Genomic DNA, 56,969 nt, shown 5'->3' with positions numbered 1-56,969 from the left:
GATATAGGGTTATTGCAGAATTAATCCCCAATCACCTTGATAAGCGCTACGATATTGAAGTACGATATGTTGATTCTTCTGAAGAAATAAACGCAGCTCAGGTTGGCACAATTCTAGATGGTAATGTTGTTCATTCGCCTGATGGAGTTACCCAATATCGGATAAACATAAAAACCATTCGAGGAGATTATAAAGAGGGCAAAGAAACCAAAAACCGCCTGCGACTATGGGAAAAATCAGATTTTATTCCCCTTCCGCATGATATTTTCCAGGAACGGCTTTACTGCGTGCAATGGATGAAACAAAAACCGAAAGGAAAGAAATACGACTATGAATTTCGCTCAGTCACATATGATGATCTGGAGCGAGAACAAAAGGTTATTAACTATGTCCGGGATCATCTCGATGAGTGGCAGGAAAAGGGTTACATCCCAGATATGGTTATTGAATCCGGAGATAAAACAGACGAGCCCATCAGAACTCGTGGCTGGACCCATTGGCACCATTTGTTTAATCCGAGACACTTACTCTATCTCGGCACCATAAAGAAAAATATTGAAAATCCTTTTATATACCCACTATTACCTTCAATTTTGGATTTTTCTAGTAAATTAAGTAGATGGACAACATCGGGCGCCAGAATTGCAAAAGATGGAAGTGGTAAGCAAATCGGTGGGGCTAGCAATAACACTTCTAATGTTTTTTATAATCAAGCACTTAATACATTCTACAATTGGGGTTGCCGTTCTTTATTGGACTTATTCGCTGTATTGGACAAGCCTATAAAAAGCATACCATTCACATCTAATACAAAGGTTGGAAATGGCACTGCCTCAGAAGTTCAAATTGAAAATGATATATATATAACCGATCCCCCATACGGTGATGCAGTCAAATATGAAGAGATTACCGAGTTTTTCATTGCCTGGCTCCGTAAGAATCCTCCCAAGGAATTTGAACACTGGACCTGGGACAGCCGTCGTTCATTAGCTATTAAAGGAGAGGATGAGGGCTTCCGCCAAGGTATGGTGGATGCCTACCGTAAGATGACCCAAAAAATGCCGGACAATGGCATTCAGGTTTTAATGTTTACCCATCAAAGTGGGGCTATCTGGGCAGACATGGCAAACATTATCTGGGCAAGCGGCTTGCAAGTCACGGCGGCTTGGTATGTTGTAACAGAAACTGATTCAGCTTTGCGTCAGGGAGCAAATGTCAAGGGAACCATTATTCTGATTCTCCGCAAGCGCCATCAAGAGCTGGAAACCTTCCGTGATGATCTGGGCTGGGAAATAGAAGAGGCAGTCAAAGAGCAGGTGGAGTCGTTGATTGGACTGGATAAAAAGGTACGAGCTCAAGGTTCTGAAGGACTCTACACCGATGTTGACTTGCAGATGGCTGGATATGCTGCCGCTCTGAAAGTCCTGACAGCCTACTCCCGCATTGACGGCAAGGACATGGTCACTGAGGCAGAGGCCCCTCGCCAAAAAGGGAAAAAGACCTTTGTTGATGAACTGATCGAATTTGCAGTCCAGACCGCCGTCCAGTTCCTTGTCCCGGTGGGATTTGAAAAAGGAGAATGGCAGAAACTGCAGGCTGTGGAACGGTTTTACCTTAAAATGGTTGAGATGGAGCATCAGGGTGCCAAGACACTTGATAACTACCAGAACTTTGCCAAAGCCTTCAAAGTCTATCACTTTGACCAGTTGATGAGCGACAGCTCCAAAGCCAATTCTGCACGTTTGAAGCTATCGACCGAGTTCAAAAGCGCGTTGATGTCTGGAGATGCTGAAATTGTGGGGACTCCGCTGCGAGCCTTACTCTACGCTCTCTTTGAACTCTTCAAAGAGGTGGAAGTGGATGATGTGCTGTTACACCTGATGGAAAACTGCCCCAACTATCTAGCCAACAAAACATTGTTGGCCAAAATGGCTGCCTATCTAGCAGAAAAACGGGAAGGTATTAACGGCGCAAAAACCTTCAAACCCGACGTGGAAGCTAGCTGCGCACGCGTACTCGCGGAATCCATAAGAAACCAGAGGTTATAAGATATGACGTTAAAGCGGTTTTCATCTCGAACGGAAAGATTGGATACTGAGTTTTTGGCTAAAACTCTGAAAAGTGCATCAAAGTATTTCCGTATTGCAGGCTATTTCAGGAGTTCTATTTTCGAGCTGGTTGGTGAGGAAATCGCTCAAATTCCAGAAGTGAAGATTATCTGTAACTCCGAACTGGATTTGGTCGATTTTCAGGTGGCCACTGGTAGGAATACAGCCCTTAAAGAACGCTGGAATGAAGTGGATGTGGAAGCTGAAGCGCTCTTGAAAAAGGAGCGTTATCAGATCCTCGACCAGTTATTGCTGTCGGGTAATGTGGAAATTAGGGTTGTGCCGAGGGAGCGTCTGTTTCTGCATGGCAAAGCCGGATGTATACACTATCCGGATGGCAGCCGTAAATCGTTCATTGGATCTGTAAACGAGTCGAAAAGTGCCTTTTCTAACAACTATGAACTGATATGGCAGGATGACGATGAGGAAAGCGCTGACTGGGTAGAGAAAGAGTTCTGGGCCTTGTGGAACGACGGTGTTTCTCTGCCGGAAGCCATTTTGGCAGAAATCAATCGTGTGGCTAATCGTCGGGAGGTCACAGTAGAAGTGTTAAAACCAGATGAGGTTCCGGCTGCTGCAATGGCGGAAGCTCCGATATATCGGGGAGGAGAACAATTGCAGCCATGGCAGCGTTCCTTTGTAACTATGTTTTTGGCGCACCGGGAAACATATGGTAAAGCCCGCTTGCTTCTGGCCGACGAGGTTGGTATTGGTAAAACACTCTCAATGGCAACCAGTGCTCTGGTGAGCGTCCTTCTTGAAGATGGTCCGGTTCTAATTCTTGCTCCGTCCACATTAACGATTCAGTGGCAAATTGAGATGATGGATAAGCTGGGGATTCCCGCAGCTGTTTGGTCTTCTCAAAAAAAGGTGTGGCTTGGTACTGAAGGCCAGATTTTATCCCCACGTGGAGACGCATCTTCTATAAAAAAATGTCCATACAAAATCGCTGTTATCTCTACTGGCTTGATCATGCACCAACGGGAGAGATCCGACTTTGTCAAAGAAGCAGGAATGCTCCTTAAAAATAGATTCGGGACAGTCATTCTGGATGAAGCACACAAAGCACGAGCAAGAGGGTGGCTTGGCGATAAAGCAGCTGAACCGAACAATCTCCTCGCTTTTATGCAGCAAATCGGAAGGCGTACCAAGCATTTGATACTAGGTACTGCAACCCCCATTCAGACGGACGTACGGGAACTTTGGGACCTTTTGGGAATCCTAAATAGCGGTGCAGAGTTTGTTCTTGGGGATTCATTATCCCCCTGGCGAGATCATGAACAAGCGATTCCACTGGTGACTGGAAAAAGCCTAGTCACCTCTGAACAAGAGGTCTGGCGTTGGTTATACAACCCACTCCCACCGGCTAATGAACACCATATTGTTCAGCAGATTCGCGATTATTTGGCGATTGACTCCAAGTCTTTCTTTTGCGCATATAGGTATGAGGACCTGGACTATATGATTCAGAACATGTGGCTTTCTGAATGTCTGGATCCCAAATTCTTCAAAGAAAATAACCCTGTATTGCGTCATACCGTTTTGAGAAAACGAAAACAGCTTGAAGACGATGGTCTATTAGAAAAAGTCGGGGTTAATACGCACCCGGTAACACGAAACCTTGCCCAGTATCAGTCTCGCTTTGTTGGCTTGGGAATACCAACCAATACGCCCTTTCAGGTTGCGTATGAAAAAGCCGAAGAGTTTAGCAAGCTCCTTCAATCCAGAACTAAAGCTGGTGGCTTCATGAAAACTTTGATACTTCAACGTATTTGTTCAAGTTTTGCATCCGGTTTGAAAACCGCACAGAAGATGCTAAAGCACTCTATTTCAAATGAGGATGAGGAGCGCAGTGAGGAAGTAGAACACATCCTTTCTGAAATGACTTCCGCAGAAATCGCCTGCCTCAAAGAAATAGAGACGCAGCTTTCACGCGCTGAAGCGGTTGATTCTAAACTCAATACAGTAAAGTGGTTCTTAACTGAATTCAGGACTGATGGGAAAACATGGCTTGAACACGGCTGTATAATCTTCAGCCAGTACTACGACACTGCGGAATGGATCGCCAAAGAGCTGGCCAAACTTTTTAAAGGTGAAGTTGTGGCCGTATATGCCGGTGTTGGAAAAAGCGGTCTTTTCCGAGACATGCAGTTTAACAATGTCGAACGTGAAGTCATCAAGGCTGCTGTTAGAACCCGTGAGATCCGGCTGGTAGTAGCAACCGATGCGGCTTGCGAAGGGTTGAACCTTCAAACGTTAGGCACCTTGATCAACATTGATCTTCCTTGGAATCCGTCTCGGCTTGAACAGCGATTGGGTAGAATCAAGCGGTTCGGTCAGTCTCGTAAGTTTGTTGATATGCTCAATCTTGTCTACAGCGAAACTCAGGATGAGAAGGTTTACAACGTATTATCAGGACGCCTGCGTGACACCTATGATATTTTCGGCAGCCTCCCTGATATAATTGATGATGAATGGATTGAAGACGAAGAAGAGCTTAATGACCGAATGAACGAATACATTCACGAAAGGAAAAAGGCTCAGGATGCTTTTACTGTGAAGTATCGTGAAACGATAGACCCCGAAGCTCACTTATGGGAACGATGTGCGTCTGTTTTATCTCGGCGTGACATTGTAAACAAACTCACTGAGCCCTGGTGATAAAAGTTTACGAAGTACTTGCTTTTCGTATAACTGCTATTGATAGTTTGTCGGCGGGCTGAACCGCGAAATTATAAGGCTGTAACTTGTAGTTATAATTTTCCTAACCATTTTATGGGAGATTGACTGTAAAATCGAAAAGTAGAAAGTAATAATAGGCTGATTATTGGATCTTTAGGTCTTTAGGAATCACCAAAAGGCAAAAGGCAGGAAATAGGAAGTTAATCTTATAAGTTGGATCAATAAAGACCTTAAGTATGATATTGGCGTCGCCGGATCATTCCAGATAAGGGGAAAGGGCCGTAATCGGCTTGCCAAAGAGGCTCCTGTACCAGTTGGAAGGTGTGCTTGGGTGGGTATATCTCCACTATAGTTTTACTTGCATTACCAATAACTTTGACGCTGAATAGCGTCTTTTTATTTTAACTAATACAACTTGGAGGAATTTAGTAATTAGTAAAGAATTATTAGAATATTGCCCAGTTTGGTTGTTAAAAAATAGTAGTCGGATTGATTTTATTAAAGGAAGTGTATTTGATGGACCAGCATGATCTTTTAATTCCGGATTTTCAAATATGGAGATGTGCATGGGAAATAAATGCGCATGATGATGATCATTTGCCCTCAATTCCTCATGGACATTGTATAGATAAAAAACGTGGTTATCTTAAATTAAATGTTTTTACTGGAGCGGTTATAGATGCCCGAACTAATGATCAAGCTGGTACAGCTAAGGCCAAAGACATATCTCGTTTACATAAAAGTAAAGCATTTCGTAAAATCGTTATGACCGCTAGACAATACCACGCAGAACACTTTCCCTATAGACCACTTCCGCCTCTTCCAGCATTCGCAGTTAAGATAACTAATAGATACAAGCGGTGCAAACAACGATTGAAGTCTTCTTTCACTCAACATGAACCAATATTGATATTTAGCCTAAAAGTTAGTCTAAGAAGGAATGGAGAGCGCCCTTCTAATCGTTCTCGTATAAATCGACATTCAAATAGAGTAGTATCAAGGTCCAAGTATTCAAAATTCTGAATGTTGTTATGGAACGATCGTTTAAAAGATAATCTAGGATTAAAATGCAACTGGATCCAAGGTGGATAAATATTAACCGACCAATGATATGGGACTAGTCATATGCGAACACAGCAAATATTTTGCATATTGTAAAGTATCGGTTTCGGGCATGGCTTATTTTGATATTGCAAAGAGAACTTTATCTGCAATTGGGCTAGATTGTCCGGTTTGGCTGCCGGATTTAATAAATAAGGTATGACATGAATAATAGGTTAGGATGCGAATTCATGTGAAAATATATGTTGGAATCACAGACTTTGACTGGTTTAAGACCCTTAAACAGGCGAATTGCGAGGAAATAAACTTTTGGAAACCTGGAGGCCGGACAAACTTTAAGGCCCTAGATGAAGGAGACCTTTTTTTGTTCAAACTCCATAGCCCTAAGGATTATATCGTTGGTGGAGGGTTATTTCTGAAGTTTTCCATTTTGCCATCTTCTTTAGCTTGGGATGCTTTTGGCATTGCCAATGGTGCTACCAGTCTGATAGAACTCAATAACCGGATCTACAAATACAAAAAGACGAATCGATTATCAAATCCTGACCCATACATAGGATGTATTATTCTCTCCATGCCATTTTATTTTAATGAACAGGACTGGATTCCAGTTCCTAAAGATTGGAATCGTAATATAGTTCAAGGTAAAACATATGATACCCGAGATATGACCGGCCAAATGCTTTATATGCAAGTGCAAGAAAAGCTTAGATTCAATAGTATTTCTCAATCAAGTATAAGGGAGATTAGCTTTCAGAACTGTTACGGAAAAGAACATATTATTAAACCTAGAATCGGCCAAGGAGCATTTAAAGTTTTGATTACGGATGCTTACCAACGACGATGTGCAATCACAGGCGAGAAGACCCTACCGGTTTTAGAGGCGGCTCATATTAAGCCCTACAGTATGGCTGGACCCCATGAGATCACCAATGGATTGCTCCTTAGAAGAGATTTTCATACCTTGTTTGATAGAGGATATATCACCGTCGATAAAATCTTAATGTAGAAGTTAGCCATCGAATAAAAGAGGACTTTGGAAATGGCAAAGAATACTATGCCCACCATGGAAAAAAATTAATGATTTTGCCTGAGCGAAAAGAACTATTGCCGGACTTATATTATTTAGAGTGGCATAATGAGAATGTTTATCTTGGATAGGTAAGAAAATTGTTAGGGTACGGTCTAGATACCCTTTTGTAAAGTGTTACATTGGAAAGGTTAAGGCTCGCAGCCTTCGATTTACAGCTATAGAACCCGTCAAAAACAATTCATACTCGTCTAAGTCGTCGAAGACTCATAGAAGGGGGCGGTCTCATGAGTAGAACTTCGAGTCAAAGCAAAAATACTGAAATGGCATTAGCTGGGATAGTGGAGCAAATAGATGTACAGCGAAACTCCCTCAAGTTTTGGTGCCGAAAAGGAGAGATTAGGGTTACTTCTAATTGTGACAATATTTAATGAAGGAGGAAATTTGGACGAAAACGACGAAGACATAAAAAATAATATAATAAATCTGCTGCCTAAATAGCTGTAAGCTTAGAATATAATACAAAAAAGCAAAGGATAACCTGTATCGTGCAGCAGGCAGCGCCACCTATGGCACAGTTAGGTGGATAATAGTTGATTATTTTACTCAAAGCAATATTTAAATTGAAATAAAATTAATGTTCAGTATTCAAAGGAGGAGTAAAATGGGATGGAAATTGCCGGAATACTCAAAAGGTCAAATCATTAATGCGGGTAAAAAGATAAAAGATACTGCTACAAGTTTTGAAGAAAGCAAAGAAGCGTTAATGATTATTGATAACTGGAGAGCTTCACATGCATTCCCGCTTCAAGTAATTTATTGTCACTTGAAAAGAAAATATGACAAACCTAATTTTATTGTTGCGCAGAGGTTGAAGCGACTTGATTCAATTGTTAAAAAATTAGAACGAGAGCCTACTATGAGCCTTTGGACTATGCAAGATTTGGGTGGATGTAGGGTTGTCGTTCCTACTATTAATGAAGTATACGATGCAGCAAAAAAATACAAATCATCTCGTGTTCGCCATATTCTGAAAAAGGAATGCGATTATATACAACAACCAAAGCGCTCTGGCTATAGGAGTTACCATCTAGTGTATCAATATCAAAGCGACACTAAAGAGACATATAACCGCAATATGCTCATTGAAATTCAAGTACGTACACACTTGCAGCATTTATGGGCAACTGCAGTGGAAACGATGGGGTTGTTTACTAAGCAAGCATAGAAAGCCAGCAATGGGGAAGAAGACGCATTACGCTTCTTTGCACTAATATCCTCGTTGTTCGCGTTAAAGGAAAATATGCGAATTGTACCTGAAACTCCTGAAAAACCAGAAGATATTATTACTGAATTAAATTTACTTGAGTCCAAGCACAACTATTTAGCTATGCTAAGTGGAATCCGGGTAGCAGTTGATCGTTTGGATGAGAAAAGTAATAAGCATTAGGGGCTATAAACTTTAAGTTCTTTACTTTTTTAGATACTTGCTGAGGACATGATCTTTGGTAGGACTCTTTCCGGAATCAATATCAGCTAAAATGATGAAATTAAAAATTCGGCGGTTTTGAGGTCGACTAATCTGGATTAGTCCATCTCAAAACCACCGAATTTTTTAACTGAAGGTTGTGTGTGATGTCTGTTGACGAAAATATTGAGGCCAACGATAACTACTTCCTTAGCCCTTTGATCAACTCGTGAATGTTCATTATTTGCTTTTCATCCAATTGATTTAGGTCATCAATGACCGCCTTTATTAAAGGTGGATTAATTGTCTTCTCATCAAAGAATTCCTTGGGGGAAATGTTGAAGTATTCACAGATATAAAAGAATACTTGCATAGAGGGCATAGATTTACCATTCTCAATATGATTAATATAATTTTCATTTTGTCCAATGGATAAACTCATATCACGAGCAGAAACCTTTTTCATTGTTCTCAGTTTTGCAATTCGTTCAGATAAATACTTCTCATACATATTATGTGATCACCGCCTTGTATACAATATTGTACATTTTAATAAGTTGTTATTCGCAACATCTAAAGTCTTATTTTGATTGACATACAATTTGAAAAGTTGCAAAATAAAATAAATACAATGTCAAATAGTGTGAAAGGCGGCAAGCTAACATGAGCATGAGAAATATATATCGAAAAATTGCCAAAGAGCATGGCGTTACTGTTCCTGAAGTTAAAAGAGAAATGCAAGCGACTATTGATTATGTCTACAAAAAAATAGATAAATCAGAGAGTGAAAAGATTATGCAGAAAGTTATACATCGTAAGGGTGGAATCCCGACTACAGAAGAGTTTATAAAATCATTAGCCCATAAAATTGAAAATAAGTATCGGAGTACTTAGCATGCTGGTGAAGAGATGGCATTCGAAGAATGGGCAGACTTGGGGAATGACGTGAACAAATAGAGAGGCGCAAAGATAATGGCTTGTACCAAGAATCTTACGCGCGAAAAATTCTTGGTACAAGCCCGGGATCAGTCTCTCTTTTATGGGGAAGAACATATGGTTTGAAATAACCGCAAAAGTAAAATGTAAAATTATGAACCGCTTCAAACCATCCGCTTAAAGAGCCGCTTCCTTCGCGGGAACCATTTTCTCCTTCGTCTTAACTGTTCTTCTCTTGATAAATAAAAAGACACAGGGAATACAGACAAACAAAGGTATAGCAGAGATCAGAAAAGTATCCGCAATGGCAGAGTTTAAGGCTTCTTTTTGCATAATACCGACTAAAACAGCACTGGCACCACCCGTCGCTGTGGCAGCATCCGTACCCATTTGGGCAAGTGCTGATGAAATCTGACTAAGAGCTTGTGTCGCCAGATAGGAATCGGAAGGAATACCGTCCGCGATGTTTCTGACATGAAAAATCTGGCGATTGGTCATGAGCGTGGTAAATATGGCAATGGACATTGTCCCCGCAACCTGACGCAAGACATTGGATAAGGAGGATCCCCGTCCGATAAGTTCTTTAGGAATCGAATTCATTCCGGCGGTGGTAATTGGCATCATACATAGCCCAATTCCCATTCCCCGCAGGGCCAGAATCACAGTCAGCCAGGGAATGGGTGTATTAATAGCCAGGTGCTGCAGCTCATAGGTGGTCGTACTCATTAAAAGCAAACCGGCTATAGCAACAGGGACTACCCCTAGCTTATCAAATAGCCTGCCGCTGAGGGGCATCATTAAGGCCATTAAGACACCTTGAGGTATCATAATAATCCCCGTGTCAATGGGAGTTAACCCCTGCACATTTTGTAAATAGAGGGGAACAAGAAAAGACCCTCCCATTAACCCTGCCATGACCAAACCGCCGCAGATCACACTTAAGGTGAAAATCGGATTTTTAAATAACTGCAAATCGAGGAGGGGGTCTTCCGCTCCGGCTTCCACCCAGATCAGCAGCAGCAGGCTAAAGAAGGAAACAAACAACAGGCCTACGATATATAAGGAAGTCCAGCCTTCTTTATTGCCCTGACCTAAAGCCAGAAGCAGGGTGGAAAAGAAAATAACGGATAATACCGCTCCCCCCAGATCAAAGCTGGCTTGCTTCAGCGGTGATTCTTTAAGCAGGAATATCCCTGCCGTAACGGCAAAAATCCCAAAGGGAACACTGATGAAAAACAGCCAGCGCCAGCTAAAGAAATCAATTAAATAGCCACTGATGGTAGGTCCTACTGCCGGGGCTGCCATAGCCGCAATTCCCCATATGCCCAGAGCTGTTCCGATTTTGTTTTTAGGAACAATCCCGTAAATGATCGTCATGCTTAAAGGAGAGAGTACCCCCCCTGATATGCCCTGCAGGACCCGAAAGGCAATCAGGCTGATATCACTCCAGGCCAAACCGCATAATACCGAAGTTATGGTAAAGCCGGCTAAGGAGATGATGAATAGTTTCTTAGTCCCAAACCGGTCACCCAGAAAACCACTGAGCGGTATGACAATTGCGGCAGCCAGGGAATATCCCGTTAAAACCCACTGCATTGTATCGGTGGTAGATCCAAACACATTGGTCATTTCGGGAATGGCCACATTAATCAAACTATTATTGAGAACCGTTACAAAGGTTCCCAATATGACCGCACATAAGGCTAACCACATTCTGTCGTCCCTCCTAATTAATCTGGACTTTAACCCCGTCGGTCAATTGGGAGCCTGGATTAATGACGATCTCATCATTATTGGCAACTCCGTTTATGACGTAATTCCAGTTAGAGTCTTTTTCCTTAACTTCCACTTGGACGAGACGAGCCACATCATTATCTACCTTGTAAACATAATATTTCTGGTCCTGCTCTACGATAGAGGACTTAGGTAGTTCTGAGATTTTCCCGTTCATGGAATCCAGGGAGATCCTGGCAATCATGCCAACCCGTAATACAGCTGAAGTATTGTCTATCCTTATTTTTACAGGGAAGGTATTGTTGGTTGAATCGGATACAGGGCTGATCAAGTCGATGGTTCCGTTAAATTTCTGGTCTATCCCGTCTACAAATACTTCTACAGGAGTCCCCGGCTTGACCTGAAAAACTTTATCTTGAGGAACGCTTACCTGCAGCAGAACTTCCTGCATGTTAACGATCGTCAGCATTGAGACCCCGGGAGAGGCCATTTCCCCCGGATTAATCAGCTTTTCGGTTACGGTACCGTTAAGGGGAGAATAGATGGACGCATCCTGTACGGCACTTTGGGCCAGGGCTAAAGAAGCTTCGGCTCCTGGCAATCCGGCCTTTGCTTGTTCGTAGGCTGCTTCAGCTGTCTTCAGCTTCGTGTTGACAGCATCCAAATCACTTTGCGGAACGACTCCGGATTCCGCTAGGGCTTTAGTGCGATCGTAATTGGTTTGGGCGTAGTCCAGGGCAATTTTAGTCTGAACAATGGTTTGTTTTAAAGTTTCCAACGAGCTTTGGGTTTGGATCACTTTATTCCCACTATCAAAAGTATCCAACTGAACAAGTAAGTCGCCTTTTTTGACAAGGGAGCCTTCCTTTACGTTTACCTCGGTCACCTTGCCAGCCACCTTGGAGAAAACTTTCGCTTGTTGGTCCACAATAATCTTACCGCTTAAATTGGCATCATTGGTGGTGCTGCCGACTTTCATTACTTTTACCGGTATGGCAGTCGGTGCCGGATTGCCGGACGATGTAGTCTTTGCAGCGCAGCCGGTCACTATTAAAGCCAATGTTGAAGATAAGAGGGTAATTGCTAATAGTCTGTTAATCATGCCTTTGCTCATGTTTCGTTCACCTGGTTAACCTTTCGCTTGGATTTTTAAGACGACGTTCATACCGGGAGATAATGAAAGCCCCTGTTGGTCATCAATGGATAGTTTGATGGGAATCCGCTGGGTTACCTTGGTGAAGTTGCCGCTGCTGCTGAGAGAAGGCATTAAGGAAAAGCTGGAAACCGTCCCTTCACCGATTTCGATTATTTTTCCTGTCAGGGTATGTCCGGGAAAACTATCCACGGTAAATTCCGCTGTTTCTCCGTTTTGCAGGCGGCTGATATAGGTTTCCTCAATATTAGCGGAAATGTATAAGTTGCTTTTATCCACCACTAAAGCGATAGGCTGGCCGGGGGAAAGAACTTCCCCTTCTCTGGCCAGAGTTTTGGTTACGGTTCCCGTGATAGGAGCCCGGAGGCTGGCGTTATCTAATAAGCCTGTGGCCAGATTGTTCGTATCCTGCTGACCGACAATCTGGTCTGCGACTACCGTATCACCCTGTTTTATCTGAAGGCTGAGGAGCTTTCCCGATATCCGCGGCATAACCCGGTAAGTATCCCCGTCAATACGGGCGTCTTCAGTAGACACGTAATGGGACCCTTCATACCAGTAGTAGTAACCAATACCTCCTCCGACAACAACCATTAAGGCTAAAATGACATACAGCACTATTTTTCGTTTCATTCTTATAACTCCTTGCTCCTTCTAACTGGTTAATCGGGTGTTTCCTTTTATATGTAATGATAGTTTGAGGCTGGCTGCGTCCCTAATTGTCAAAGCCCTGCAGAAGATCCTTGAAGCAGTGGCGGATCACATCCCCACGGCTAATGATGCCAACTAATACTCCATTTCGCTCAACAGGCAGTTTCTTAATTTTCTTTTTCCCCAGAATAGTAGCGATGTTTTCAACGTCTTCGTCCCAGGAAACTTTAATGACCTTACTCTGAGCAATCTTAAGTACCTCTAAATCCAGCAGGAGTTTGATTCTTTCCGGGAACTCCTCATCATCCTTAATGACGGTAAAGTAGTAGAGTGAATCAAAGATTCGATGTTCATGGGTGCCGATATAGCGCATGATATCCCCGTCGCTTATGTAACCAACAATTTTATTTATACTGTTGATTACCGGAACACCGCTGATCCTGTGAGTAATGAACTTAGCAATGACTGCACCGACTGTATCGCTTTCTTTAACGGTATAAACATCACTTATCATAATTTCATGAGCCTGCATAATTACCCCTCCTAACCTTTACTTGTACGCTTTTTAATATAGTTGTATGATGAAACTATGTAATTGTATTATACAACTAAGTTGTCTGATGATCAATTCCTGATTTTGTATGAGATTTGCTTCGTTTTTTAAAATCTTGTGGTTATGATAGAATAAATCGTGTTATAAATTCGGTGAGGCAGTAAGGAGGCAAGACTGAAATGAATGAAAATTGGCTGGAGACCATTCTATCTGAATTAGCCGTCCTTCACCGCAGTCTTGGATCGGCAGCTAAATATAAAAAGCCCGGAACCATTGAACGGTCCGCCCATCTGTTGCTTGGACAAATTACTTCTCAGGGTCCAGCCGGTGTCAAAGCTTTGGCGGAGGAATTCCAGTTGGATATTTCCACCGTAAGCAGACAAGCGGCAGCCCTGGAGAAAAAAGGATATGTCTATCGTATGCCGGACCCTTTAGATAAAAGGGCGTATTCACTTCAGATTACGGAACTGGGAATGAAAGAACTTATGAACTATAAGCAAAAACGTTTGGCTGATATGGGGGAACTGCTCAAAGATTGGTCTGCTGAAGACTGCGAAGCTTTCGGGCAGCTTTTGAAAAAATTCAATCATACCTTGTTGAATTTGACCAGCAAGTAGAAAATCATCAAGGCCCGTACCTTCTATTATGAGGAGATGAAAAATCGGCGGTTTTGAGGTCTGACTAATTTAGATTAGTGACCTCAAAACCGCCGATTTTTTAAACTGAAGAAGGGCTTTCCTTATCAGGGGGCAAAAAACGACAGAGTGTTAGCGAGATTTTTTTAATTACGAGGGGAGGATATTGAGGAAAAATGTGGAAATAAGCTATGACACTTATATTGGAGGTTAACAACAACCCATGTATCGCTTTATTGCAATCATGAGCTTACTTGCGGCGGCTATTGTTTTTTTAATTAACTATGTACTCCTAATGCAGCCGCAGTATCCGTCACAATCGACAGTTCAGCCTCAACAATCGCCTGAAACACAAGCTCACCTAGAATATAGTCAACAGGATCATGATGCATCTATAAGAGAAAGAGCACTGACCAAGGGGGAAAGAAGATGATAACCAAACAAAAAATTCCTGGGGTATTGAAAGTTATAATATCCTTAATGTTTGTAATAATACTCCTCTTTCTGATACAGGGCTGTTCGGAAACCGGGAATTTGGGAGAATCGGCACAGTCTCAGATACCGGCAGCGCCAAGCGCGGCTCCAAAAGCAATCACTCTAACCCCATCGGAGGAGGCCGCCGCCATCGGCATCACAGCGGCAAATTATCCGCGCATCGACGGCTCGACTTCCACGCTGCCTCTAGTACAGAGAATCTACAAAAGGATGTTCCATCCCTCTGACAACATGGAAGACAGGTGGTCGGGCCTTACGGAAAGAGCCTCCAAAACCATGAAGTCATATGAGCTGCTCATTGCGGGAGACGTTGATTTAATCCTTGTCCCAGATCCATCAAAAGAGGTCGCGGAGGTTGCGGAAAAGGCCGGAACGGAGCTTGAATATATCCCTGTTGGCGCTGAAGCCCTTGTGTTTATCACACACGAGGACAATCCCGCAAGCAATATTGATGCCTCTCAGGTTCAGAAAATCTATGCCGATATGTCTATTACCAACTGGTCCAAGCTGGGAGGTAAAGACGGGCGGATCGTACCAATTTGTCGCAACGCTGATTCCGGTTCCCAGGCGCAGTTGGAGAATTTGGTGCTCGGGGACAAAAAGATAAACCCTGCCGTCGAGGAGAACTATATGGAGCGGGACATGAACGGGATGCTGCAAATGGTGGAGGAATACAGGCATTTCGCCCATGACGGCGAAGAAAACGCATATACGTTGGGCTACACCCTTTACTACTACATACAGCTTTCCCAGAGTGTGATCGGCGAAATGAATATCAAAACTCTCGCCTTTAACGGAGTTGCTCCGACGCCGGAAACGATTTTGGCCAAGGAGTATCCCCTTGCCATCAATTACTATGCAGTCATGCGGAAAGACCTGCCGGAGGGCCATCCGGCGCGGAAGATTGCCAAATGGCTGCAATCGAGTGACGGTCAATGGGAGGTCGCCACTGCTGGTCTGGGCTCCCTCAAGACGTTGTATGAGCCGCCGCAATAAGCGAACTTGGCCCCTGGTACCAGCTATGCAGGCAAAATTCAATCTAATGCGGGAAGTTTTTGTGCCTTTAGATCTACAAATAGTTTCCATTGAATATCCCGGAAAGTATGGATATGTAGGTCTTGATTCTCCTCCGCTGGAATACAAAAAGAACTATGAACTATGGTGTTAATCCGTATAAAGCCATGTCCCTCCATGTGAATTTAAGGAATCTGGCGATGGATATCTCTTGAAAGATTATCTGCATTTGAACGGAGAGAAGAAGTGCCTGATGGAGATGAAATATTGATCCTTGCTGATTTTTATAAGTGTGATTTTAGGTTTTTTATCTCAAACGAATTATTTGTCCGAATGTGAGGCATTTTTACTATGAAATTGGTCGAGAAAAGCAAAAGGAATTTAACTTTGTTAAAGAGGGTAACTACTTTAAAGGGCATGGTGAAGAGGCGGCAATTGAGTTAAGAAGGTGGTTAAGATACAGTCCGATCCAAGTACCTGTGGACATATACTCGGATTTTAGAAGTATAGGTATTCATAACTTCATTCTCTCAAGTTAAAGAATTACACTTAACTTCGCTAAAGACTGCGAAGTTGTTTAGAAAAAGGCGCTTATTTGCGCCATTAATTATATTATGCCTGCTCCATGCTTATCACTCGTGCAGAATACGTTCCTTTTTTAGCTTGCGCTTTTTGAAAGATATATTTGCAAACCCGCTAAGAAGCAGCAATCCCAGTATGGGATCGAAAATTCCAAAATACAGGTTGCTAGCAATCCGCCGTTCAAGAAGACTGACAGATTAACCATTCGCTGCGCTACCAATGAGCTATATCGGCATGTATATGACACGGTATTCTAATAGTTATAATTTCAATAATTTGAAATTCCAGTATGTGAATGAATATTACGGTTTTGTAGAATTTAGTTCGGATTATTCAAGTATGTGCACCTTTTATCCAGGCTACTGCTAATTCTTATACTTTGACACATCGGTAGGATAATTTTGGGGTTAAGAGTTGAGCTGCCTGGAAGGCATTAAAAATGGAGGGTAAGGCCACTGGCTTACCCTCTATGATTTACTACTAACTGAACCGTAACACACTAAGCTAGTACAGTTCCATGGATAATAACTTGGCCCGTTGCTAGTTGCTTTCTCACTAACTATTCTCTTAAATGGGAGTTTAGCGAACCAATAATATTCCAATGTGTTAAGTTTGGCCCCGAAAATGGAGAGATAAGCGGTGCTTGCACTTGACAAGATATCCATCAAAGAAGGTAATTCATGCCAATATGACGAAAATATAATATAATAAGTGGAAACTTTGCGTGCGTCATGGAGAGGGCATTGGATAAGTTTTTTAATTAGACGTTATAGAAAATGGAGTAGCTCAAATTGTTTAGCAGGGGTGAAAAAGCATAATGCAGCAAAAGACAGTACAAATATCACGCTTGGTCATTGGTGCTCCGAAAGGTCGCTCAGGTAAGAGCATGGTAACCATGGGACTGCTGGCAGCCTTGATGATCCGAGGATTGAAAGTTCAACTCTATAAAAATGGACCTGATATTACTGAACTCGGTTGGTTGGCTAGTGCGACTGGACGTCCCTGTCATAATTTCGATAGTTTTCTCATGTCCCGGGAAGTGATTAGGCAATCCTTCATTCGGCACGCCGTCAGCGCGGATCTTGGGATCGTCGAGGGGGTAGATGGCCTATTTGACAGTGTAGACTTGGCGGGCAGAGGCAGTACGGCCGAAGTAGCCAAAGCAATACAAGCGCCGGTGATACTGGTGGTGGATACTGCGCGTATAACCCGTAGTGTGGCTGCCGTGGTAATGGGTTTTATGCGCTTTGACCCAGATATCCGGTTGGTCGGCGTAATTTTAAACAGGGTGGCCGCCCGTCCCCGTCACGAAAATATGATGAGGTCTGCTATTGAACAATATTGTGGCTTACCGGTATTAGGGGCGATACCAAAGGGAGTCCTGTTAAACATCCCCGACCAGCATTTGGGGTTGATTCCCACAGATGAACGAAAAGATTTGGACCAGGCGGTGGAAGAAATAGGTCAAACGGCGTTGAAATATCTTGACCTAGATGGGTTGTTGCAGGTGGCCGCTAATGTACCGCCCTTGGAAATTACCGGTGGAGAGGGAGTCGTTTTTCCTTAACATAACCTATTTCACCGGGCTCAAATAAAAATGTTTTAGCAACTAAACTTCGCTAAAGACTGCAAAATCCTCATGAGAGAAATAGAGGATTTTGGACGTAAGAGAGATTGTTTTTATATGATGTTCGTGTCCGGTGGTCATAGAAAAGAAGTCCGTAAATTTTATAAGGCAATTGAATACGATTTAGATTATGTTAAGGGATTTAAAAAGTTCCTTTAAACTATAATAACAAATTTACCTGCCGGAGTGCTTTGGGTGTCTCTGGTTTTATTACAATAAGCAGGAAAGGAAAATGCAAAGTGAAAACTATCGGTTTGATTGGTGGAATGAGTTGGGAATCAACAGTTACCTATTATCTTGAGATTAACCGTTATATTAATAAAAAATTAGGTGGATATTATAGCGCAAAGTGTATTTTGTATAATGTCCAATATCAGGAGATAAAGGATGTTCATAAAAAAGGCGACTGGGATCGTGCTGGTGACATACTGTCGGAAGCGGCATTATCCCTGAAAGCGGGTGGTGCTGATTTTATAATACTGGCTACCAATACGATGCATATTGTTGCCCCAAGAATCAAGGCAGCCGTTGAGCTTCCTTTTTTACATATAGCAGAAGTTACAGCTGATCGACTTTGTTTAGATGACATAAAAACAGTAGCGTTATTGGGTACACGCTTTACAATGGAAAAAGATTTCTATAAAAAGGTGTTAGAGGATCGCGGTATCAATGTCCTGATTCCCGAAAAGGATCACATTGAAAAAATCCACGAAATTATAAACAAAGAGCTGATATTGGGTAAAGTTGAAGCGTCATCGCGCGAGTGTTTCAAGAAAATTATTATTTCACTCCAAAAGCAAGGCGCACAAGGGGTTATTCTGGGGTGCACTGAAATTGGTCTGCTAATCAAGCAGGAAGACAGTATATTACCAGTATATGACACGGCGCTTTTACATGCTGATGCTGCGGCAGATTATGCATTAAACGATTGAATAATTGGGTCGAGGGTGACTGAACAATGGGAATAATCTTTAAAAATATGAAGAATACTCACAAACTGATATTTGTCTTTATATTAGCTCTGATAGTTTTGTTATTCGTAAGACCTAAAACACCGCAAGAGCAAGTAATAGCTAAATACATAAAAGAAACAAACAGCAACTCATATACATTAGCAATGATAGTAAAAGAGTCAGATTTTATCGATCCATATCCAAAGTACGGAAGACTATATCATGTTTGGGGAGTTATAGGTGACTTTGCAGATGTAAACTTTTTTTACCTATATGAAGATATTGACGGATGGAAAGTTGATAAATGTGGAACAGGACCTTAAATACGACAATTAATAACTGGTTATTGGAGTGAAAGCATGAGGATTTTGAAGAGAGGAATAAGTTCTGTATTATAATTATTTTAGCATTTATGAGGTTCGTTACATTGCCTCCAGGTGAAAGGAAAATGATTCCAAATTCTTTTGCATTTCATCAGAGAAAGGGACCTTTGAGATAGGTTTGGTGAATGGCCCCAATCTAATTTTATTTACCGATGATGAGAGCAGAAGGGTTGGTAATAATCTTTGATTAGCCTTCGAAGCCGAACCACGGCAAACAACAGACAATTCTCTAAATCTGAGAGGATATGAACGTAATAACCAGCTTCTGGATACGCGAACAGTTCTGCGACATATCGTGCAAGAGACGTGCCATTTTTGGCGCGGACGAAAAGAATCTGCGGTATTTCTTCGCATTTGGTTAGTAACTGGAAGTTATAGCCAATTCAGACATGGGCACAAAAAGTAGGATCATGGGAAGAAATGGATTGTAATAAAATGTGTGTTCATGATTCTTAAACTGTAACGCATTCGTAGGATTATGCGCAACAAAGGAGGGTGAAAATGTTCTTTGTTATCATATGTATAATTGTTTGGGTATTGTACACATTTGTTATGCAAAGAAGATTAAATGAAGAATTCAGACTGTTTAACGCCTTGCTTCCACTTGTAATATTAAGTCTAATTGTATCTTTAAGTCTTGGGGTAAACTATGTAGCCTCTGCTATTCCAAGTATCAATGATGGTATATCGATACATACTTCTTTGGCTCACTGGATTATAGGGGAAGATAGTTGGAGTATTAATCTCTTTAAGAATTACTTTGATTATTCGATTTGGATAAGTCTAATTCTGCTGGCATTGTACTCAGGGTTGAGGATTTGGAAGGATTAGTAATAGACGCATCATTTTTATGTTGCGACCCATTCGTTGGAAAGTGTGCCTACAAAGAAGGAGTGAGAATTTATTGAGAAAGATGATTTATTTACTACTAATTTTCTGTTTGGTGCTTACTACTACTATGGGGTGCAATAAAGAATCTGATTCGGAGTTTTCTAAAGTCGTGAGGCAAGATATCCCTAAGAGAGTTCAAAATTTTATTGATACCAATAGTGAAAAAAATGGCGTCTATCTTTATTCTAGTAATATTGATAATGATGACTACAGCTACTTCTTTTTAAATGCAATTAATGTTAATCAAGGAGACAGAGCATCTTTTTTCACAGATGTAAAATTTGAAATAGAAGAACAAGAACAAACACTTAAAATTAGTTTTAATGAAGAACTGACTGATGATTCGTATTATACTCGAAAAATTGACAACATGTTGATTTATAAGATTAAATAGTCAGAAAAATTTGACACTATCAAAGTTTTTAAGAATGGTGAAGTAATTCCTATAGATGTAGTTGGTGTTTAATTCGCATCATTCCGATTTAGCGTCACAGGTTCCGCTAATTCTTATTTCGGAACCCCAATGTCTATTAGCAATGCATTGTTGTCAGGAGTTTTTTTTAGCGGTGATATAGTAATATTGTAAAATATGAGGTAGGACGCAGGCCGTTTTAGATTAGTTGATTAGGGGATTCTTTATGAAGAAATCTTTAGTGGTTTTGTTTATATTTTTAAGTGTTATTATCTTTATCGCAGGAAGTTCTGAACAGATAAATTCAAATAATAGGCTAGTGTTTTTAGAAAAGGAAAATAAAGAGTTGCAGATGAAGTTAGAACAAGTTAATTCGATATCTATGCTCTTTCAAGATTACAAAGATAAACAAAGGTTAGTACCGAAAGAATCCCAAATTTATGCTCTTCCAATTAATGGGTTGAAAAAACTGAACATGATTGAACCGAACACAGTTATTCAAGTAATAGATGCGGCACAATGCCAAAATGAACAGTTATGGTTTTATGTGTCGATACCAGTCTACGATTCCCCAATTAACCATAAGGGATGGATTCCAGAATCCGAAACGGTAAAATTAACCCAAGACAATGTAAAACAAGTGCAGGGAGATGTTTACCTTAAAGAAGGAACTCCAATCTATGAGGTGGAGCAGTTTAATGAATTAAATTCTGTAGCACTTAATAAAACTCCCAACGACGTTAGAGGAAGAATAGAGAAAAGAGAAGGTTCTTTCGTAAACTTAATGGCACCTGGTGGATGGTATTTTTGGGTAGAGGATAAGTATTTGATTTTTCCAAAAGTAGAATAAGAGAAAATTGGTCATATCTTCCCCCCTATACTAATCTTATTGCCATCTTCCTTGTCCCTATAATATCATCTTCATTTCTTAATAATATCAGACAAAAGGACAACACCGTTTCTGATTACATCAGGTTCCAGATGCCCATAGCCCATAAGCAGCTTGCTTTGATGCCTGCCTTTCTCAAGGCAGTGGCTTTCTACAGGAGTAATATAGATTCCGTTTTTTAGACAGCTGCTTTTAAACCCCTCGTCAAATCGCCTTCCTGGAAAATCTATAGCAACATGCAGCCCGGCGGAATCTCCATAAGCAATCCATTCGCTGCCAAAAGCTTCTGCCAGCGAATCCAACAACACTTGCCGGCGCTGGCCATAAATTTTACGCATCTTTTGGACATGCCTGTCCAGCTTGCGTGTTCTAAAAAATTCTGCCAGAGCAGCCTGCTCAAAGATTGGATTTTGTACATCCGTATGAGTACGCAGATCTCGCCAGCGCTCTTGAAGCTGATAAGGCAAAATTACATAACCTATTCTCAGTGCCGGAAAAACTGCTTTACTGAAGGTGCCGACATAAATCACACGTTGCGGGTCTAAAGTGTAAAGGGGAGCAATGGGCTCGCCGCTATAGCGGAATTCGCTGTCATAATCGTCTTCGATGATATAAAGATCCTTTTCTCTGGCAAAGCGAATCAACGCGGCACGGCGTGAGGCAGGAAGAATTCCGCCCAAGGGAAACTGATGAGATGGCGTAACATAGATTGGGCCTGTGCTTCCGCATTTTGACAGGTAATCAGTTTGCATCCCCTCGGCGTCAACGGGGATAGGAATAATGGAGCAGCCCTTGTTTAGGAACGTGCCTAGCATTCCGAGATGACAGGGGTCCTCCATCAATATTTTTTGGTTCTCCCTACAGAGAATATCCGCAATGAGATGCAGTCCCTGGGTTGCGCCGGCGGTAATAAAGATATCCTCTGATGAAACCTTAAGCCCGCGACTTCTGAACAACCAAGCCGCAATTTCCTCGCGAAGGGCAGGAAATCCCTGGGGTCCGGTATAACCAAAATCCTCAAGGGGCAGTTCTTCGGAGGCCTTATGCAGCAACTGCTGCCAAAGAAACCGGGGAAATTGTCTTAAGTCGGGTCTGCCCGTCCGAAAGCTTACGGAAATTGACCGGACTGCCTTGCTTTTTAGCTTAGGAGAGGATGCCGGTTTAACGGGTTCAAGGCATAAACCCTCCGAAACCCGTGTGGAGGCTCCCTGACGGCTGAGGATAAAGCCTTCAGCAATCAGCAAGTCATAAGCCTCGCAAACTGTATTGCGGGAAACCTTCAGCTCCTTCGCTAATTCTCGTGTGGAGGGCAGAGCTTCTCCCGCTTTCAGCTGCCCGGATAGCATCAGTTCTTTTAAGTGCTGGTAAATTTGACGCCATAACTGCAATTCATTGTTCCGGTTCAATTCAATTCCTAACATAACCCCTCCAACTGGCTCTGTAAAATCTGCTCTATACTGGCTCTTTAACAGAACCAGTGATCTGGGTAGAATTATACCATCAGGTTAAAAGAATGTAATGCATTTTTGGAGAGATGTTAGAATGGATGGTTTGAGCGGGAAATTATATTTGATTTGCGCTTTTTCCCTGGCAGGAACCAGCGTCATATCGGCTAGGTTCGTTACGGGAAAGCTGGGCACATTTACAATCACGGCAGTAAGTCTGTTTTTTGCCCTCGTGTTTTTGGTTCCATTATGCAGAAAACAACTTGTCCGGTATCTTCGCTTAATGTCCTTGCGCAATTTTCTCTTTTTGTCACTTCAGGCCTTATGCGGTATTTTTCTGTTCCGTATGTTTTTACTATGGGGCCTTCATTATACCGGCTCCGGAGAAGCGGGCATACTCACCGGCGCGACGCCGGCCATAACAGCGCTTCTGGCTATGATTGTATTAAGGGAGCCGGTCAGCGGCAGAAAACTTGCCGGAATACTCTGTACTGTGGGAGGTATTGTGATCATTCAAGGAGTATTAACGCCGGGAAAGGGTTTATCCTTAGAACACATCGGCGGCAATCTGCTCGTACTTTGTGCGGCGGCTTGTGAGTCGGCCTTCAATACGCTGTCACGTATTTCCGCTGTCAAAGCGGCGGCGGACTTGAAAGAACCAGCAAGTCCTCTTGCTCAGACCGCCATTGTATCGGCAATTGCTCTGATTCTCTGCCTGATCCCGGCAGCCTTTGAGCATCCCTTGAAGGAACTTGCAGGAATCGGCATGATAGAATGGACGGCTCTTCTTTGGTATGGCGTATTTGTAACAGCTCTGGCATTTATCTGCTGGTACTCTGGCATAAAGCGCTGCGGCGCGTTTACAGCTGCGGCTTTTTCGGGCATGATGCCCGTAACTTCCATGCTGCTGGCGACTGCAGTGTTGGGGGAAAGGGCCGGCTGCCAGCAGTGGTTAGGCGGTTTTCTTGTAATCCTCGGCATGTTCCTTATCGGGACTGAAGGGATTGTGATAGAATAGTAGCATGAAAAGGGAGGGTCTGCTTCATGCATAAGATCCTGATTGTTGAAGACGATGCCGTCATTGCCAAAGCGATTAAAAATCATATCGGGACCTGGGGGTGGGAAGGGGAATGTGTGACGGACTTCGAGCAGGTGATGTCTCTGTTTATTTCTTTCAATCCCCAGCTTGTACTCCTGGATATTTCGCTGCCTTTTTACAATGGCTACCACTGGTGCAGCGAGATCCGCAAGGTGTCCAAGGTACCCATCATCTTTATCTCCTCCGCTTCCGATAATATGAACATCGTCATGGCTATCAATATGGGCGGTGATGATTTTATTGCCAAGCCTTTTGACCTGAGTGTTCTGACGGCTAAGGTGCAGGCCATGCTGCGCCGGACCTATGATTTTGCCGGACAGACGGATTTGCTGGAGCACCGGGGAGCCATCCTCAACACCAGCGATGCTTCTTTAACCTATAATGACATCAAGGTTGAGCTGAGCAAGAACGATTATAAGATCCTGAAAATGCTCCTGGAGAATAAAGGCAAGGCTGTGGGCCGTGAAGCAATCATGGCCCGCCTGTGGGAAACGGACAGTTACATCGACGAAAACACCCTGACAGTAAACATGACCCGTCTGCGCAAAAAATTGGAAGGGGCAGGGCTGGCAGGATTTATTGTGACCAAAAAAGGGATAGGGTATATGGTGACGTGATATGCACGAGATCAGTCTATGGTCGGCAGGGAAGCAGTACCTCCGGGGGCAGAGCCGGGGAATCCTTTTGTACTGCAGCTTTGCCGGTATCTTTGCCTTGGTGTTTTATCTGTATCATCTTCCGGTAGAAGCGGTGCTCTATGCTGCTTTGCTCTGTGCCGCCCTGGCCCTCCCGGTCCAGACAGCGGATTTCTATAGCTATTATCAACGCTGCAGAGTGCTCCGGAATTTGCAGAAACAAATCATCTTCAGCCTGGAAGGGCTCCCTGAGGCTAAGGGATTAATGGAAGAGGAGTATCAGGAACTGATCACCGCCCTCTACCGGGATAAGATCAGGCTGGTTTCCCGGGCGGATAATGAGCGGAGGGATTTGGTGGATTATTATACCTTGTGGGCCCATCAGATCAAAACCCCTATCGCCGCCATGGGCCTCCTCCTCCAGTCCCTCCCCTCGGCGGAGGACGATGGGAGTACTGCTCAGAGTATGGAGCAGAATAGGGAGCTGGCCATGGAGCTGTTTAAAATTGAACAGTATGTGGAAATGGTGCTCCAATACCTGCGGCTGGAGAGCCCTTCTTCCGATTTTGTGCTGAAACGCTATGCTTTGGATGATATCGTCCGGCAGGCGGTGCGCAAATATGCCAAGATGTTTATCCGTAAGAAGATCAGCCTGGATTTCTCTCAGCTAAACTGTGAGGTGCTGACGGATGAAAAATGGCTGGTGTTTGTCATTGAGCAGATCTTGTCTAATGCTTTGAAGTACACCAACCGGGGGAAGATCTCCATTTATCTGGAAAGGGACGATGCCAAAACCCTGGTGATCGCCGATACAGGGATAGGCATTGCCGGGGAAGACCTGCCCCGTGTCTTTGAAAAAGGCTTTACCGGTTATAACGGCCGAAGGGATAAAAAGTCCACCGGGATCGGTCTTTATCTGTGCCAGCGGATCCTGACCCAGCTGTCCCACACCATTGTGATTGAAGGGGAGCCGGGCAAGGGCACAAAAGTGAAGATCGGTCTGGATAGGGTGGATATGGTGATGGAGTGAATCTATGCTATCGGCCGGAATGAGAGCTGGTTTTCTGGTATGGCAAGAAAAGGTCTGCATTTAAAGAAAATTGGTCGTCTATTTGTCTATTTTGAAAAAGGAGAACCAAAGGAAACCAAATATAGAATCGATTATCTAAAGGAAGCACCTTCCCAGGAACAACTTGATGTTTATCATGATTGCGGTTGGAATTTTATCGCAAAGAACGGTTATTTCTATGTCTTTTCTGCCTATTTGGATAATCAAGTAGTTCATATTACCTATTATGGGGAAGAGGGAATAGAGGATATTATACCGCCCCTTGCTCAAAAGATGAAAGAAGTGATTCCATGAAACCAATTTCACATACGGAAATATTTACCTTTTCGTGATATAATGGTATTATCTCATTGATAAATGTCTCAATGGCTAGGTGCAGAGAAACGTTATTTTGAATAAAGGTGAGTGCCATTATGCCATTACCCCAAAATGAAAGACAATACACATATGCAGACTACCTAGCATGGCCTGAAGATGAAAGAGTAGAAATCATTGAGGGTGTACCGTATATGCAAGCAACCCCTTCACCAGAACATCAGGAGATATCAATGAATTTATCTACTCAGATTTCAGTCTACTTAAAGGGGAAACCCAGTAAAGTTTATGCAGCACCATTCTCTGTTAGGTTAACTAAGGGTGACGAAAAGGAAGACGAAGACATTAAGAATGTTTTTGAGCCTGACATTACCGTTGTATGTGACCAATCTAAAATTGATAAACAAGGATGTAAGGGTATACCCGACTTGATAATTGAAATTATTTCTCCATCTTCGATTAAACATGACAGGGTTACCAAGTTTAATCAGTATGAAAAAGCTGGAGTTTTAGAATACTGGATTGTGGAGCCAGAAGGTAAACTTGTAAGTGTATTCTTATTGCAAAGTAACGGTAGGTATGGTAGGCCAGAAATATACACAGATGAGGAAAAAATAAATGTATCGATATTTCCAGATTTAACGGTAGATTTGAATGCGGTGTTTCCTTCTGTTTAATAAGGGTAGGATACATTGACGGAGTGAACTCGTTTGGCTGAATAAAATGATGATCTACCTTAGAAAAGGGTAAGTTTAAACTGGAAAATGTAAGCCAAAGTTATGGCAAGGCATTTTCCAGTTTTGCTATACTGAACCTACTCAGCAAAGGAGGTTCTTCTTGATAACCATGTCGGCACCTTTTATAGATTCCAGACAGAATATCTGTTCAAAACTGTTCTCTCCATGGTAAATAAGGGCAAAGAATGTTAAGATGGCAATTAATCCATTTTTTATTGGGCCTATCCAAAAGATGATGTGGAAGCTGATACCAATTGAAATAAGGAGCTGAGACTATTTGCTTCTTTTTAAAGATCTTATGTGGTTTTTTAAGCAGGAGAAAAAAGGCTATATCTTAGGGATCATTGTCTTAGTCCTCGTCGCTTTGCTAAATTTATTACCTCCTTATGTTGTTCGTGTTATTGTCGATGAAGTCAGTCGCGGGGCCCTAAGGTCGGAATCCTTGCTTTATTGGACGCTGATCCTTGCCGGGATAGGTTTGGCCGTTTATGCTTTGCGCTTTTCCTGGCGGTTAATGATATTTGGGGCGGCAAGCCGTTTAAGCAGGTTGCTTAGAAAGCAGCTTTTTGATCACTTTACCCTGATGTCCCCGCAATTTTATCAAAAGCATCGCACCGGTGATTTAATGGCTCATGCCACCAATGACATCCAAGCCGTTGAAATGACTGCCGGCATGGGGGTATTGACTTTTGTGGACTCCATAACAACCGGGGGGTTAGTGGTTTTATCAATGGCGGTATTTATCAGTTGGAAACTAACCCTTATTGCCCTCTTGCCAATGCCGCTGATGGCTTGGTCTACCAGCCGTTATGGGACAATGCTGCACAACCGGTTTCACCATGCCCAAGCCGCCTTTTCTGATCTTAACAATAAAGTGCTGGAAAACATTAATGGGATGAGAGTTGTCAAAGCCTTCGGAGAAGAAGAGGCAGAATTAGAAGCTTTTCGCGGGTTATCCGAGGATGTGGCGGCGAAGAACCTGGCTGTGGCCAAAGTAGATGCCCTCTTTGACCCGACAATCCAGCTGATTATTGGGCTTTCTTTTTTTCTGGCCCTTATTTTTGGCTCAATTGACGTGATTCATGGAAAATTGACCTTCGGGCAGCTTACTCAGTTTACCATCTATTTAGGCCAATTTATCTGGCCCATGCTCGCTTTCGGCTGGCTGTTCAACATTCTTGAACGGGGCAGAGCCTCCTATGACCGAATAGAGAAGTTATTGAAGATTAAGCAAACAATCAAGGAAAAGGAGGAGGCTCTTAGCCGCTTCAACAATGGGGATGTCATCTATAAAGGAGCCTCTTTCACTTATCCCGGAGGGAATACACCCATTTTGCAAACTATCAATGTTCGGGTGGAGCAGGGGCAAACCCTGGGGATTGTCGGTAAAACAGGGAGCGGGAAGACAACCTTTCTGCGCCTGCTTCCACGGGAGTTTGATCTTAACCAGGGAGATCTGCAAATAGGCAGCACGTCGATTTACGATGTAACCCTGGAATCTTTACGCAGTAAAATAGGTTATGTGCCTCAAGATAGTTTTCTGTTCTCCACGACCATTGCTGAAAATATTGCCTTAGGCAAACCGGAGGCCTCCCTGGAGGAAATTCATCAGGCAGCAGAAATTGCCGATATCCACGCAGACGTGCTGAGTTTTCCCGAGGGGTATGGCACCTTGGTTGGTGACCGGGGGGTCACTCTTTCCGGAGGGCAGAAGCAGAGGATATCTATTGCCCGGGCCCTTTTGCTGGAACCGGAAATTCTCATTTTAGACGACTCATTATCGGCAGTTGATGCGAAAACGGAGAAAAAGATTTTAGAGAGCCTGGGGAAAATGCGGGTCCAAAAAACCACCTTTATATCCTCTCATCGTCTTAGCGCCGTCGAAGAAGCAGACCTAATCATCGTGCTGAAAGACGGACAAATCACGGAAGAAGGTTCCCATAGGGAGCTGATGGCTCTTAAGGGCTGGTATGCCGCCACCTATCGAAGGCAGCAGTTGGAATCCTTGCTAGCAGAGGGGGCGGAGCATTGAGATGGTGATCCGACGCTTACTGAACTATCTTATCCCTCATAAAAAGGCCTTGACCTGGGCTTCTTTCATTCTGATCCTGGCTACCTTTGCCGATGTTATAGGTCCTGTTCTGGTTAAGGTTTTTCTCGATCAGCACTTAGTTCCCCGCTCCTTTGACCGGGGTGCCTTGATCATTCTGGCCTCAAGCTATCTGGGGCTGAACATACTGTCGGCAATATTACACTATTATCAATTAGTCAGCTTTAACGAAATTGCCCTGAAAATCGTCCGGCAGCTGCGAATTGATGTTTTCTCTCATGTACAAAACCTGGAGTTTAAGGTTTTCGACAATACTCCTGCCGGTGCCTTAATTTCGCGCATAACCAATGATACGGAAGCTATTAAAGAGCTGTTTGTAGGGGTTTTAGCGGCCTTTGTCCAGAATATGGTTTTCATGCTGGGTGTTTTTGTGGCTATGTTTTATTTAGATGTTCGTTTAGCTTGTTTTTGTCTGATCTTGCTGCCGATGATTATCATCCTCATGATTTCCTACCGCAAAGTAAGTACCAAGGTTTACCGAAGGCTGCGCCAGGAACTTAGTCATCTTAATGCCAAACTGAATGAATCCGTCCAGGGAATGAATATCATCCAGGCTCTGCGCCAGGAGAAGCGCTTTCGCCGGGAATTTCAGACCATCAGCAATAATTACTATAGGGAAGAGATGGTGAATATTCGTTTAGAAGGCCTTTTTGTCCGGCCGGCGGTTGACCTGATCTATACCTTGGCCTTAGTCATGGTTTTAAATTATTTCGGGTTCCAATCTTTGACGGGGCCCATTGAAATAGGGGTGCTTTACGCTTTTATCAACTACCTGGAGCGTTTCTTTGAACCTGTCAACATGATGATGGAGCGTTTGACCCAATTCCAACAATCTTTCGTTGCTGCCGAGCGGGTTTTTGAATTATTGGATGACCGGCGCATAGCTCCCAAGGGCAGCTCTGTGGATTCTCCTGGGATCAGTCAGGGAGAAATTGAATTTAACGATGTCAGTTTCTCTTATGATGGCGACAAGGGGGCAAAGGTCTTAAAATCAATCAGCTTCACTGCCTACCCAGGGCAAACTGTCGCTTTAGTCGGGCATACAGGCAGCGGTAAAAGTACCGTTGCTAACCTGCTCATGGGGTTCTATCCGGTCACTCAAGGAGAAATCTTTATCGATGGAGTTTCCCTTTCCCGGCACTCCCATCAAGAGCTGCGCTCAAAAGTAGGGCTGGTTGCCCAAGACCCCTTCTTATTCGCAGGTACTATTTCCAGTAATATTGCCTTGTCCCGATCTGAGATTACCGAAAAGGAAGTTCAGGAAGCTGTTTCTTTTGTTCAGGCCGAAGACTTTATTGGCAGGCTGCCCCAGGGACTTCAAGAGCCCATGGGAGAACGGGGGACAACGTTATCCAGCGGACAGCGCCAACTGATCTGTTTTGCCCGGACTATGGCCGGCAATCCCAAGATACTTGTCTTAGATGAAGCAACAGCCAGCGTGGATACGGAAACAGAGGAAGCTATTCAAAAGGCTTTAAGAAAGATGCGCCAAGGCCGGACAACTATCGCTATTGCTCACCGGCTTTCAACCATTCAGGATGCCGACCTGATTTTAGTCCTGCACCATGGCAAAATTGTGGAGAGGGGAACTCATGCCGAACTTTTGGCTCAAGAAGGGTTATATTATAAGATGTTTATGCTCCAGCATGGGAGCAAAGAAAAAGAATAAGAAGTAAATACGGAGGAAATCTTTTGCAAAGCTTGCTCAAAATGCAAAGCTATGACTTGTTGATTTCTCATGGCTATGCAACCAAAGTGTGAACAGAAATATGCCGATGTCGGCGCTATCTTCATTATCGTGATTATGTCGGGAGTATCGAGTTTTCCGAAAAAGATGAAGTTTTTCACGGTAAAGTCCTAGGCATAAAAGACATGATTTCATTCGAGGGTGACAGCGCGAAAACACTCACAGAGGATTTTCACAATGCAGTTGACGAGTATTTGACATTCTGTGAAAAAAGCGGCAAACAGCCCGAAAGGCCATTTAAAGGGTCTTTCAATGTCCGAATTCAACCTAAATTGCATCGCAAAGCCGCCCTCGCGGCATGTCCCTCAATGCTTTTGTGGAAGATGCCATTCGACACAATGTCAATCAACTTTAACAGCCCAATATGGAAAGGGCTCTAACGGACAAGAAGCTGCAACTCCTCTGAGAGGGATGCAGCTTTTTTTGTTATCTAATTCCTCAAGAGCCTGGTTCTTTTCGCTGACTGCCTGCTGCAGCTCCCGGGCGGACATATTTTCAATATCCTTGTCCTTGACGAATTCATCCCGCTCTTCTTCAGGAACCCCTAAGAGGATAAGGGCTTGGGAGTAAGTCAAATTGTGCAGCGCTGCATAATTTGAAAGTAAGGTATATTACTCCATAGCCAGAGCCAAAAAAGTGAACTAATTACCTATAAATCGAGTTGGCCACCAAAGCTTTGTATTGAGCTTCCGTTAATTTGCAGTGATAGAACAAGTCGTAATAACGGGCGGTCTCTTTATAGAGATCATAGTTAGCTTGTTCGGGATAGAGCAACTGAGTAATCCAGATCATGCCCATATAACGGTTGACAGAAGGAGGGAAGCCCATCCAGTTATAGGGTCCCAGGGGTATCTCGTAATATTTGCCATTCTTGATAGCCTTTACTTCCTGCCAGGATTTATCTTGGCCGATTGTGTTGTAAATGCTGTCAGGCGCAAAGACAATAACATCAGGGTTCCAGAGGAGGATTTGTTCCAGATCCACAGGATTTCCGCTGCCCTTGCTGGAGATGTCTTTGACCACGGCCACATTGTTGCTGATCCGATCAAGGATCTCGGCGTGGAATGAGCCTTTGGCCAGGACATTAAGGCCATTGTCACCCAGACAATAGAGGAGATTGGCTTTGCCCTTTTTCCCGACCTTTTTCATAATCTCATCGGTATTCTGCTTGATTTCTTCGCAGTACAGGGCGAGGACTTCAGCTTCTTTCTCCCTGCCCAGCAGCTTGCCCAGCATCCGGTAGGTGTCCCCCATGGTTTCGGTGGTGGCGGTGATATGAACTGTGGGGATACCTACCTGCTTTGAAAGTCCGTTCATATCGTCCACGATGGTGGATTTAGGTTCCCCTACGTCAATGACAAGCTGAGGGTTAACTTTGGCTAGTTCTTCAAGATTCAGATCGGAGCTTCCGTACAGCTGGCCTAAAACGGGAAGGTTGTAGTATTTGGTATCGAGATATTCCTCGGCTGCCGGAGCCCATTTCGAGGAAAGGCCTACAAACATATCCGGGGCCAGGGCGAAGAGGACGATTTGGGCCATAGAGCCGGAAGGGGCAATACGGGTAATATTTTTAGGGATTTCAACGACCCGCCCGGCTGAATCCGTAAAACTGACAGTCGCCTTGTCATCCGAACCGTTGCCGGCGGGGGCGGAAGCAGGCTGGTTGGGTTCGCCGGTGAGTTTTCCGCAGGCAGTTGTCATGGTCAGGGCCAGACAAATAAGGATGAGCACTGCGATAAGTTTTTTTCTCATGGGAAATCCTCCTTAAAATTTAATTTTTATACTAGATCCTCATGTTGCTATGCAGCACGAGTCGGGCAGCTTCGCCCACATCTGAACACTTTCGCATGGATTTTTTAGATTTCCTATGTATTAAGAGCAAAATCGCTGCGGGGAGCCAGCTTCGATAATGCTCTTCGGAATACAGACTCGGGCTTTATCGTCGTAGAGACTTTGCAGCTCAACGTCTATTCCGTAAAGCTGGTGAATCAGTTCTTGGCTAAACACCTGGCAGGGGGGACCCAGAGCCAGCACTTTGCCATCCTTCATTGCCAGGACCTTGTCTGAGAATAAAAAGGTCTGATCCGGATTATGGGTGGATTGGATAATGGTATACCCTTCTTTGGCCAAGGATTTGATCTGGGTGAGAACCCTGATCTGGTTGCCGAAGTCCAGGTTGGCTGTGGGTTCATCCAAGATCAGGATTCGGGCTTCCTGAACCAGGGCCCGGGCCATTAAAACCAGCTGCCGTTCTCCCCCGCTGATCTGGGTATAGCCCCGCTCTTTTAAATGGAGGATGCCCAGGCGTTCTAAGGCAGACTCCGCCAGTTTGCGCTGTTTGACGCCGGGGCTGGAAAGGGTGGAGAGCTGAACGGTGGTGCCCATGAGAACCATATCGAAGACCGTATAGTTAAAGGAAGGGTAGTGACACTGAGGGATATAGGCGATGTACTGGGCCATTTCCCTGATTCCCAACTTGCGGATGTCCCTGCCGTTTAAAAGAGCCTTTCCCTTATACTTGCTGAGCAGGCCGAGGATACAGCGGAAGAGGGTACTTTTTCCGGTGCCATTAGGTCCCAGGATGGATAACAGTTCCTGATCCTTGGCTACAAAGTTGATCCTATCAAGAATAAGCCGATCCCCATAGCTGAAACTCAGATTAGCAACCTCAATACTCAAAAACTTTCCCCCTTCCTGGTTATTAAGTAGACGAAAAAGGGTGCCCCGATAAACGCCGTGAGTATGCCCAGGGGGATTTCTGTTGTAAACAGATTTCGGGAGAAATTGTCTACAAATAAAAGAAAAATTGCCCCTAGCAGCATGGATGCTGGCATAAGGTGAATGAAATTGTTTCCTACCAGCTTTCTTGCTAAATGGGGGATGATCAGACCTACCCAGCCGATCATGCCGCTTACGGATACACTGGCGGCTGTGACAAAGGTGGCGCAGATAATGACCAGCAGGCGGATTCTTTGAGCATTGACCCCCATGGTCTTGGCTTCTTCGTCCCCTAAGGTGAGAACATTCAGGCGCCAGCGCAAGAGGAGCAAAGGAATTAGCCCGAGGATCATGGGGATGATGGAGAAGATAATATCGCTGAACTTTGCCCCCGCCAGGCTTCCCATCAGCCAGTAAGTGATGGCGGGAAGCTGATCCGTGGGATCGGCTACTAATTTGATAAAAGAGGTGCCTGCCGAGAAGAGGGAGCTGATCATGATTCCTGACAGAACTAAAGCCAGAAGGCTTTTTCCCCGGGCGCGCCGACTGATAAGAAAGACTAAAGCTACCGTCAGAAGTGAGAAGAAAAAGGCGCTGAAGGTAATAAAAGTACTGCTTCTGTAATAAAGGATCGCCAAGGCAGCTCCAAAGGCAGCCCCCTGTGAGGCTCCCAAGACATCCGGAGCAGCCATAGGGTTTTGAAAAACCCCTTGATAAGCTGCGCCGGCAGCAGACAGGCAGCAGCCGACCAGACAGGCTAAAAGGATGCGCGGCAATCTGATATTGAGCAGCACGATTTCAACCTGATCGGGCCAGAATTTCTCTGCGGGATATAATTTCTCAAGCAAAATTCCCAGGAGTTCTCTGCTGGGGATAGGATAGCGGCCGAAGCGAATGGAGATGAAGATTGAGATGATAAGCAGAATGCCCAGACCGCAGACTACTGCTTGATTCCGGTTCATTTTCCTCATAGTCTCACCGCCTTTAAAAAGAAACTGACATAAAATTGGCTAGCATAAATTAACATGCAGAAGTGGTTTAAGAGAAGAAAAAGCCGGCAGGAAATGAGGAATCTTCTGATTTGTTAAAAATTATACAAGGGGAAGAATGCCTTGTCAATGAATAAAAACAAATAAAACTATATAAAAACTAATAAAAACTAATAAAAACTAACATAAATTAACTGGACATGGAGGTCGTAAATGGTTAAATTAAAGATAAGCTAAAATAACATAACGAAAACAAATAACTTATTAATGGAAAGCGTTTGGAGGTTGTTATGAAACTGATAACAGTTGCCGGTCCGCCCTCTTCGGGCAAGACATCGGTAATACTCAGGCTAATTGAAGGGATGAATCGTCCTCAAGGCAGTATTGGGGTTGTGAAGTTTGACTGCCTGACTTCTTTTGACAATCTCAGCTATGCAGAAGCGGGGATTCCTGTGCATACCGGGTTTTCCGGCAAGGTATGTCCGGATCATTTTTTCGTAAGCAATATTGAAGATGCGGTTCAGTGGGGAGTGCAGTCAGGTTTTGAGGTGCTCATCACGGAGAGTGCCGGTCTCTGCAACCGTTGTTCCCCCTATATCAAAGGGATTCTGTCCGTCTGTGTCATTGACAATCTCTCCGGAGTGAATACCCCTCGCAAAATAGGCCCCATGCTCAAATATGCGGATATCGTGGTGGTGACCAAAGGAGATATTGTTTCCCAGGCCGAACGGGAGGTCTTTGCCTTCAATATCCGGCAGGTGAATTCAGCGGGGAAACTGATTTTTTTGAACGGGATTACCGGACAAGGGGCCTTTATTCTGGCCAAATACCTGCAGCAGGCCGGGGAGATTCTCAGCCTCAGAGATACTAGACTGCGTTTCACCACGCCTGCCGCGATCTGCTCTTATTGCACCGGGGAGATTAAAATCGGAGAGCCTTATCAGATGGGAATGATGAAGAAGATGGAGTTTAAAAGCCTATGACAGCAGATTTTTTGAGTATCCTGACCAGCCGGCCTCTGGCGGAGGTCTTGAGGGAATATCCCATTGGCTGGGATTTTCTGGCTAATTACCGGCTGCATAGTTTAGGGCCGGAGCTTTCTTTCTCCCAGGCCTTGCTGGAGGTGGAAGAGGAAGCTCTGGCAGAATTCGGCTTGGATCGGTTGGGAGCTTTAGAGAGCTTTGCTGAGTTTCTGGAGCAGTTTACTCCCAAAGAGAATCCTTTGGCCGAGGTCAAGTCTATTACGATTATCGGCGGATGGAATAAAGCCAAGAGCCCGGAAGCTGTCAGTCTGACGATTTCCGCCGGGGAAATCATCAGCATTGTCGGGCCCACGGGATCGGGGAAAAGCCGGCTGCTCAATGACATTGAGTGCCTGGCCCAGGGGGATACCCTCACGGGCAGGAGAATTCTGGTCAACGGGGCGGAACTGGATGACCTGCAGCGCTTCGAAATGGAAGGGAAACTGGTGGCCCAGCTTTCCCAAAATATGAATTTTGTCATGGATTTGACGGTTTGTGAATTTTTGGAGATGCATGCCAAATGCCGGCTTACACCTAATGTAGGAGAAGTGACAGCAACTTGTTTTCAGTGTGCCAATGAGCTGGCTGGGGAAAAATTCTCTGAAGACACTTTGGTAACCCAGCTTAGCGGAGGGCAGTCCCGGGCCCTAATGATCGCGGATACTGCCTTCATGAGTGAATCTCCCATCATCCTGATTGATGAAATCGAAAATGCCGGGATTAACCGGCGGCAGGCGATAGGACTTCTGGCCAAAAGGGAAAAGATTATTTTAGTCTCCACTCATGACCCTCTTCTGGCCTTGAGCGCCGACAAGCGGATTGTGATTCAAAACGGGGGAATCGCCAAAGTTATTGAGATATCCGAGGCGGAGAAAGAGAGTTTGGGGATCATTGAAGACCTGGATAATACTATGCAGAGGCTGCGCACAGCGCTGCGGGCCGGGGAAGTGATTAGCATGAGAGATTTGGAAGAGCCTGGCTGATAAGGATTCAGCGGGGAAGTCATTTGTTAGTTGAATATTGCCCAATCTAAAGGAGGGATTACGGTGTGGGAGTTATACGATGCTTTAATCGAAGGGATACCTGAAGATTACTGGGTTGATGAGCTGGTTTGCGGGTACCATTATACTTATGTCCGCAGCGGAGACAGTTCAGGAGTGGCTGCGGGACGGCCCTATAATCAGCGGATGCCTATGTTTAACAAGAACCTCTTGGGCTCGCCCCTGCGGGAAGCGGCATCCTGTGTGAAATCATGGAACCTGATGGAGGCTGCTCTGGGGTCTGCAGCCCTTAACGCTTACTACAATAATCCTCAGGTGGCCAGAGCCAACGGTGTGGAATTTTCCGATGCCCAGCGCGTGGAAGACCGGCGCTATGATCCCTTTATCATGTCTCAGAATGCGGTTAAGGGAAAAAAAGTTGTGGTTGTGGGGCATTTTCCCTACCTGGAGAACCTGCTGGAACCGGTCTGCGACTTTTCCATTATTGAATGGGACCCCTTAGAGGGGGACTACACGATGCCGGCCTGTGAGTACTTGCTGCCTGAAGCAGATTATGCCTACCTTACCTGCACAACTTTGGTGGATAAAACCCTGCCCCGGCTCCTGGAACTGACCAGAAATGCTGCCCAGGTCTGTCTGGTGGGGCCCGCTACCCCCTTGGCTCCGGTGCTTTTTGACTACGGGATTGATGAACTGTCAGGGTTTCTCATTAAAGATAATGCTCAGGCTTTTAGGGTGGCTGCCGGGGCGGAACAGGTGAAGATTTTCCGAGCAGGCCAAAAGGTGGCTTTTAAAGCAGAAAGGCAGCAGGATCATGAATTTTGAATGGAATGCCCAAACCATTCGCTGGTATGAGGAGGCTAATGCCTATTCAGGGTTCTTCAGAAAAGTGGCTGACCTGATTGCTCCCATGCTGCGCAGTTGTACCACCCTTTGCGATATAGGTTGCGGTCTGGGTCTTCTGGATCTGGAGCTCAGCCCCAGTATCTCAAGCATTACTTGTATAGATATTAACCTCAATGCCTTGGGTGCTTTGCAGAAACAGGTAGATGCCAGGCAGATCAGCAATATCCGGCCTAGGCTTATGGACTACAGGGCTCTAAAGGAGGACTGGGACGTTATCTGCGTAAGTTTTTTTGGCAGCAGAGAAGTTGAAGAATTTCTGCCCCACTGCCGGAAGCTGATTGCCGTGGTGGGCAAGAAACAGCAAACAGAGCTTTACCCGGAAAAATACCGGAAATTCCTGAAGAATACTCCTGAAAAGGTGGAGGAGTTTCTCAAGGAGAAAAGGATCGACTATGTCCTCACGGAAGCAGCCTTTGAGTTCGGTCAGCCCTTTCACTCCCGGGCCGATGCAGAGGATTTCCTCCGGACCCATTGCCCAGCTATCAGTGCTGAGGACTTGAGCAATTTTTTGTTAAAGTCTCTCAAAACCACCGGGGACTCCCGATTTCCATGGGTCATACCCCGCTTGAAATCCATTGGAGTATTTGAGATTAAAGGGAGTCTGTGAGAAATGCATATCTTTTTGACCGGTGAAATCCAAATCAGAGAGCACGCTCAGGTGGCCCTGCTCACGGTGACTCGGGAAAACAGAGATTGGCTGCCGGGGCTGCTCGCTCATTTTCTGAATACATTTTCACAGTGCTAAGCGCCAAAGAAAGATTGAGAAAGAAGTTGGTTATCTGAAGGCACTCTTGGCTTCTCAAAGGTACATTTCTGCTAAAGATCAGTTGAAAAAGGTGAAAAGGCTTTTGAAGAACAGCATAACTACACTATAGAGGAGCAGCAGGATTTTGCGGAAATAGGGCCTCACATTAGCAGGAAATAGAAGGGTATTAGTGGAACTATCATATAGTAGAGAGTCAATTAATTGAAAGTTTCACAAGTGGGTAAAATAATCCTAAAATTGGTTTACGGAGGGAATTACAGCATGAAAAAAGTGGTCGCGTTTATGGGGAGTCCAAGAAAAAATGGCAACACGGTCACCCTTGTTAAAGAAGTTATTCGTGGAGCACAAGAGGCTGGGGCCGAAACAACTATTTTTGATCTGTATGATATGAATCTTAACCCCTGCAAAGGCTGTTTAGCTTGTCGCAAAACCGGAAACTGCATCATGCAAGATGATTTTCAGAATATGTTCAAACATATTATCGATGCCGATGTTGTGGTTTTTGGATCCCCCATCTATCTTTGGCAGATTACAGCTCAAATGAAATTGTTCTGGGATAGGCTCTGCGGCTTGTTCGATGAAAACCATAAGCCCAGGTATGCTGCTAAAAGCCTGATCATGGTTTATTCCCAAGGTAATCCCAACGCCCAGGCTTTTCAGACATCCTTTCAGAGCTATGAAGCTATGTTTAAGATGTTTGGTTTAAATGTAGTTAATACCATTTTACAAACCGGCGGCACTGACCCCAGCACTGCAGCTAATAATCAAGAACTCTTATCTAAAGCTTATGAAGCAGGAAAGGCCATTTAGTGAAATATAATCTACCTTACAAAAGGGTAAGCTTAAACTGGAAAATGTAAGCCAAAGTTATGGCAGGGCATTTTCCAGTTTTGCTATACTGAACCTACTCAGCAAAGGAGGTTCTTTTTTCATGACCATTCTCGAGGTGAATAATCTTAAAAAAGTCTATACTACCCGCTTTGGCGGCAGCCCTGTTCAGGCCTTAGCCAATGTGTCCTTTTCCGTGGAGGAGGGTGAATATGCAGCGATCATGGGTGAATCGGGGTCAGGCAAAACCACCTTGCTCAATATTCTGGCCTCCCTGGACAAACCCACCAGCGGTGAGGTTCTGCTCAAGGGGAAAGGGCTCACCACCATTAAGGAAAAAGAGATTTCCGCCTTCCGCCGGGAAAATCTCGGCTTTGTGTTTCAGGATTTTAATCTGCTGGATACCTTCTCCTTGCAGGATAACATTTTCCTGCCCCTGGTGCTCTCCGGCAAGTCCTATGAGGAGATGAGCCGGCGGCTGGAGCCCATTGCCCGCAAGCTGGGCATCGGTGATATCCTGGCCAAATATCCTTATGAAGTGTCGGGAGGGCAGAAGCAGCGTTGTGCCGTGGCCCGGGCCCTGATTACCAAACCCCAGCTGATTCTGGCGGACGAACCCACCGGTTCCCTGGACTCTCAGTCCGCTGAGGGCTTGCTCCGCCTGTTTAAGGAAATCAATTCCGAGGGGCAGACTCTGCTAATGGTTACCCACAGCGTGAAAGCGGCCAGCCATGCTAAACGGGTACTGTTTATTAAGGATGGTGAGGTCTTCCACCAGCTTTATAAAGCCGGAATGTCGGATGAAGCCATGTACCAGAAGATCTCTGATACCCTGACCACCATGGCCACAGGCGGTGGGCACCATGAGTAGATTCTTTTATCCCAAGCTGGCCGCCACCAATCTGAAGAAAAATGCCCAAACCTATCTGCCCTACATCCTGACCTGCATCGGTACGGTGATGATGTATTACATCATGGTTTTTCTGTCTAAAAATGAGGGTTTGGGAAAAATGACCGGCGGCTCCGAGGTGCAAACCATCCTTAACCTAGGCTGCTATGTGATCGCGATTTTCGCGGCGATTTTTCTCTTCTATACCCATAGCTTTCTGATCAAACGGCGTAAAAAGGAATTTGGCCTTTTTAATATCCTGGGCATGGAGAAGAAGCATATCGCCAGAGTATTAGCCATCGAAACCCTGTATGTGGCGGGGATCAGCCTGGGGGCAGGCCTGCTGGGCGGGATACTTCTCTCCAAGCTGATCTTCATGGTTCTGCTGAAAATCCTCAACTTTGAGGTGCCCCTGGGCTTTGAGGTGTCCGGCCCCGCTCTGGCTGCCGTGCTGGTCCTATTCGCTGGAATTTTCCTGTTGACCCTGCTCAATACCTTGCGCCAAATCCATCTGGCTAAGCCTGTTGAACTCCTGATGGGCGGTCAGACAGGGGAGAAGGAGCCGAAAACAAAATGGCTTTTGGTGGCGATGGGAACCTTGAGCCTGGGCGGGGGTTACTATATCTCCCTCACTACCGAATCTCCTCTGGCCGCCCTGACCCAATTTTTCTTTGCCGTCCTCCTGGTGATGGTCGGCACCTATTGTTTGTTTACCGCCGGCAGCATCGCAGTGCTTAAACTGCTACGCCGGAACAAGGGGTATTATTATCAGACCCGGCATTTTACCGCTGTTGCGGGGATGATGTACCGGATGAAGCAAAACGCCGTGGGGCTGGCCAATATCTGCATCATGGCCACGGCTGTGCTGGTGATGGTGTCCACCACCGTGTCCTTGTATATTGGGATGGAGGACGTGCTGCGCACCCGGTATCCTCAACATATTATGATTTCCACCCCCGTGCCTGCTCAGCAATCCGTGGAGGGCTTGCAGACGTCGGTTAAGGAGGTCTTGGCGAAGCATGGGCTGGAGGGGAAGGATAGACTGGACTACAGGTATGCGGCCTTAGTCGGCAATCAAGAGGGGGACAGGGTGATCACGGATATGAGCAACATCTCCGACGACTCTTCTTCGGTCAGGGAATTCTATCTGATTCCTCTGGAGGATTATAACCGGCTGGCCAAGAGAACGGCCAGCTTGGGGGATGATGAGATTCTGATTTATTCCAGCAGCAGCAAGTATGAAGAAGATACCCTGACGGTATTAAACCGGACATTCACAGTCAAGGAAAGGCTGGACTCGTTTTTTGAAAACAGTCCGAATAGGGTATCCATCTCGGGCAGCTATTATGTCGTGGTCAAGGATATGGATGTGGTCAAAGCCATGGAGGAGGCCCGGGCCAAAGAAAATGGGGATGATCCCTCAGGGTATCGATATTATCTGGGCTTTGATCTGGAGGCCGGCGAGGCTGACATCTCGGCTGTTTACCAGGACATCCGCACTGCCGTAGGCAGCGATTATCCCGGCAGCAGCATCGAATCCCCGGTGGCAGCCAAGGAATCCTTTTTCGCTATATATGGAGGATTGTTCTTCCTGGGAATTTTCCTGGGGGCGCTGTTCATCATGGCCACCGTACTGATTATCTATTATAAGCAGGTCTCCGAGGGGTATGACGATAAGGCTCGCTTTGAAATCATGCAGAAGGTGGGTATGAGCCGTGAAGAGGTCAGAGGCTCCATCCGCAGTCAGGTTCTGATCGTATTTTTCCTGCCCCTGGTTGCCGCTGGGATCCATATTGCCTTCGCTTTTCCCATCATTACGAAATTGCTGGCCGTACTGAATCTCACCAATGTAGGTTTGTTCGCCTGGTGCACAGCGGGTACCATCTTGGTTTTTGCCCTGTTTTATGCTATTGTCTACGGGCTGACGGCCAAAGTGTATTATCGGATTGTCAGTTGGGGGACGTCTGGATAAGCATTGGAGGTCTGAAGGTGAAATACAAAACTAGAATCAATCCTATGGCCAGCGCTGAATACAGCCTGAATTTGCGGAGGGGACTTTTCAATATACTCTTCTTAAAGAACAGAATAAAGCGATGTGATATCTCAAGAGCACTAATTACAGAGGACCGTGAGATTGGGCGATATTCGAAAGAAGAATTCTCCTGCCATTTTCATTCACCCGCCAACACAATATTCAGGGCTTTGATTTTTCCGTTTTCAAGATTAAAAAGGAAATCTAACGGAATTGGGCTGCCCTCGAAATTGCCGGAAAGCGTGGCGGTGACAATCGTCTCACCGTTTTTCTCTACGCAGTCAGTGATTTCCGTCATGACCTTAGCATCCCGGTTTGCCTCCAGAATATGCCCACTGACGGCTTCGGGACCGTGGTATTCCTTTCCCTCGTCAACCAACACTGCATCCGCTGCGAAGCAGCCCGCAAGCAGGGCTTTGTCATAAACATCAGAGGCATGATAAAAGGCTGCAATCGGTTGCGGCAACGGGATTGACCTGCCGTTGGAGGAAAGGACGTTGCGCAAACGCGTGACTTTATCCCCCTCCACCGTAAAGTGAAAATCAAGATATAGAGGGTACGGCAACCCGCTCTTGTCGTAGTCTCCATCTGATTTTGCAGTTACGACAATTTCTACGGCATCCTGAACGGCATTTGTGACTTCCAGTCTCAGATGGACGCTGAAATAGTCGCGGTCGCTCCACTCTTTGATGGCGGTTTTCCCGTGATATTCTTTACCGGCGTCTATTACAACGGCGTCATCGGTAAAAATTGAAAGGAAGGTCACAGGATCGTCCGCGTTTGTTGCCTGAAAATGTGCCTCAATCGGTTTTGATAATTGAAATTTATTGTTTATCATAATCATCATTCTCCTTTATATTGTGCGGACAATGCCGCCGTCAATTGTATGCTCCGCTCCGACAATGTAAGAAGCGCGATCGGACACCAGAAAAGCGATGAGTTCCGCTACTTCCTCCGGACGTGCGGTGCGGCCAATCGGGATACCGCCGAGAGAGTCCATCAAAGCCTGCCGGGCATCGCTATAATCGTATCCCCGTTCCTGCGCTATTCGCTCGATGAGTCTTCCGGCGGCTTTTGTTTCCGTGAACCCAGGTGCAACGCTGTTAACACGGATGCCCTTTGGTGCGAGTTCTGTTGCCAGCGCTTTACTGTAATTTGCGAGCGCGGCCTTGGCCGCTGAATACGCCATAGTGTTTTCTCCTGGGAAGCGGCGCTGAATAGATGTAACATGAATAATAACGCCATAGCCCTGTTTAAGCATCGGAGGCAGCAACCCCCGATCCAGTCGGACAGCAGCGAATAAATTGGTCTCAAACGTCTGCTGCCAGCCCGCGTCAGTTTGCTTAAGAACACCTCCTGTCGGAGTAGAAGATCCTCCTACGTTATTGATGAGGATATCGACGCCGTCAAAGCGTTCAAGTATATTTTCCACAATTTTTGTGGTGCCATCGGGAGTGCTGATATCAGCCTGAATAAATAAATCTGAGTCCGTTAACTCATCCGGGGTATTGCGTGCTGTCGTGATGACCGTTGCTCCGGCATGAGTAAGCCGATTTACAATCGCTTCGCCCATTCCTCCCTTAGTCCCGCCGGTTACAAGAACGCGCTTTCCGTCAAGTTCCTTTGTGACGAATGTGTCTTTTGATGGTTCTTCCATGTTCTTATCCTCCTTGACTTCATTTTGCCTGTGATATTACGTGATTCCATTATACAGACCATAACCTGACAACATTGGGTCAGGTTATGTTTCGATATACATACTATTGAGTATGGCAGAAATACAATTGGACGTACTTGCGGAGGTATGGAATGAAAGAAATATATAAACCGATAATAGTTGAGTTTCCTTTAAGGGGAGAATGGTTGGCTCCCAATACGCCGGGCAAAAAGATTCCAAGCCACGGAACAGATCAGTTAGGGACACGATATGCTTACGATTTTTTACAAGTGGATTGGAAAAGAAAAGGCTGGCCCAGTTATCGTGCTCACTGGCTGCGGTATCTCCTTATAGGTGTTCCTCTAAATGAGTGTTACTGTTGGGGGCAAGATGTATATGCGCCTTGCGACGGGGTAATTGTTAGAGCCGAAGATGGTTATAAGGAAAGAGCCAGAGCGCATTTACTTTGGGATTTGTTTGTTGCTGTAAAGAGCGCGTATGCCTTTAACCCGAGAAAAGACACTATACAATCCGTTGCCGGCAACTATATCATTATGAAATGTAGTAACGATGTATATGCCGGATTAGTCCATCTTCAAAAAGGTTCAATTAGGGTTTCGATTGGACAAAGCGTAAAAAAAGGTGATGTTATAGGTAAAGTAGGGCATTCAGGCAATTCATTTTCTCCACATTTGCATTTTCAGCTCATGGATAGTAGTGACATACTTTCAGCAAGGGGACTGCCTTGCGCTTTTGAGCAGTATGAATCAATCAAAGACGGTGAATGGCGAAAAGTGTATAACGGAATCCCCACAGATAAGGATCAAATACGTTTTTGTGCTTCATAATTTTAATTGGATAGTGAAGCAAAAAAAGGTAACCTATTGCAAAGAAAACGATGGCGACAGGCGGCAATAAATTTGCATGAGGCAGACAATGGAACCTGAAAAAAGTTTTGAGGTAATTAATAACTTGTACGCATTTGGCAATTAAGACGAAAAAGCAAGAACTACAAGTTTAGATTTGAAGGGAGGGTACTTATGAATACTGATTTTGTAAACTTAACAACAGAAAACCTTGTCAATGAGCATTTATGCTGCATTATCCGCAGTAAAAAGCCCCATCAAGGTATTGACGCCAAGCGACAATGGCTTTCAGACCGGCTAAAGGACGGTCATGTCTTTAGAAAGTTAAATGCAAGGGCTACGGTTTTTATTGAATATGCTCCTCTTGAAACAGCTTGGGTTCCCATAATTGGTGACAACTATTATTATCTGTATTGCTTATGGGTTTCTGGTAGTCACAAAGGAAAAGGGTATGGGAAATCGCTGATGGAGTATTGTCTGGCTGATGCCAAAGAAAGGGGGAAATCAGGAATTTGTATGCTTGGAGCAAAAAAACAAAAATCTTGGCTTTCTGACCAATCATTTGCGAAGAGGTTCGGCTTTAAGGTTGTTGATACTACCGATAATGGATATGAATTGCTTGCACTTTCTTTTGACGGAACAACGCCAAAGTTCGCCCAAAATGTTAAAAACCAAGAAATTGAAAGCCAAGAGCTAACCATTTATTATGATATGCAGTGCCCCTATGTCTATCAAAACATTGAGATGATAAAACAGTATTGTGAAATGAATGACGTACCTGTATCTTTAATTCAAGTGGATACGCTCCAAAAAGCAAAGGAATTGCCTTGTGTTTTCAATAACTGGGGTGTGTTTTATAAAGGAAATTTTGAGACAGTGAATTTGTTAGATGTCGACTACTTAAAGAGAATACTCAAAAAATGAAGAAATACAGGGAGATGAGCATGAATATTCAACTCAAGCCTTTTACAGACAGTGACCTGACGTTGTTTGTCAACTGGCTTCACAGCGAGCATATTCAGCGCTGGTATGCGCCTGTGGAAGCCTGGGTCGACGAAGTAAGCAAGCGGGAAAGCGAATACAGCTGGATACGGCATTACATCATTTTGGCCGAGGAAACACCCATTGGGTTTTGTCAGTATTACCCCTATTGGCGAAGCGGAGAGGATTGGCAGGGCAGTATTCCTGTCGAAGAGACCTACAGTATTGATTATTTAATCGGCGAAGTGGATTTTTTGCGTAAAGGCTGTGCCTGTCAAGCCCTGAAGCTGCTTCAATCCCACATCTTTGCCCTTCCCAATGGGCAAAGAATTATTGCCCAGCCCGACGAGGATAACCTGGCCTCACGCCAGACGCTGCTGGCGGCGGGGTATACCTATGATGAAGAAAATGAATTGTTTATTGTCAACAGATAAAATGAAGTGATCGTCCCATCGATTATTGCCATGGTGCTTAATTCCCGTTGGGTGAAGAGCCGATCTATGGGATGAGCTTCTTCGAAGATATCGCGGAGGTTCAACTTGAAGGCATTATCGATTTTGAGTCCGACAAAGACCCCCTCGAAAAACTTATGGGAGAAGGTGTAACCCATAATATATTTAAGCAACTTTTCATTGTCTAAGGAGTCAGTAAGTAATCCAAATATATATCCATATAATGTATTTATTGATAAAATAGAGAAATCATTATTCTTCAGATCAATTACAGTTTTATATGGTAATAATGCATCTGGAAAATCTACGCTGCTGAATATTATTGCAAATAAGTTGCAGATTGAAGGATATGAGTATGCCTCCTGCAATAAGTACGGAACTACACCTTATTTCACAAAATTCGTAGATGAATGCAGTTATACTTTAGGTGAAGATGAAGGCGGCAGGCAGATTGGCAGACTTCCTCAGAGAAGCAGGTATATTAAAAGCGAAGATATTTTATATGAAATAAAAAAAATACAACAGGAACAGGTTCTAGGTGATGGGTACATATATGAACATATTAGAAGAGGGATGAATAAGGAACAAATAGAACCATTAAAAAACTCCGCTAAAATGCGAAAACAAATGGAAATATTAAAATTTGCACAGGAAAAGTATTCGAATGGAGAAACAACTTTGCAAATGTTGGATGATTATATTGAAACTGATGCACTTTATTTGTTGGATGAACCGGAGGTATCCTTGTCCCCAGCAAATCAAACGTTGCTAGCTGAGAAGATAAATGAAATGTCAAGGTTTTTAGGATGTCAGTTTATTATTTCTACGCATTCACCATTTATGCTGGCGACGTTAGATGCAAAAATCTATAATCTTGATTCAAGGGAATTAGAGGTTGTAAATTGGGCAGATCTTGAGAATGTGAGATATTTCTATGATTTTTTTCAGAGGCATAAAAATAAGTTTGAATAAGATAAGCTCCACTAAGGGGATACCCGATAAGTACGACATTTTATTGACTACTCAAGGCATCTGGGGCTGACGGCTAAAGTGTATTATCGGATTGCCAGCTGGGGGACGTCTGGATAAGCATTGGAGAAATATTCAATGCGTTGGCTGAGATGATAGAGATTCTCACACCAACACGTGCTTTGTTCAAATGGACGCAGAATCATCTTTAATGGTATAATACAATATATTAAACTACCAAAAGGAGGGTTTACAGATGGCGAAATCTCATAATGTAAAAAAACATGGCGTATCCTCAAAGAGTACTTCCAGTTCAAAAATAAACTCTTCTAGTGGAAATTGGATTGTTCGCAATAGTTGTTCGGGAAGAATTATTGATAAAAGTGCCGTGGCAGATAACTTAATTACAAGATATGATAAGACTTTCAGAGAGCTTCGTAATAAATGAGCAGGTTTCAAAAAAAACGCTTTAATAATCTTTTACCAAGAGAAATACTTGACTTTCATGATAAACTAATCGCCCGGCATGGTGGTGCTAAGGGACATTATACAGATTCATTAGGAAAAGCAGAATCAATTGTAGCTCAATTTCATTATGCATCCTCGCGCTATAAAGCAGTTGAAGCCCTTGCTGCTTATTTAATGTATTTGATAATAAAAGGTCATATATTTCCAGACGGAAATAAAAGAACTGGTCTTTTGTCAGGAATGGTGTTTCTTAATATTAACGGGTTCCATCTCCACGCAAATGAAAAAGAACTAGAACTTTTCGCTATAAACGTTGCTGACAGTGATTCGCAACTAAAAGACATGATAATTTCGAGAATGAAAAAATGGATAGGTGCAAGACTTAAAAGAGCTTGAGGATGTTTCCTCTAGCCCTTTTAATTTAACTTAAGAAATCTGGTACTCCATTACTCAGGAGTTAATTACCCTGGAATTAATGAGGTTCCAAAGAAGCTATTAAAATGTTTGAGAGCTTGGTGCTTAGGCTGCTTTATAACAAATATATCAGATAAAGAGAAGCATACCAATGATCGAGAGGTGATAGTATGGCAACAACAACAGATTATATTGAATATGTTTGTGAACAGATCAGCGGCGTTGGTGCTGTTAGATATAAGAAAATGTTTGGAGAGTATATGGTTTATGTGAATGAGAAGCCTATACTTCTCGTCTGTGATAATATGGTCTTTGTGAAAATACTTGACTGTATCAGTGAAAAGATGAAAGATGCAGAGACAGGCTTTCCTTATGACAGAGCAAAAGAACATTATATATTGGACATAGACAATTCCGTATTCAGCAAAGAAGTCATCGCTTTACTGGAGCCGGTTATTCCGATTCCAAAACCTAAGAAGAAAAAAATCGACCGGCTTTGTAATATCCCGTAAACCATTTTTTGAGTTCTGAACGGTATTGTTGACATTTGTAAACCCTGTCGTTATCCTGGGAGCCAATGGTATGTCAAGTAAACTCTCCATGACGAGGGGTGCTTATAAGACCCTCCGAATATGGAATAAGAAAAGCACTTCAGACTGAGTGCTTTTCTTATTCCATATTCCCTCAAAATTACAATTTCAGGCAGAAAAAAACAACGGCATCAGGACAGCAAAATCTTGATGCCGTTGTAATTTATATACAGGTCGAAAAAATAAAGCGAATTTCAGGGTGCCGAATAAAAAATAGAGTATGCTATATTGTAACAAATCCAAACAATTTGACACTAATCTTCTGAAAGGGGGAAACGTATGGCAAAAATAAACATCCAAACCATTTACGAACATAATAAACAGGATGTATATTCCTACTTGCTGAGCCTTACGCATAACAAGTCCCTTTCAGAGGATTTGACCTCAGATGTTTTTCTTGGTGCAATAAAATCAATGCCTGCCTTCAGGGGTAATTCGAGCATAAAAACTTGGCTGTTTTCCATTGCTCGGCACAAATGGTATGAACATCTAAGAAAAGGCAAAAAGGAACTGGCCCCTGAAGATTTCCTGAGAATCTATTTATCAGATGACACAACTTTGGAAACGGCCGTGATAACAAAGGAGCTGGTGGGTCGAATCTATGAGTTGTTAGAACAAGAATCTGTTAAAAGCAAAGACATTGTCTTAATGCGAGTGGATGGATATTCGTATTTCGAAATTGCACAGAAACATAATATTTCGGAAAGTTCGGCAAGAGTCATTGATTTTCGTACCAAAGGCAGAATTCGAGCAAATCTACTGAAGGAGGGATACATCAGTGAATCAGATTTCCTGTAATGTTTGTATGGACTTAATGCCGCTTGTAAAAGATGGTATTGCCAGTGAGGAAAGCTGTGCTCTGGTAATGAACCATATTGAGATCTGTGAAGATTGTGCGAAGGCCTTGGGCGGAAAAACGGCGGCAAACCCAGCTATGGATGATGTGGTTGTATTGATTAAACTCAAAAAGCAGATCACATTATTTTTACTCAGTGTTATTTTTGCTGGGACACTGATTGGCATGGTACTCTCCGATGGTATGAGTATGTTCTACAATGCGCTTATAATGCCTGCAATCGGGGGCTTTGGCTATATGCTCTTCAAGAAGAAATCATATTTTGTGCCGCTTGGTTTGTTTTTGTTTTCATTCGTATGGGTAAGTATTCGTGAAATAGTGAAAGGCTTTTTAACCTACTCGACTGTAGTAGACTTAATCATCATGTCAGCTTGGTGGTCTGGGGTATTTGCAGCATTTAGTGCCGTGGGTGTTCTGATTGCCGGACTATTATGCTATGCATTTAAGAAGTAAGAGGGAGAGATAAAATGAATTTAAAAATGAAAAAGATATTGGCTGGAGCCCTTGGATTTGGGCTTATTATCTTATTGCTGCTTTTTGTAAACAGCTTTGTCGGTAATCCTGTATCTAATGCCTTAGCCAAAAAAGCCGCTCAACAATACATTGACACAAAGTACAGTGATCTGAATCTGAAAATTGAAAAATCCAATTACAATTTCAAGTTCAGTTCTTATTTTGTGTTTGTACAGTCTGGTACGAGCGAGGACACTGCCTTTAGCATCTATGTTGACAGCTATGGAAATGTCATACGCGATGACTACGAGTACGAGGTTGCTAACAACTTTACCACCTTTCGGAGATTGGATGAAGAGCTGCGGGAAATCGCGAAAGAGATGATTGGCGGTGAGCTTGATTATGACTTTGATCATATCGCACTTCCTTTTGTCAAGGAGGGAGATTCAACGAAACTTGAACGGGATATGACATTGGATATTCACAATCCTCCGCTGCCACTTACGGTTGATGTGACATTGTTTAGTGATGATGTTTCCTTTAGTAAAATTGCAGAAGTCGCCAAAGCTTTAGAAGCTGTTTTACATGAACAAGATATTCCTGTCCGTGAGTATAGCATTCGCATTTTGCCCCTATCTAATAAGCCGCAAAGTGAAAATCAAGCAGTCTCATGGGTCAATTCCCTTGCTGTTTCTTATTTTCCTGCAGAACGAATGGGGGAGGTGAATTTGTCGCAAGTTATGGAGCAGTATGAGATCGGTCGAGTTGCCGAGGTGAATGCAAAGGATAAAAAATAAATAATAGCCCACAGCAACTCGTATCTGAGTGGTTGTCGGCTAAAGGAGGGCGAAAAAACTGCTTAAGGCTGGATAGAGATACGGAATGTCGTAATTGGATTTGGGGTTCTACAGAGCGATGGATACCTGGGAGCTAAGGTGTAGCCGGTGGGTAGAAAAAACCCGAGAACAATTGAAGATTGTTCTCAAAGCCAAGTGATAAGCATCTGGTCATGGACGAAATGCAGATTTACACGCCGATTCTATTCTACATTGAACTTTCAATATTCCCTACGCAAGAGCCGCGTTGAATCGTTGATGTATCCATTTCCTTTTGCTCAGATGTCGGACGCGGATCAAATTTGGCATAGTTTTCAGCGGGCTTCGTCTTAATTCCCGCAAAGGAAATGGGCAATCCTGCCGAGGCAAGGAAGCTTTGGCCATCCTGAATTTGAAAATGGATATGCGGCTCAGTTGTATTGCCGGAGTTGCCGCATTGCGCGATGGGTTCGCCGCGCTTTACCTGCCGGCCCGCCTGGACCTTAATGCTGTGGGGCAGAAGGTGAGCCAGCAAGCTATACTCTTTTGCCGCGTGCCTGATTACGATGTAATTGCCGCGAATGTCTTTGGCGGCATGATCCACGGAACCGTTGCCATAGGTGCGGGAATCAGGGTATTTGTCGATTGCTTCCACAACAACTCCGTCAGCCGGAGCTAAGACTTCCTTGCCGTAGCAATAGTAGTTAGGCAAAAGGGTTTTGTCGCCGGAACAGCTTTGACCGTTGTCATCCAAGATCAAAAAGTCATAGGCGTAGCGCTGGGCTAAAATGCTCCAGGAATGAGAGGTTTCCTTGTCCGGTCCGCCGTTGACCACTGTCCATTCCCCGCTGAAGGGTAGGGAATAGCGTATGGCAGGCTGATAGTTATTTTGATCCGGCAGTCGGAAGCCATGGGAAAGATAGATATAGGGTATAGCAATCAACTGCTGTAAGGACTGCACAAAAATTGAGAAAGAGGCGAAAATCTCCACAAAAGCAAACAGCCAGAACAACCAAAGGTATTTCCAGATCGGCGCATCCGAAAAGAACATTGGCAGGCCCAAAAGACCTATATATTTTAGTTTGCCGGATATAGAAACAATTCGGTTCATATAAACCTCCCGATTGAGTACTTTCTTTTCAATTATAACATAAGTTTGTGAATTCAGAGGCTGAATCGAGGCCAAAATGCTCTGCAGGAAAGGCAAGAGCAAGAAGCCCATTTGTTAGAGGGCTTCTTGCTCTTGAGAATTTTACTCCGTCTGACAGATCAGTATTATATACAACCTTCTAAAATTTCGGAAATATCGAGAGCTTTTAAGGCTTCTCCCGCTTCATGAGACGCTATTCCGTCGACGATCATGGTTAAGCAGAAAGGACATGCGGTACCTACATAATCTGTCTTAGCGGCAATTGCTTCCTCGCTACGCATGACATTAATTCGTTTGCCTTCATGTTCTTCCAGCCACATTCGACCGCCGCCGGCCCCGCAACAGAAGCTTTTTTCACCAGTATGAGCCATTTCTTTTATTTCTAGGCCAACAATTTTGAGTAATTCACGGGGTTGAGCATAGATCTGATTATAGCGGCCTAAATAACAAGAATCATGATAGGTAATTGATTTTCCGGAAATATTGTTCAGCTCAAGTTTTCCGGATTTTACGAGCTCAAGCAAGAAGGTTGAATGGTGCACAACTTCGAAATTTCCGTCTAATTGGGGATACTCATTTTTAAGAATGTTGAAGCAGTGAGGACATTGAGTGATGATTTTCTTAACCCCATATCCCTTCATGACTTCAATGTTTTCTGAGGCTAATGTATAAAACAAGTATTCATTGCCTAATTTACGGGCAGAGTCACCACAGCATTTTTCTTCGTTGCCTAAGATTGCAAAATGAACACCAGCTGCTTGTAACAGTTTGACTAAGGCAGCGGAGACTTTCTGGTTACGTGCATCAAAGGCACCTGAACAGCCGGGCCAATATAAATATTCAGCTGCAGGATCTTCTGCGCAGGTTTTTACGCCTAATCCTTTTAAAAAGTCGGCCCGTGTTGTCCAACCGATACCCCAGGGATTCCCGTTATTCTCCATATTTCTGAAGGCTAACTGAGCCTCAGCAGGGAACCTACTTTCCATTAAGACTAAATGTCGTCTCAGATCAATCGTTTTATCAACATGCTCGACGAAGACAGGGCATTGCTGTTCACAAGCACGGCAGGTAGTACAGGACCATAAGTCTTCCTCAGGAATAACTTCACCTATGAGAGAAGGTACCGGCAGTTCGACGGTCTCTACGGTTGCAGCAGTTTCCGCTTCTGCCGTTTGATTGGCTAAAGCGTCTTTCTGTACAGCTTTAACGGCCGTACCTGTTTCTTCCATCAAAACCCGCATATCCTGAATGATCTTTTTGGGATTTAAGTGTTTGCCACTTAAATAAGCCGGACAGTTATCCTGGCAACGTCCACAACGCAAGCAAGCATCCGTATTGAATAAAGTTTTCCAAGAAAATTCACGAAGCTGACTTTTCCCAAAGGTTTCCAGACTTTCATCTTCAAAATTAATAAGCTCAGGGATTCCGATGGGTCCTCTGTTACGGAAAACCATATTTAATGGACCCAATAGTACATGGAACAGCTTCGAATAAGGGAAGTAAGCGATGAACGACATTGCTAAGAGCAGATGGAACCACCATAAAAATCTATGCAAGGAAAGTAACTGTGCCTGGTTGAGATAGGCTTTGAGGGGAATTGATATCCATTGGCCAATAAATCCCCATCCGGCCCAGGGATCAGGTGCTGCAGCAATCCGAGCTCCTTCAATTAGGAAGCCGGTTAGCAGTATTACAAATATTAAGCCTAGTGTGATTGCGTCATCCGTTTTATTGTCTAGGCGATCGGGTCTTTGGATATAGCGACGATATGCTGCTATTAGGATACCGAGGATTGCCGCCAATCCAAAGAGATTTGCGGTCAGCTTTATAAACAGATAAAGCCAGCCGTGGAATATTTGCAAGCCAAAATCAGCTTGCAAAGTAATTATTGCTGTGGCAAAGGCTAAGAATACAAATCCCCAAAAAATACAAAGGTGCATAATTCCCGGATAAGAATCTTTGAGGATTCTCTTATGCCCGAATCCATAGACAATAATATCTTTTAGGCCTGGCCATAGATTCTTCCAGCGATTCTCAGGCTGACCTAATTTCCAAAGTGACACTCGTTTGTACACTCCGTAGCCGAAGAAAATAAGGGCAATGATGAAGAACAAATAGAGCCAATGCTCTCCTTCAATGTTCCAATACACTTGACGTGTGGCCATGCTCATCTCTCCTCATTTGATCTGCCCGCACCTGAATAAGTGCTTTGCCGATCGAATTTATGGTTCAGAAGTTTCTGTTTTTGTTATAGCTAAGGGTAAAACATACTGTGGAGTTCATCTTTATTTCATTTCCTTTTTAGCACAAAGATCACAAACCCCATTAATTTCGAAGGTGTACTTTCCAAGTAATGGTTTGGGTACTATTAAAATATCCAGGGGTAAGACCATTGACAATGCTCTTCTTTTCATTATTTAATAACTCCTTTCCATAAATATAGACTATGATGATAACGGCATTTTTTACTTAAAAACTATTAACTTTTTGATGAATAGAAGAAAGCGATCGCAAAAAAAGCCCTGTTTTAAAGGATTGTATCATAACGGACTAATTGTTCTGATAATTCAAACTAGTTTTACTGCGTTTATTATACCCTTAGGCATAATAAACTTCAATGGCATTTGGCGCTTTTAGAAAGATTCTACAAACGAATATTCGTATTTGAATATTATTAATATTTATGGCTATCGAGCATTACCAAAGCTATTTGAGACAAATTTAACCGTGACCGGAGTACTGCTCAGAGTATGGAGCGGAACTCCCAGAGACATCCCAGGGGAATTAAAGTACGACTTGAGGATGGGGAAATAGGAATCATTAAAGCATCTGCTGAATGAAGGTAGATGCTTTTTATCTTTCAATATTTGACACATGTACTGTATAATAAAGGAAGGTTTCACATGTCGGAACTGTGATACATCATTAGAACACTATCAAGGATTTTTTTTATACACTTTTTTATATGTAAGGATTAATAACTGGACATTAGGGTGAAAACATGATGATTTCGAAGAGAGGAAAAATCTCTGTAGTAGTACATTAACTTTTACAAGATTGAAATTCGAGGTGAAATAATGCCAGAGATAATTAAGATTAAGAATATAGGTTTTAATGAAGCAGAAGAAATATTGAGTACATTGACGGACGATTTCTGAATGAGCACGGAATGCCTATCGCATTTGTTAGGAGTAAAAATTGATGGACATAAGTTTGAAATACCAACAGGCCATGAATGGTGGCATTCTTTTCTTTCCTTACTGCTAATGTTAGACAATATTGTCAATGAAGAACCTGATTTCAAATTCAAAGCATTTTTAGAAGTGCTTATTGAAGTGCATAAGATAAGTGCTAATACTATTGCTAAATTTGCAAACATCAAAGAGCAGGATGTTTTAGATTTTATTAACGACACTAACACAGTACCAATTGAGATGAAGTATAGACTTGCATCTGTCATTATGACATTAAGATTTATATTCAAAGCAGTTGAGCCAAAATATAATTTCTGGGAGAGATAGGACTTGTTCGAAATCGAGCTATTTTAGAATTTAACAGGGATTCCAGACTTAACGATTGGGGGAACCTTTAATGGGCTATGAAAGTACAGAGAGCCAGAAGCCAGAAATTCTTATGAATGAACTTCGAGCTGTGCTTGACTCAATCTACAGTGGAATTATCGCTGTTGATATCAATGGAAAAATAACCTATATCAACGAAACTGCCAAGAAGTTTATGGTCTGCGGTGAAGAAATTATTGGCCGTGATGTTAATGAACTTATTCTTTTATCTAGGATCAAAGATGTTTTACATAGTGCTAAGCCCCAATATGGGGTTAAGCTGCAGATTGGAGATAGAACAGTATTAACCAATCGCACTCCCATTATCATTAATAGGCAAATAACCGGAGCAGTAAGTTCTTTTTTAGATATTACTGACCTGGAATTGGTCTCTCACCAAATACATTCTGTTCAAGAACTGAATAGCGAACTCAGCGCCTTGATCGATTCATCGGCTGATGGTTTAGTAATTTCAGATGGTCAAGGCTGCATAATCCGCATGAACAAGGCCTACCGCTTAATGCTTGGTATTCCCCTTGAAGAGAATTTTACTGGAGAACCTGTAACAGAACTTGTCACAAGAGGTTACTTATCGGAACTTGTCACAGCCAAAGTCCTCCAAACCCTTAACTCAGCTACTATGGTTCAAGAAATTAAGGGCAGAGAAATTCTGTTTACAGGGACCCCTGTTTTCAATACTAAGGGAAAGGTAGTACGTGTCATTGCCAATATACGAGACCTGACTGAACTAAATTCCCTAAGACGAAGTCTTCATAAATTTTCTCAAGAGATGGATAACTATCGCTCTGAACTATCCCGCTTAAAAATAAAAGCCCTGGAGGACGGCTTTATCTTTAATAGCCCTGAAATCCGAAAAGTTGTGGAATTATCCATTCGTGTGGCGCGAGTGGATACAAATGTACTAATCACTGGGGAATCCGGCGTAGGCAAGGAAATTATAACTCGGATGATTCGCGAAGCAAGCCAACGATCTACCGGACCTTTTATTAAAATTAATTGTGGAGCTCTCTCCCCGAGTCTGATAGAGTCTGAGCTATTTGGTTATGAGGAAGGAGCCTTTACAGGGGCAGCCAAGAAGGGGAAGCCTGGAATCTTTGAACTTGCTTTCAATGGAACCTTATTCCTCGATGAAGTGGGTGAACTTCCTCTTGACCTTCAAGTCAAGTTACTAAGAGTGATTCAAGAAAAGGAGATTACCCGCCTGGGTGGGACTCAGAGTATTTCTGTTGATGTGCGCCTGATTACAGCGACAAACCGAAATTTAGAGCAAATGGTTAAAGAGGGGACGTTTCGCCAGGATCTTTTTTATCGCTTAAATGTTGTCAATATTTATGTCCCGCCTCTCCGCGAACGTGTAATCGATATTCCTATATTAGTGGAGTACTTCATGCGAAAATTCTCTAAGAAATATAACCTTAATCGCAAAATTTCTCCGGAAATCATGCAAGCCTTTACGGAACACGATTGGCCGGGAAACATTCGTGAACTCGAAAATACCATTGAACGAATGGTGATTCTAAGCCCTGATGAAGGGATCGATCCTTCTTTATTTAAAGGCAACGGCTCAAAAGAAACAACTGCAGCTCCGCCTCCGCTAAGACTTTTAAAAGATGCCTTAGCCGAAACAGAGAAGAAAATGATCTTACAAGCCTATCATTTGACCCAAAGTACCAGGAAAGCTGCTTCAATGTTAGGCATAAATCAATCTACCGTAGTACGCAAGCTGAAGCTCTATAGGAAAGAGACTTTGGTGATGCCAAGAAGCATCACTGATTAGCTGGTGCATCAGGGATTGCCGGTAAAATGACCTGAAGCGATGCAATAGAGCATCGCTTCTTTTTATTTAGCTATAATTGTCTGAAAATATCAATAAAAATGCCCGCCATATTATCTGAATATTTAAAATATAGTGGCATATGTTTTGCATTAAATCTAGATGAGCCCTCTAAAGGTCTAAAAGAACAGGCAGACTCGTCTCAGCCAGTTGCAGTTGAAAATGGGCGAGCAGAGAGGATTTAAGATCAGGACGAAAGGAAGGTAAGCCATGAAAATTAAAGACAGAGTTGCTCTGGTAACAGGCAGCGGTCAGGGATTAGGTAAAGCAATTGCTTTCGCCTTAGCAAATGAGGGGGCTAAACTGGCAATTAACGA

The 56,969-nt window shown here is 43.7% G+C and carries 61 protein-coding genes and 1 pseudogene (2 of these 62 cut by a window edge); 47 read left to right on the top strand and 15 right to left on the bottom strand.

Annotated elements, in window-relative coordinates; translation table 11 throughout:
* The 7 genes from BLS16_RS05450 to BLS16_RS23450 form a co-directional block, all read left to right on the top strand.
* On the top strand, positions 1 to 2,048 hold the 3' portion of the coding sequence (locus BLS16_RS05450; RefSeq protein ID WP_092330892.1) for an anti-phage-associated DUF1156 domain-containing protein. It extends 826 nt beyond the left edge of the window; 2,048 of the gene's 2,874 nt are visible here — the last part of the coding sequence; the start codon falls outside the window, past its left edge; its stop codon occupies positions 2,046 to 2,048.
* 3 nt (positions 2,049 to 2,051) lie between these two features.
* Positions 2,052 to 4,769, top strand: a complete 2,718-nt coding sequence (locus BLS16_RS05445) for a phospholipase D-like domain-containing anti-phage protein (protein ID WP_092330890.1) — start codon at positions 2,052 to 2,054, stop codon at positions 4,767 to 4,769.
* A 537-nt stretch (positions 4,770 to 5,306) separates the two neighbouring features.
* Positions 5,307 to 5,813, top strand: a complete 507-nt coding sequence (locus BLS16_RS05440; RefSeq protein WP_092330887.1) for a hypothetical protein — start codon at positions 5,307 to 5,309, stop codon at positions 5,811 to 5,813.
* Positions 5,814 to 6,084: 271 nt separating this feature from the next.
* Positions 6,085 to 6,861, top strand: coding sequence for an HNH endonuclease (locus tag BLS16_RS05435; protein WP_207649731.1), 777 nt, complete (start codon positions 6,085 to 6,087; stop codon positions 6,859 to 6,861).
* Between the two features lie 308 nt (positions 6,862 to 7,169).
* A complete protein-coding gene (locus tag BLS16_RS23455; RefSeq protein ID WP_176786078.1) occupies positions 7,170 to 7,313 on the top strand; it encodes a hypothetical protein in 144 nt (47 codons plus the stop codon).
* A 233-nt stretch (positions 7,314 to 7,546) separates the two neighbouring features.
* On the top strand, positions 7,547 to 8,110 hold the full coding sequence (locus BLS16_RS05430; protein WP_176786077.1) for a RelA/SpoT domain-containing protein: 564 nt from the start codon (positions 7,547 to 7,549) through the stop codon (positions 8,108 to 8,110).
* Positions 8,111 to 8,164: 54 nt separating this feature from the next.
* On the top strand, positions 8,165 to 8,332 hold the full coding sequence (locus tag BLS16_RS23450) for a hypothetical protein (protein ID WP_176786076.1): 168 nt from the start codon (positions 8,165 to 8,167) through the stop codon (positions 8,330 to 8,332).
* Between the two features lie 220 nt (positions 8,333 to 8,552).
* Here BLS16_RS23450 and BLS16_RS05425 read toward each other — a convergent pair whose 3' ends face one another.
* A complete protein-coding gene (locus BLS16_RS05425) occupies positions 8,553 to 8,861 on the bottom strand; it encodes a helix-turn-helix domain-containing protein (RefSeq protein WP_092330882.1) in 309 nt (102 codons plus the stop codon).
* Positions 8,862 to 9,013: 152 nt separating this feature from the next.
* Here BLS16_RS05425 and BLS16_RS05420 point away from each other — a divergent pair, with 152 nt between their 5' ends.
* Positions 9,014 to 9,244: a sporulation initiation factor Spo0A C-terminal domain-containing protein gene (locus BLS16_RS05420; RefSeq protein ID WP_092330880.1), complete on the top strand. Its 231-nt coding sequence runs from the start codon at positions 9,014 to 9,016 to the stop codon at positions 9,242 to 9,244.
* A gap of 219 nt (positions 9,245 to 9,463) precedes the next feature.
* On the opposite strand, the gene BLS16_RS05415 is transcribed toward BLS16_RS05420, so the two are convergent.
* From BLS16_RS05415 to BLS16_RS05400, 4 genes are all read right to left on the bottom strand, one after another.
* Positions 9,464 to 10,999, bottom strand: a complete 1,536-nt coding sequence (locus tag BLS16_RS05415; RefSeq protein ID WP_092330877.1) for a DHA2 family efflux MFS transporter permease subunit — start codon at positions 10,997 to 10,999, stop codon at positions 9,464 to 9,466.
* A gap of 13 nt (positions 11,000 to 11,012) precedes the next feature.
* Positions 11,013 to 12,134 (bottom strand): efflux RND transporter periplasmic adaptor subunit, encoded by a 1,122-nt coding sequence (locus BLS16_RS05410; RefSeq protein ID WP_176786075.1) that lies wholly within the window; start codon positions 12,132 to 12,134, stop codon positions 11,013 to 11,015.
* A gap of 15 nt (positions 12,135 to 12,149) precedes the next feature.
* On the bottom strand, positions 12,150 to 12,806 hold the full coding sequence (locus BLS16_RS05405) for an HlyD family efflux transporter periplasmic adaptor subunit (protein WP_092330874.1): 657 nt from the start codon (positions 12,804 to 12,806) through the stop codon (positions 12,150 to 12,152).
* A gap of 82 nt (positions 12,807 to 12,888) precedes the next feature.
* Positions 12,889 to 13,356: a CBS domain-containing protein gene (locus BLS16_RS05400; protein ID WP_092330872.1), complete on the bottom strand. Its 468-nt coding sequence runs from the start codon at positions 13,354 to 13,356 to the stop codon at positions 12,889 to 12,891.
* A 200-nt stretch (positions 13,357 to 13,556) separates the two neighbouring features.
* Here BLS16_RS05400 and BLS16_RS05395 point away from each other — a divergent pair, with 200 nt between their 5' ends.
* The 9 genes from BLS16_RS05395 to BLS16_RS05355 all read left to right on the top strand — a co-directional run bounded on the left by BLS16_RS05395 (position 13,557) and on the right by BLS16_RS05355 (position 21,219).
* Complete coding sequence (locus BLS16_RS05395; RefSeq protein ID WP_092330869.1) at positions 13,557 to 13,994, top strand: MarR family winged helix-turn-helix transcriptional regulator; 438 nt, start codon at positions 13,557 to 13,559, stop codon at positions 13,992 to 13,994.
* 447 nt (positions 13,995 to 14,441) lie between these two features.
* The gene (locus BLS16_RS05385; RefSeq protein WP_092330864.1) at positions 14,442 to 15,503 is read left to right on the top strand and encodes a PstS family phosphate ABC transporter substrate-binding protein; all 1,062 of its coding nucleotides are present in this window, start codon (positions 14,442 to 14,444) and stop codon (positions 15,501 to 15,503) included.
* Positions 15,487 to 15,675 (top strand): hypothetical protein, encoded by a 189-nt coding sequence (locus tag BLS16_RS23110; protein ID WP_143015506.1) that lies wholly within the window; start codon positions 15,487 to 15,489, stop codon positions 15,673 to 15,675. The genes BLS16_RS05385 and BLS16_RS23110 overlap by 17 nt, the downstream gene beginning before the upstream one ends.
* A gap of 1,245 nt (positions 15,676 to 16,920) precedes the next feature.
* A complete protein-coding gene (locus tag BLS16_RS05380; RefSeq protein ID WP_092330861.1) occupies positions 16,921 to 17,670 on the top strand; it encodes a nucleotide-binding protein in 750 nt (249 codons plus the stop codon).
* 299 nt (positions 17,671 to 17,969) lie between these two features.
* Entirely contained in the window at positions 17,970 to 18,662 is a 693-nt protein-coding gene (locus BLS16_RS05375) for an aspartate/glutamate racemase family protein (protein WP_092330859.1), read from the top strand.
* Between the two features lie 26 nt (positions 18,663 to 18,688).
* Positions 18,689 to 19,006, top strand: a complete 318-nt coding sequence (locus BLS16_RS05370; protein WP_092330856.1) for a hypothetical protein — start codon at positions 18,689 to 18,691, stop codon at positions 19,004 to 19,006.
* Positions 19,007 to 19,567: 561 nt separating this feature from the next.
* Entirely contained in the window at positions 19,568 to 19,897 is a 330-nt protein-coding gene (locus tag BLS16_RS05365) for a hypothetical protein (protein WP_092330853.1), read from the top strand.
* Between the two features lie 73 nt (positions 19,898 to 19,970).
* Complete coding sequence (locus tag BLS16_RS05360; protein WP_242876208.1) at positions 19,971 to 20,351, top strand: hypothetical protein; 381 nt, start codon at positions 19,971 to 19,973, stop codon at positions 20,349 to 20,351.
* 244 nt (positions 20,352 to 20,595) lie between these two features.
* A complete protein-coding gene (locus BLS16_RS05355; RefSeq protein WP_092330851.1) occupies positions 20,596 to 21,219 on the top strand; it encodes a hypothetical protein in 624 nt (207 codons plus the stop codon).
* Positions 21,220 to 21,290: 71 nt separating this feature from the next.
* On the opposite strand, the gene pdxR is transcribed toward BLS16_RS05355, so the two are convergent.
* Entirely contained in the window at positions 21,291 to 22,679 is a 1,389-nt protein-coding gene (gene pdxR, locus BLS16_RS05350) for a MocR-like pyridoxine biosynthesis transcription factor PdxR (protein ID WP_092330848.1), read from the bottom strand.
* A 121-nt stretch (positions 22,680 to 22,800) separates the two neighbouring features.
* On the opposite strand from pdxR, the gene BLS16_RS05345 reads away from it, so the two are divergent.
* From BLS16_RS05345 to BLS16_RS05310, 8 genes are all read left to right on the top strand, one after another.
* Positions 22,801 to 23,721 carry a DMT family transporter gene (locus BLS16_RS05345; RefSeq protein WP_092330845.1) on the top strand — a complete coding sequence of 307 codons (921 nt, stop codon included), beginning with the start codon at positions 22,801 to 22,803 and terminating at the stop codon, positions 23,719 to 23,721.
* A gap of 26 nt (positions 23,722 to 23,747) precedes the next feature.
* Entirely contained in the window at positions 23,748 to 24,419 is a 672-nt protein-coding gene (locus tag BLS16_RS05340) for a response regulator transcription factor (protein ID WP_092330843.1), read from the top strand.
* A 1-nt stretch (position 24,420) separates the two neighbouring features.
* The gene (locus BLS16_RS05335; protein ID WP_092330840.1) at positions 24,421 to 25,467 is read left to right on the top strand and encodes a sensor histidine kinase; all 1,047 of its coding nucleotides are present in this window, start codon (positions 24,421 to 24,423) and stop codon (positions 25,465 to 25,467) included.
* Positions 25,468 to 25,800: a DUF2812 domain-containing protein gene (locus tag BLS16_RS05330; protein ID WP_345788515.1), complete on the top strand. Its 333-nt coding sequence runs from the start codon at positions 25,468 to 25,470 to the stop codon at positions 25,798 to 25,800.
* A 119-nt stretch (positions 25,801 to 25,919) separates the two neighbouring features.
* Positions 25,920 to 26,498, top strand: a complete 579-nt coding sequence (locus tag BLS16_RS05325; RefSeq protein ID WP_092330835.1) for a Uma2 family endonuclease — start codon at positions 25,920 to 25,922, stop codon at positions 26,496 to 26,498.
* A 337-nt stretch (positions 26,499 to 26,835) separates the two neighbouring features.
* The gene (locus tag BLS16_RS05320) at positions 26,836 to 28,590 is read left to right on the top strand and encodes an ABC transporter transmembrane domain-containing protein (protein WP_092330832.1); all 1,755 of its coding nucleotides are present in this window, start codon (positions 26,836 to 26,838) and stop codon (positions 28,588 to 28,590) included.
* Position 28,591: 1 nt separating this feature from the next.
* Positions 28,592 to 30,337 (top strand): ABC transporter ATP-binding protein, encoded by a 1,746-nt coding sequence (locus BLS16_RS05315; protein WP_092330830.1) that lies wholly within the window; start codon positions 28,592 to 28,594, stop codon positions 30,335 to 30,337.
* 203 nt (positions 30,338 to 30,540) lie between these two features.
* Positions 30,541 to 30,795 carry a type II toxin-antitoxin system HicB family antitoxin gene (locus BLS16_RS05310; protein ID WP_345788512.1) on the top strand — a complete coding sequence of 85 codons (255 nt, stop codon included), beginning with the start codon at positions 30,541 to 30,543 and terminating at the stop codon, positions 30,793 to 30,795.
* Here the strand turns inward: BLS16_RS05310 and BLS16_RS24200 are convergent.
* From BLS16_RS24200 to BLS16_RS05290, 4 genes and pseudogenes are all read right to left on the bottom strand, one after another.
* Positions 30,757 to 31,002: pseudogene (locus BLS16_RS24200) on the bottom strand (DUF3102 domain-containing protein); the annotation flags it as partial. The gene BLS16_RS05310 and the pseudogene BLS16_RS24200 sit on opposite strands and share 39 nt — an antisense overlap.
* 58 nt (positions 31,003 to 31,060) lie before the next feature.
* Positions 31,061 to 32,167 carry an ABC transporter substrate-binding protein gene (locus BLS16_RS05300; RefSeq protein WP_092330827.1) on the bottom strand — a complete coding sequence of 369 codons (1,107 nt, stop codon included), beginning with the start codon at positions 32,165 to 32,167 and terminating at the stop codon, positions 31,061 to 31,063.
* Positions 32,168 to 32,287: 120 nt separating this feature from the next.
* Positions 32,288 to 33,094: an ABC transporter ATP-binding protein gene (locus BLS16_RS05295; protein ID WP_092330825.1), complete on the bottom strand. Its 807-nt coding sequence runs from the start codon at positions 33,092 to 33,094 to the stop codon at positions 32,288 to 32,290.
* Positions 33,091 to 34,104, bottom strand: coding sequence for a FecCD family ABC transporter permease (locus tag BLS16_RS05290; RefSeq protein ID WP_092330822.1), 1,014 nt, complete (start codon positions 34,102 to 34,104; stop codon positions 33,091 to 33,093). The genes BLS16_RS05295 and BLS16_RS05290 overlap by 4 nt, the downstream gene beginning before the upstream one ends.
* A gap of 308 nt (positions 34,105 to 34,412) precedes the next feature.
* Here BLS16_RS05290 and BLS16_RS05285 point away from each other — a divergent pair, with 308 nt between their 5' ends.
* From BLS16_RS05285 to BLS16_RS05255, 7 genes are all read left to right on the top strand, one after another.
* Positions 34,413 to 35,105 carry a GTP-binding protein gene (locus BLS16_RS05285; RefSeq protein ID WP_092330820.1) on the top strand — a complete coding sequence of 231 codons (693 nt, stop codon included), beginning with the start codon at positions 34,413 to 34,415 and terminating at the stop codon, positions 35,103 to 35,105.
* Entirely contained in the window at positions 35,102 to 36,127 is a 1,026-nt protein-coding gene (locus BLS16_RS05280) for an ATP-binding cassette domain-containing protein (RefSeq protein WP_092330817.1), read from the top strand. The genes BLS16_RS05285 and BLS16_RS05280 overlap by 4 nt, the downstream gene beginning before the upstream one ends.
* Before the next feature lie 63 nt (positions 36,128 to 36,190).
* A complete protein-coding gene (locus tag BLS16_RS05275) occupies positions 36,191 to 36,970 on the top strand; it encodes a DUF364 domain-containing protein (protein WP_092330815.1) in 780 nt (259 codons plus the stop codon).
* Positions 36,960 to 37,658 (top strand): SAM-dependent methyltransferase, encoded by a 699-nt coding sequence (locus BLS16_RS05270; RefSeq protein ID WP_092330812.1) that lies wholly within the window; start codon positions 36,960 to 36,962, stop codon positions 37,656 to 37,658. Before BLS16_RS05275 ends, BLS16_RS05270 begins: the two co-directional genes overlap by 11 nt.
* 420 nt (positions 37,659 to 38,078) lie before the next feature.
* Positions 38,079 to 38,627: a flavodoxin family protein gene (locus BLS16_RS05265; RefSeq protein ID WP_092330810.1), complete on the top strand. Its 549-nt coding sequence runs from the start codon at positions 38,079 to 38,081 to the stop codon at positions 38,625 to 38,627.
* 121 nt (positions 38,628 to 38,748) lie between these two features.
* Positions 38,749 to 39,516, top strand: coding sequence for an ABC transporter ATP-binding protein (locus BLS16_RS05260; protein ID WP_092330807.1), 768 nt, complete (start codon positions 38,749 to 38,751; stop codon positions 39,514 to 39,516).
* The gene (locus BLS16_RS05255; protein WP_092330805.1) at positions 39,509 to 41,506 is read left to right on the top strand and encodes an FtsX-like permease family protein; all 1,998 of its coding nucleotides are present in this window, start codon (positions 39,509 to 39,511) and stop codon (positions 41,504 to 41,506) included. The genes BLS16_RS05260 and BLS16_RS05255 overlap by 8 nt, the downstream gene beginning before the upstream one ends.
* A 199-nt stretch (positions 41,507 to 41,705) precedes the next feature.
* Here BLS16_RS05255 and BLS16_RS23990 read toward each other — a convergent pair whose 3' ends face one another.
* On the bottom strand, positions 41,706 to 42,404 hold the full coding sequence (locus BLS16_RS23990; protein ID WP_207649730.1) for a nuclear transport factor 2 family protein: 699 nt from the start codon (positions 42,402 to 42,404) through the stop codon (positions 41,706 to 41,708).
* A gap of 15 nt (positions 42,405 to 42,419) precedes the next feature.
* Positions 42,420 to 43,223, bottom strand: coding sequence for an SDR family oxidoreductase (locus BLS16_RS05245; protein ID WP_092330802.1), 804 nt, complete (start codon positions 43,221 to 43,223; stop codon positions 42,420 to 42,422).
* Between the two features lie 152 nt (positions 43,224 to 43,375).
* Here BLS16_RS05245 and BLS16_RS05240 point away from each other — a divergent pair, with 152 nt between their 5' ends.
* The 11 genes from BLS16_RS05240 to BLS16_RS05195 all read left to right on the top strand — a co-directional run bounded on the left by BLS16_RS05240 (position 43,376) and on the right by BLS16_RS05195 (position 50,069).
* Entirely contained in the window at positions 43,376 to 44,071 is a 696-nt protein-coding gene (locus BLS16_RS05240) for a M23 family metallopeptidase (RefSeq protein ID WP_092330800.1), read from the top strand.
* Between the two features lie 192 nt (positions 44,072 to 44,263).
* Positions 44,264 to 45,013, top strand: a complete 750-nt coding sequence (locus BLS16_RS05235; protein WP_092330797.1) for a GNAT family N-acetyltransferase — start codon at positions 44,264 to 44,266, stop codon at positions 45,011 to 45,013.
* 20 nt (positions 45,014 to 45,033) lie between these two features.
* Positions 45,034 to 45,504 carry a GNAT family N-acetyltransferase gene (locus BLS16_RS05230; RefSeq protein ID WP_242876206.1) on the top strand — a complete coding sequence of 157 codons (471 nt, stop codon included), beginning with the start codon at positions 45,034 to 45,036 and terminating at the stop codon, positions 45,502 to 45,504.
* Positions 45,505 to 45,551: 47 nt separating this feature from the next.
* Positions 45,552 to 45,710 (top strand): hypothetical protein, encoded by a 159-nt coding sequence (locus BLS16_RS23985; protein ID WP_207649734.1) that lies wholly within the window; start codon positions 45,552 to 45,554, stop codon positions 45,708 to 45,710.
* Complete coding sequence (locus BLS16_RS05225) at positions 45,703 to 46,494, top strand: AAA family ATPase (RefSeq protein ID WP_242876205.1); 792 nt, start codon at positions 45,703 to 45,705, stop codon at positions 46,492 to 46,494. The genes BLS16_RS23985 and BLS16_RS05225 overlap by 8 nt, the downstream gene beginning before the upstream one ends.
* A 253-nt stretch (positions 46,495 to 46,747) precedes the next feature.
* A complete protein-coding gene (locus tag BLS16_RS05220; protein ID WP_092330792.1) occupies positions 46,748 to 46,939 on the top strand; it encodes a hypothetical protein in 192 nt (63 codons plus the stop codon).
* Entirely contained in the window at positions 46,936 to 47,355 is a 420-nt protein-coding gene (locus BLS16_RS05215) for a type II toxin-antitoxin system death-on-curing family toxin (RefSeq protein WP_092330790.1), read from the top strand. The genes BLS16_RS05220 and BLS16_RS05215 overlap by 4 nt, the downstream gene beginning before the upstream one ends.
* Positions 47,356 to 47,543: 188 nt before the next feature.
* Positions 47,544 to 47,885 carry a TfoX/Sxy family protein gene (locus tag BLS16_RS05210; RefSeq protein WP_092330787.1) on the top strand — a complete coding sequence of 114 codons (342 nt, stop codon included), beginning with the start codon at positions 47,544 to 47,546 and terminating at the stop codon, positions 47,883 to 47,885.
* A gap of 357 nt (positions 47,886 to 48,242) precedes the next feature.
* A complete protein-coding gene (locus tag BLS16_RS05205) occupies positions 48,243 to 48,761 on the top strand; it encodes an RNA polymerase sigma factor (protein WP_092330784.1) in 519 nt (172 codons plus the stop codon).
* On the top strand, positions 48,742 to 49,272 hold the full coding sequence (locus BLS16_RS05200; RefSeq protein WP_092330782.1) for a zf-HC2 domain-containing protein: 531 nt from the start codon (positions 48,742 to 48,744) through the stop codon (positions 49,270 to 49,272). Before BLS16_RS05205 ends, BLS16_RS05200 begins: the two co-directional genes overlap by 20 nt.
* Before the next feature lie 14 nt (positions 49,273 to 49,286).
* Positions 49,287 to 50,069 (top strand): YfjL-like protein, encoded by a 783-nt coding sequence (locus BLS16_RS05195; protein ID WP_092330780.1) that lies wholly within the window; start codon positions 49,287 to 49,289, stop codon positions 50,067 to 50,069.
* A 247-nt stretch (positions 50,070 to 50,316) separates the two neighbouring features.
* Here the strand turns inward: BLS16_RS05195 and BLS16_RS05190 are convergent, their stop codons facing one another.
* The 3 genes from BLS16_RS05190 to BLS16_RS24535 form a co-directional block, all read right to left on the bottom strand.
* Positions 50,317 to 51,198 carry a M23 family metallopeptidase gene (locus BLS16_RS05190; protein WP_092331050.1) on the bottom strand — a complete coding sequence of 294 codons (882 nt, stop codon included), beginning with the start codon at positions 51,196 to 51,198 and terminating at the stop codon, positions 50,317 to 50,319.
* Positions 51,199 to 51,362: 164 nt separating this feature from the next.
* Positions 51,363 to 53,402: a heterodisulfide reductase-related iron-sulfur binding cluster gene (locus BLS16_RS05185; protein WP_092330778.1), complete on the bottom strand. Its 2,040-nt coding sequence runs from the start codon at positions 53,400 to 53,402 to the stop codon at positions 51,363 to 51,365.
* Positions 53,403 to 53,522: 120 nt separating this feature from the next.
* Positions 53,523 to 53,651, bottom strand: coding sequence for a hypothetical protein (locus BLS16_RS24535; protein WP_282433722.1), 129 nt, complete (start codon positions 53,649 to 53,651; stop codon positions 53,523 to 53,525).
* Between the two features lie 336 nt (positions 53,652 to 53,987).
* Between BLS16_RS24535 and BLS16_RS24835 the strand changes: the two genes are divergently transcribed.
* From BLS16_RS24835 to BLS16_RS05170, 4 genes are all read left to right on the top strand, one after another.
* A complete protein-coding gene (locus BLS16_RS24835; RefSeq protein ID WP_143015505.1) occupies positions 53,988 to 54,077 on the top strand; it encodes a DUF2196 domain-containing protein in 90 nt (29 codons plus the stop codon).
* Positions 54,078 to 54,419: 342 nt separating this feature from the next.
* The gene (locus BLS16_RS05180) at positions 54,420 to 54,758 is read left to right on the top strand and encodes an HTH domain-containing protein (protein WP_207649729.1); all 339 of its coding nucleotides are present in this window, start codon (positions 54,420 to 54,422) and stop codon (positions 54,756 to 54,758) included.
* A gap of 70 nt (positions 54,759 to 54,828) precedes the next feature.
* Complete coding sequence (locus tag BLS16_RS05175) at positions 54,829 to 56,595, top strand: sigma-54 interaction domain-containing protein (RefSeq protein ID WP_092330773.1); 1,767 nt, start codon at positions 54,829 to 54,831, stop codon at positions 56,593 to 56,595.
* 267 nt (positions 56,596 to 56,862) lie between these two features.
* Positions 56,863 to 56,969 carry the beginning of an SDR family NAD(P)-dependent oxidoreductase gene (locus BLS16_RS05170; RefSeq protein ID WP_092330770.1) on the top strand. 640 nt of this gene lie beyond the right edge of the window, so the window shows 107 of its 747 coding nt (coding positions 1-107); the start codon lies at positions 56,863 to 56,865; its stop codon lies off the right edge, out of view.

The sequence above is a fragment of the Desulfosporosinus hippei DSM 8344 genome, from assembly GCF_900100785.1.
Lineage (GTDB): Bacteria > Bacillota > Desulfitobacteriia > Desulfitobacteriales > Desulfitobacteriaceae > Desulfosporosinus > Desulfosporosinus hippei.
The sequence above is the reverse complement of the archived record's forward strand: the minus strand, read 5'-3'. Positions and strand labels throughout refer to the sequence as shown.

Bases quoted from the DNA above. Each gene is read 5' to 3' on its own strand.
- BLS16_RS05300 (WP_092330827.1), bottom strand. From the start codon at position 32,167: ATGAGAAAAAAACTTATCGCAGTGCTCATCCTTATTTGTCTGGCCCTG.
- BLS16_RS05195 (WP_092330780.1), top strand. From the start codon at position 49,287: ATGAATTTAAAAATGAAAAAGATATTGGCTGGAGCCCTTGGATTTGGG.
- BLS16_RS05430 (WP_176786077.1), top strand. From the start codon at position 7,547: ATGGGATGGAAATTGCCGGAATACTCAAAAGGTCAAATCATTAATGCG.
- BLS16_RS05240 (WP_092330800.1), top strand. From the start codon at position 43,376: ATGAAAGAAATATATAAACCGATAATAGTTGAGTTTCCTTTAAGGGGA.
- BLS16_RS05340 (WP_092330843.1), top strand. From the start codon at position 23,748: ATGCATAAGATCCTGATTGTTGAAGACGATGCCGTCATTGCCAAAGCG.
- BLS16_RS05400 (WP_092330872.1), bottom strand. From the start codon at position 13,356: ATGCAGGCTCATGAAATTATGATAAGTGATGTTTATACCGTTAAAGAA.
- BLS16_RS05230 (WP_242876206.1), top strand. From the start codon at position 45,034: ATGAATATTCAACTCAAGCCTTTTACAGACAGTGACCTGACGTTGTTT.
- BLS16_RS05440 (WP_092330887.1), top strand. From the start codon at position 5,307: ATGGACCAGCATGATCTTTTAATTCCGGATTTTCAAATATGGAGATGT.
- BLS16_RS05265 (WP_092330810.1), top strand. From the start codon at position 38,079: ATGAAAAAAGTGGTCGCGTTTATGGGGAGTCCAAGAAAAAATGGCAAC.
- BLS16_RS05420 (WP_092330880.1), top strand. From the start codon at position 9,014: ATGAGCATGAGAAATATATATCGAAAAATTGCCAAAGAGCATGGCGTT.
- BLS16_RS24835 (WP_143015505.1), top strand. From the start codon at position 53,988: ATGGAGCGGAACTCCCAGAGACATCCCAGGGGAATTAAAGTACGACTT.
- BLS16_RS05345 (WP_092330845.1), top strand. From the start codon at position 22,801: ATGGATGGTTTGAGCGGGAAATTATATTTGATTTGCGCTTTTTCCCTG.
- BLS16_RS05210 (WP_092330787.1), top strand. From the start codon at position 47,544: ATGGCAACAACAACAGATTATATTGAATATGTTTGTGAACAGATCAGC.
- BLS16_RS05190 (WP_092331050.1), bottom strand. From the start codon at position 51,198: ATGAACCGAATTGTTTCTATATCCGGCAAACTAAAATATATAGGTCTT.
- BLS16_RS05380 (WP_092330861.1), top strand. From the start codon at position 16,921: ATGCAGCAAAAGACAGTACAAATATCACGCTTGGTCATTGGTGCTCCG.
- BLS16_RS05270 (WP_092330812.1), top strand. From the start codon at position 36,960: ATGAATTTTGAATGGAATGCCCAAACCATTCGCTGGTATGAGGAGGCT.
- BLS16_RS05445 (WP_092330890.1), top strand. From the start codon at position 2,052: ATGACGTTAAAGCGGTTTTCATCTCGAACGGAAAGATTGGATACTGAG.
- BLS16_RS05220 (WP_092330792.1), top strand. From the start codon at position 46,748: ATGGCGAAATCTCATAATGTAAAAAAACATGGCGTATCCTCAAAGAGT.
- BLS16_RS05355 (WP_092330851.1), top strand. From the start codon at position 20,596: ATGAAGAAATCTTTAGTGGTTTTGTTTATATTTTTAAGTGTTATTATC.
- BLS16_RS05185 (WP_092330778.1), bottom strand. From the start codon at position 53,402: ATGGCCACACGTCAAGTGTATTGGAACATTGAAGGAGAGCATTGGCTC.
- BLS16_RS05395 (WP_092330869.1), top strand. From the start codon at position 13,557: ATGAATGAAAATTGGCTGGAGACCATTCTATCTGAATTAGCCGTCCTT.
- BLS16_RS05235 (WP_092330797.1), top strand. From the start codon at position 44,264: ATGAATACTGATTTTGTAAACTTAACAACAGAAAACCTTGTCAATGAG.
- pdxR (WP_092330848.1), bottom strand. From the start codon at position 22,679: ATGTTAGGAATTGAATTGAACCGGAACAATGAATTGCAGTTATGGCGT.
- BLS16_RS05285 (WP_092330820.1), top strand. From the start codon at position 34,413: ATGAAACTGATAACAGTTGCCGGTCCGCCCTCTTCGGGCAAGACATCG.
- BLS16_RS05290 (WP_092330822.1), bottom strand. From the start codon at position 34,104: ATGAGGAAAATGAACCGGAATCAAGCAGTAGTCTGCGGTCTGGGCATT.
- BLS16_RS05370 (WP_092330856.1), top strand. From the start codon at position 18,689: ATGGGAATAATCTTTAAAAATATGAAGAATACTCACAAACTGATATTT.
- BLS16_RS05405 (WP_092330874.1), bottom strand. From the start codon at position 12,806: ATGAAACGAAAAATAGTGCTGTATGTCATTTTAGCCTTAATGGTTGTT.
- BLS16_RS05425 (WP_092330882.1), bottom strand. From the start codon at position 8,861: ATGTATGAGAAGTATTTATCTGAACGAATTGCAAAACTGAGAACAATG.
- BLS16_RS05385 (WP_092330864.1), top strand. From the start codon at position 14,442: ATGATAACCAAACAAAAAATTCCTGGGGTATTGAAAGTTATAATATCC.
- BLS16_RS05415 (WP_092330877.1), bottom strand. From the start codon at position 10,999: ATGTGGTTAGCCTTATGTGCGGTCATATTGGGAACCTTTGTAACGGTT.
- BLS16_RS23110 (WP_143015506.1), top strand. From the start codon at position 15,487: ATGAGCCGCCGCAATAAGCGAACTTGGCCCCTGGTACCAGCTATGCAG.
- BLS16_RS05205 (WP_092330784.1), top strand. From the start codon at position 48,243: ATGGCAAAAATAAACATCCAAACCATTTACGAACATAATAAACAGGAT.
- BLS16_RS05410 (WP_176786075.1), bottom strand. From the start codon at position 12,134: ATGAGCAAAGGCATGATTAACAGACTATTAGCAATTACCCTCTTATCT.
- BLS16_RS05260 (WP_092330807.1), top strand. From the start codon at position 38,749: ATGACCATTCTCGAGGTGAATAATCTTAAAAAAGTCTATACTACCCGC.
- BLS16_RS05280 (WP_092330817.1), top strand. From the start codon at position 35,102: ATGACAGCAGATTTTTTGAGTATCCTGACCAGCCGGCCTCTGGCGGAG.
- BLS16_RS24535 (WP_282433722.1), bottom strand. From the start codon at position 53,651: ATGAAAAGAAGAGCATTGTCAATGGTCTTACCCCTGGATATTTTAATA.
- BLS16_RS05335 (WP_092330840.1), top strand. From the start codon at position 24,421: ATGCACGAGATCAGTCTATGGTCGGCAGGGAAGCAGTACCTCCGGGGG.
- BLS16_RS05310 (WP_345788512.1), top strand. From the start codon at position 30,541: ATGATTTCATTCGAGGGTGACAGCGCGAAAACACTCACAGAGGATTTT.
- BLS16_RS05175 (WP_092330773.1), top strand. From the start codon at position 54,829: ATGGGCTATGAAAGTACAGAGAGCCAGAAGCCAGAAATTCTTATGAAT.
- BLS16_RS05245 (WP_092330802.1), bottom strand. From the start codon at position 43,223: ATGGAAGAACCATCAAAAGACACATTCGTCACAAAGGAACTTGACGGA.
- BLS16_RS23990 (WP_207649730.1), bottom strand. From the start codon at position 42,404: ATGATAAACAATAAATTTCAATTATCAAAACCGATTGAGGCACATTTT.
- BLS16_RS05215 (WP_092330790.1), top strand. From the start codon at position 46,936: ATGAGCAGGTTTCAAAAAAAACGCTTTAATAATCTTTTACCAAGAGAA.
- BLS16_RS05315 (WP_092330830.1), top strand. From the start codon at position 28,592: ATGGTGATCCGACGCTTACTGAACTATCTTATCCCTCATAAAAAGGCC.
- BLS16_RS05255 (WP_092330805.1), top strand. From the start codon at position 39,509: ATGAGTAGATTCTTTTATCCCAAGCTGGCCGCCACCAATCTGAAGAAA.
- BLS16_RS23455 (WP_176786078.1), top strand. From the start codon at position 7,170: ATGAGTAGAACTTCGAGTCAAAGCAAAAATACTGAAATGGCATTAGCT.
- BLS16_RS05325 (WP_092330835.1), top strand. From the start codon at position 25,920: ATGCCATTACCCCAAAATGAAAGACAATACACATATGCAGACTACCTA.
- BLS16_RS05365 (WP_092330853.1), top strand. From the start codon at position 19,568: ATGTTCTTTGTTATCATATGTATAATTGTTTGGGTATTGTACACATTT.